Source organism: Streptomyces sp. NPDC005141 (assembly GCF_053599975.1).
This window is the reverse complement of the sequence record NZ_JBSFYW010000001.1, coordinates 1-57,671: the sequence shown is the minus strand read 5'-3', so window position 1 is coordinate 57,671 and position 57,671 is coordinate 1. Positions and strand designations below refer to the sequence as shown.

47 protein-coding genes and 2 pseudogenes are annotated in these 57,671 nt (G+C 70.5%); 26 read left to right on the top strand and 23 right to left on the bottom strand.

Translation table 11 applies throughout. The features are described from left to right. Positions 1 to 468 precede the first annotated feature (468 nt). The 9 genes from ngcE to ACWD68_RS00205 all read left to right on the top strand — a co-directional run bounded on the left by ngcE (position 469) and on the right by ACWD68_RS00205 (position 12,602). A complete protein-coding gene (gene ngcE / locus ACWD68_RS00245; protein WP_451804018.1) occupies positions 469 to 1,920 on the top strand; it encodes an N-acetylglucosamine/diacetylchitobiose ABC transporter substrate-binding protein in 1,452 nt (483 codons plus the stop codon). A 58-nt stretch (positions 1,921 to 1,978) separates the two neighbouring features. Next, complete coding sequence (locus tag ACWD68_RS00240; protein ID WP_451804016.1) at positions 1,979 to 2,911, top strand: carbohydrate ABC transporter permease; 933 nt, start codon at positions 1,979 to 1,981, stop codon at positions 2,909 to 2,911. A 15-nt stretch (positions 2,912 to 2,926) separates the two neighbouring features. Then, positions 2,927 to 3,865: a carbohydrate ABC transporter permease gene (locus ACWD68_RS00235; RefSeq protein ID WP_451804014.1), complete on the top strand. Its 939-nt coding sequence runs from the start codon at positions 2,927 to 2,929 to the stop codon at positions 3,863 to 3,865. 242 nt (positions 3,866 to 4,107) lie between these two features. Then, positions 4,108 to 5,307 carry an ROK family transcriptional regulator gene (locus ACWD68_RS00230; protein WP_451804012.1) on the top strand — a complete coding sequence of 400 codons (1,200 nt, stop codon included), beginning with the start codon at positions 4,108 to 4,110 and terminating at the stop codon, positions 5,305 to 5,307. Positions 5,308 to 5,439: 132 nt separating this feature from the next. Next, a complete protein-coding gene (locus ACWD68_RS00225; RefSeq protein WP_451804400.1) occupies positions 5,440 to 6,537 on the top strand; it encodes a substrate-binding domain-containing protein in 1,098 nt (365 codons plus the stop codon). 181 nt (positions 6,538 to 6,718) lie between these two features. Then, complete coding sequence (locus ACWD68_RS00220) at positions 6,719 to 7,513, top strand: ATP-binding cassette domain-containing protein (protein WP_451804010.1); 795 nt, start codon at positions 6,719 to 6,721, stop codon at positions 7,511 to 7,513. After that, positions 7,510 to 8,802, top strand: coding sequence for a sugar ABC transporter permease (locus ACWD68_RS00215; RefSeq protein ID WP_451804008.1), 1,293 nt, complete (start codon positions 7,510 to 7,512; stop codon positions 8,800 to 8,802). The genes ACWD68_RS00220 and ACWD68_RS00215 overlap by 4 nt, the downstream gene beginning before the upstream one ends. Before the next feature lie 193 nt (positions 8,803 to 8,995). Beyond that, on the top strand, positions 8,996 to 10,927 hold the full coding sequence (gene dxs / locus ACWD68_RS00210; RefSeq protein WP_451804006.1) for a 1-deoxy-D-xylulose-5-phosphate synthase: 1,932 nt from the start codon (positions 8,996 to 8,998) through the stop codon (positions 10,925 to 10,927). A 151-nt stretch (positions 10,928 to 11,078) separates the two neighbouring features. Beyond that, positions 11,079 to 12,602: an amino acid permease gene (locus ACWD68_RS00205; RefSeq protein WP_451804004.1), complete on the top strand. Its 1,524-nt coding sequence runs from the start codon at positions 11,079 to 11,081 to the stop codon at positions 12,600 to 12,602. Between the two features lie 367 nt (positions 12,603 to 12,969). On the opposite strand, the gene ACWD68_RS00200 is transcribed toward ACWD68_RS00205, so the two are convergent. Both ACWD68_RS00200 and ACWD68_RS00195 read right to left on the bottom strand, forming a co-directional pair. After that, on the bottom strand, positions 12,970 to 13,344 hold the full coding sequence (locus ACWD68_RS00200) for an NTP pyrophosphohydrolase (protein WP_451804002.1): 375 nt from the start codon (positions 13,342 to 13,344) through the stop codon (positions 12,970 to 12,972). 4 nt (positions 13,345 to 13,348) lie between these two features. Beyond that, positions 13,349 to 14,281, bottom strand: a complete 933-nt coding sequence (locus ACWD68_RS00195; RefSeq protein WP_451804000.1) for a hypothetical protein — start codon at positions 14,279 to 14,281, stop codon at positions 13,349 to 13,351. 65 nt (positions 14,282 to 14,346) lie between these two features. Here ACWD68_RS00195 and ACWD68_RS00190 point away from each other — a divergent pair, with 65 nt between their 5' ends. The 6 genes and pseudogenes from ACWD68_RS00190 (at position 14,347) to ACWD68_RS00165 (ending at position 23,087) form a co-directional block, all read left to right on the top strand. After that, positions 14,347 to 15,567 (top strand): CapA family protein, encoded by a 1,221-nt coding sequence (locus ACWD68_RS00190; protein WP_451803998.1) that lies wholly within the window; start codon positions 14,347 to 14,349, stop codon positions 15,565 to 15,567. Positions 15,568 to 16,003: 436 nt separating this feature from the next. Then, complete coding sequence (locus tag ACWD68_RS00185) at positions 16,004 to 18,265, top strand: HAMP domain-containing protein (RefSeq protein ID WP_451803996.1); 2,262 nt, start codon at positions 16,004 to 16,006, stop codon at positions 18,263 to 18,265. 6 nt (positions 18,266 to 18,271) lie between these two features. Continuing rightward, positions 18,272 to 19,640: pseudogene (pgsB, locus tag ACWD68_RS00180) on the top strand (poly-gamma-glutamate synthase PgsB); the annotation flags it as partial. 790 nt (positions 19,641 to 20,430) lie between these two features. Next, entirely contained in the window at positions 20,431 to 20,913 is a 483-nt protein-coding gene (locus tag ACWD68_RS00175; RefSeq protein ID WP_266763537.1) for a poly-gamma-glutamate biosynthesis protein PgsC/CapC, read from the top strand. Positions 20,914 to 20,951: 38 nt separating this feature from the next. After that, positions 20,952 to 22,010: an NlpC/P60 family protein gene (locus tag ACWD68_RS00170; RefSeq protein WP_451803994.1), complete on the top strand. Its 1,059-nt coding sequence runs from the start codon at positions 20,952 to 20,954 to the stop codon at positions 22,008 to 22,010. A gap of 60 nt (positions 22,011 to 22,070) precedes the next feature. Beyond that, positions 22,071 to 23,087, top strand: coding sequence for a hypothetical protein (locus ACWD68_RS00165; RefSeq protein WP_451803992.1), 1,017 nt, complete (start codon positions 22,071 to 22,073; stop codon positions 23,085 to 23,087). 60 nt (positions 23,088 to 23,147) lie between these two features. Here the strand turns inward: ACWD68_RS00165 and ACWD68_RS00160 are convergent, their stop codons facing one another. The 5 genes from ACWD68_RS00160 to ACWD68_RS00140 all read right to left on the bottom strand — a co-directional run bounded on the left by ACWD68_RS00160 (position 23,148) and on the right by ACWD68_RS00140 (position 30,418). Next, complete coding sequence (locus ACWD68_RS00160) at positions 23,148 to 25,274, bottom strand: 3-hydroxyacyl-CoA dehydrogenase NAD-binding domain-containing protein (RefSeq protein ID WP_451803990.1); 2,127 nt, start codon at positions 25,272 to 25,274, stop codon at positions 23,148 to 23,150. Continuing rightward, the gene (locus tag ACWD68_RS00155; RefSeq protein WP_266763541.1) at positions 25,271 to 26,497 is read right to left on the bottom strand and encodes a thiolase family protein; all 1,227 of its coding nucleotides are present in this window, start codon (positions 26,495 to 26,497) and stop codon (positions 25,271 to 25,273) included. Before ACWD68_RS00155 ends, ACWD68_RS00160 begins: the two co-directional genes overlap by 4 nt. A gap of 873 nt (positions 26,498 to 27,370) precedes the next feature. After that, positions 27,371 to 28,648: a ribonuclease D gene (locus ACWD68_RS00150; RefSeq protein ID WP_451803987.1), complete on the bottom strand. Its 1,278-nt coding sequence runs from the start codon at positions 28,646 to 28,648 to the stop codon at positions 27,371 to 27,373. 156 nt (positions 28,649 to 28,804) lie between these two features. Continuing rightward, positions 28,805 to 29,467, bottom strand: coding sequence for a response regulator transcription factor (locus tag ACWD68_RS00145; RefSeq protein ID WP_019073943.1), 663 nt, complete (start codon positions 29,465 to 29,467; stop codon positions 28,805 to 28,807). Between the two features lie 282 nt (positions 29,468 to 29,749). After that, positions 29,750 to 30,418 (bottom strand): DUF3000 domain-containing protein, encoded by a 669-nt coding sequence (locus tag ACWD68_RS00140; protein ID WP_451803985.1) that lies wholly within the window; start codon positions 30,416 to 30,418, stop codon positions 29,750 to 29,752. Between the two features lie 184 nt (positions 30,419 to 30,602). Here ACWD68_RS00140 and hemE point away from each other — a divergent pair, with 184 nt between their 5' ends. Continuing rightward, complete coding sequence (hemE, locus tag ACWD68_RS00135) at positions 30,603 to 31,670, top strand: uroporphyrinogen decarboxylase (RefSeq protein WP_451803983.1); 1,068 nt, start codon at positions 30,603 to 30,605, stop codon at positions 31,668 to 31,670. Positions 31,671 to 31,710: 40 nt separating this feature from the next. Here the strand turns inward: hemE and ACWD68_RS00130 are convergent, their stop codons facing one another. Continuing rightward, positions 31,711 to 32,529 carry a rhomboid family intramembrane serine protease gene (locus ACWD68_RS00130; protein WP_356749209.1) on the bottom strand — a complete coding sequence of 273 codons (819 nt, stop codon included), beginning with the start codon at positions 32,527 to 32,529 and terminating at the stop codon, positions 31,711 to 31,713. 200 nt (positions 32,530 to 32,729) lie between these two features. Here ACWD68_RS00130 and ACWD68_RS00125 point away from each other — a divergent pair, with 200 nt between their 5' ends. Further along, positions 32,730 to 33,062: a hypothetical protein gene (locus tag ACWD68_RS00125; protein ID WP_451803980.1), complete on the top strand. Its 333-nt coding sequence runs from the start codon at positions 32,730 to 32,732 to the stop codon at positions 33,060 to 33,062. An 88-nt stretch (positions 33,063 to 33,150) separates the two neighbouring features. Here ACWD68_RS00125 and ACWD68_RS00120 read toward each other — a convergent pair whose 3' ends face one another. Together ACWD68_RS00120 and ACWD68_RS00115 are read right to left on the bottom strand one after the other, a co-directional pair. After that, the gene (locus ACWD68_RS00120) at positions 33,151 to 34,599 is read right to left on the bottom strand and encodes an FAD-dependent oxidoreductase (RefSeq protein ID WP_451803978.1); all 1,449 of its coding nucleotides are present in this window, start codon (positions 34,597 to 34,599) and stop codon (positions 33,151 to 33,153) included. Positions 34,600 to 34,626: 27 nt separating this feature from the next. Further along, positions 34,627 to 35,685 (bottom strand): DUF4349 domain-containing protein, encoded by a 1,059-nt coding sequence (locus ACWD68_RS00115; protein WP_451804399.1) that lies wholly within the window; start codon positions 35,683 to 35,685, stop codon positions 34,627 to 34,629. A gap of 266 nt (positions 35,686 to 35,951) precedes the next feature. Between ACWD68_RS00115 and hemG the strand changes: the two genes are divergently transcribed. Both hemG and hemQ read left to right on the top strand, forming a co-directional pair. Beyond that, positions 35,952 to 37,442, top strand: a complete 1,491-nt coding sequence (gene hemG / locus ACWD68_RS00110) for a protoporphyrinogen oxidase (protein WP_451803976.1) — start codon at positions 35,952 to 35,954, stop codon at positions 37,440 to 37,442. A 4-nt stretch (positions 37,443 to 37,446) separates the two neighbouring features. After that, on the top strand, positions 37,447 to 38,178 hold the full coding sequence (gene hemQ / locus ACWD68_RS00105; RefSeq protein ID WP_451803974.1) for a hydrogen peroxide-dependent heme synthase: 732 nt from the start codon (positions 37,447 to 37,449) through the stop codon (positions 38,176 to 38,178). A 64-nt stretch (positions 38,179 to 38,242) separates the two neighbouring features. Here the strand turns inward: hemQ and ACWD68_RS00100 are convergent, their stop codons facing one another. From ACWD68_RS00100 to ACWD68_RS00080, 5 genes are all read right to left on the bottom strand, one after another. Further along, on the bottom strand, positions 38,243 to 39,928 hold the full coding sequence (locus ACWD68_RS00100; RefSeq protein WP_451803972.1) for an alpha/beta hydrolase: 1,686 nt from the start codon (positions 39,926 to 39,928) through the stop codon (positions 38,243 to 38,245). Between the two features lie 120 nt (positions 39,929 to 40,048). Continuing rightward, positions 40,049 to 40,858: a TIGR04222 domain-containing membrane protein gene (locus ACWD68_RS00095; RefSeq protein WP_451803970.1), complete on the bottom strand. Its 810-nt coding sequence runs from the start codon at positions 40,856 to 40,858 to the stop codon at positions 40,049 to 40,051. A gap of 127 nt (positions 40,859 to 40,985) precedes the next feature. After that, positions 40,986 to 41,753, bottom strand: a complete 768-nt coding sequence (locus ACWD68_RS00090; RefSeq protein ID WP_451803968.1) for a DUF4142 domain-containing protein — start codon at positions 41,751 to 41,753, stop codon at positions 40,986 to 40,988. Between the two features lie 303 nt (positions 41,754 to 42,056). Further along, complete coding sequence (locus ACWD68_RS00085; protein WP_451803966.1) at positions 42,057 to 43,385, bottom strand: DUF692 domain-containing protein; 1,329 nt, start codon at positions 43,383 to 43,385, stop codon at positions 42,057 to 42,059. Between the two features lie 153 nt (positions 43,386 to 43,538). After that, complete coding sequence (locus tag ACWD68_RS00080) at positions 43,539 to 44,327, bottom strand: DUF4142 domain-containing protein (RefSeq protein ID WP_451803964.1); 789 nt, start codon at positions 44,325 to 44,327, stop codon at positions 43,539 to 43,541. A 402-nt stretch (positions 44,328 to 44,729) separates the two neighbouring features. Here ACWD68_RS00080 and ACWD68_RS00075 point away from each other — a divergent pair. Then, positions 44,730 to 44,831: pseudogene (locus tag ACWD68_RS00075) on the top strand (TetR family transcriptional regulator); the annotation flags it as partial. 193 nt (positions 44,832 to 45,024) lie between these two features. Next, complete coding sequence (locus tag ACWD68_RS00070) at positions 45,025 to 45,843, top strand: SAM-dependent methyltransferase (RefSeq protein ID WP_451803962.1); 819 nt, start codon at positions 45,025 to 45,027, stop codon at positions 45,841 to 45,843. Between the two features lie 28 nt (positions 45,844 to 45,871). Here ACWD68_RS00070 and ACWD68_RS00065 read toward each other — a convergent pair whose 3' ends face one another. Both ACWD68_RS00065 and ACWD68_RS00060 read right to left on the bottom strand, forming a co-directional pair. Then, the gene (locus ACWD68_RS00065) at positions 45,872 to 46,795 is read right to left on the bottom strand and encodes a helix-turn-helix domain-containing protein (RefSeq protein WP_451803960.1); all 924 of its coding nucleotides are present in this window, start codon (positions 46,793 to 46,795) and stop codon (positions 45,872 to 45,874) included. 129 nt (positions 46,796 to 46,924) lie between these two features. After that, positions 46,925 to 47,155: a DUF397 domain-containing protein gene (locus ACWD68_RS00060; protein ID WP_451804398.1), complete on the bottom strand. Its 231-nt coding sequence runs from the start codon at positions 47,153 to 47,155 to the stop codon at positions 46,925 to 46,927. A gap of 260 nt (positions 47,156 to 47,415) precedes the next feature. Between ACWD68_RS00060 and ACWD68_RS00055 the strand changes: the two genes are divergently transcribed. Further along, positions 47,416 to 47,910 (top strand): hypothetical protein, encoded by a 495-nt coding sequence (locus ACWD68_RS00055; RefSeq protein ID WP_451803958.1) that lies wholly within the window; start codon positions 47,416 to 47,418, stop codon positions 47,908 to 47,910. 140 nt (positions 47,911 to 48,050) lie between these two features. Here ACWD68_RS00055 and ACWD68_RS00050 read toward each other — a convergent pair whose 3' ends face one another. The 6 genes from ACWD68_RS00050 to zapE all read right to left on the bottom strand — a co-directional run bounded on the left by ACWD68_RS00050 (position 48,051) and on the right by zapE (position 54,116). Further along, complete coding sequence (locus tag ACWD68_RS00050) at positions 48,051 to 48,800, bottom strand: peptidyl-tRNA hydrolase (RefSeq protein WP_451803956.1); 750 nt, start codon at positions 48,798 to 48,800, stop codon at positions 48,051 to 48,053. A 209-nt stretch (positions 48,801 to 49,009) separates the two neighbouring features. Beyond that, positions 49,010 to 49,216, bottom strand: a complete 207-nt coding sequence (locus tag ACWD68_RS00045; protein ID WP_451803954.1) for a hypothetical protein — start codon at positions 49,214 to 49,216, stop codon at positions 49,010 to 49,012. A gap of 63 nt (positions 49,217 to 49,279) precedes the next feature. Further along, positions 49,280 to 50,137 carry a polysaccharide deacetylase family protein gene (locus ACWD68_RS00040; protein WP_451804397.1) on the bottom strand — a complete coding sequence of 286 codons (858 nt, stop codon included), beginning with the start codon at positions 50,135 to 50,137 and terminating at the stop codon, positions 49,280 to 49,282. 135 nt (positions 50,138 to 50,272) lie between these two features. Then, positions 50,273 to 51,496, bottom strand: coding sequence for a threonine--tRNA ligase (thrS, locus tag ACWD68_RS00035; protein WP_451803952.1), 1,224 nt, complete (start codon positions 51,494 to 51,496; stop codon positions 50,273 to 50,275). Between the two features lie 179 nt (positions 51,497 to 51,675). Beyond that, positions 51,676 to 52,779, bottom strand: a complete 1,104-nt coding sequence (locus tag ACWD68_RS00030) for an SPFH domain-containing protein (RefSeq protein ID WP_451803950.1) — start codon at positions 52,777 to 52,779, stop codon at positions 51,676 to 51,678. A 191-nt stretch (positions 52,780 to 52,970) separates the two neighbouring features. Further along, on the bottom strand, positions 52,971 to 54,116 hold the full coding sequence (gene zapE / locus ACWD68_RS00025) for a cell division protein ZapE (RefSeq protein WP_451803948.1): 1,146 nt from the start codon (positions 54,114 to 54,116) through the stop codon (positions 52,971 to 52,973). Here zapE and ACWD68_RS00020 point away from each other — a divergent pair. The 4 genes from ACWD68_RS00020 (at position 54,115) to msrB (ending at position 57,628) form a co-directional block, all read left to right on the top strand. Next, positions 54,115 to 54,924 (top strand): pyrimidine reductase family protein, encoded by an 810-nt coding sequence (locus ACWD68_RS00020; protein ID WP_451803946.1) that lies wholly within the window; start codon positions 54,115 to 54,117, stop codon positions 54,922 to 54,924. The two genes, zapE and ACWD68_RS00020, sit on opposite strands and share 2 nt — an antisense overlap. A 134-nt stretch (positions 54,925 to 55,058) precedes the next feature. Further along, positions 55,059 to 55,514, top strand: a complete 456-nt coding sequence (locus ACWD68_RS00015; RefSeq protein WP_451803944.1) for an indole-3-glycerol phosphate synthase — start codon at positions 55,059 to 55,061, stop codon at positions 55,512 to 55,514. A 272-nt stretch (positions 55,515 to 55,786) separates the two neighbouring features. Beyond that, entirely contained in the window at positions 55,787 to 57,175 is a 1,389-nt protein-coding gene (gene murC, locus ACWD68_RS00010) for a UDP-N-acetylmuramate--L-alanine ligase (protein WP_451803942.1), read from the top strand. Positions 57,176 to 57,220: 45 nt separating this feature from the next. Next, a complete protein-coding gene (gene msrB, locus ACWD68_RS00005) occupies positions 57,221 to 57,628 on the top strand; it encodes a peptide-methionine (R)-S-oxide reductase MsrB (RefSeq protein ID WP_451803940.1) in 408 nt (135 codons plus the stop codon). The last annotated feature ends 43 nt before the right edge of the window (positions 57,629 to 57,671 follow it).

The following is a 57,671-nucleotide window of genomic DNA, read 5'->3' as shown; positions in this document are numbered from 1 at the left end:
CCTGGACAACGTTGTCAAATTCGATGCGCAAGGACCATTTGGGAGCCAAGTTGTCAGTGCTGTCAAGGGTGTTGGGTGCGGCATCCGGGGTGAATGCGGTGTGACGAACCGTGCATTGCGTTCATTGCGGGAGGTTGACCCTCTATGGATCTTCGCCGGGGTGGTCCAGGGGTGCCCCATATTTCCGGGAGGTCTCAACTCGGAAAAGACCGACGGGCAAACCTGCATTCGATCTTGCTCCCTTGGCGGGAAGTGGACTATACCTGTCGCGTCCGGCCAGTCGATCGACTGGCTCCGGACAGGCAGGACCCAGAGGGGGAATTTCGAGGGCCGGCGGACCGTGGTCCATACACGTACCGCCGATTCGTCCCACTGAATCCCCCACGCACGACCCCAGCTTGACCTAACCGCGGTGCCGGGGAGGATCCGGTTCACCGCCTGAGTCCTGGAGAAGGCGAGGACTTGAGCATGGGATCCACTTCCGCCGAGAACAGCAGCCCCGAGGGTGTCGGCCGCCGTGACCTCATCAAGAGGTCGGCCGCACTCGGTCTGATCACCGTCCCGACGATGAGCTTCCTGTCCGCGTGTGCGAGCGGCGGGGGCGACGAGGACAAGTCGGGCGACAAGGGCACCGGCAAGACCAGCAAGGACAACCCCTTCGGCGTGAAGAAGGGCGGCGGCAAGCTCGACGTCGTCGTCTTCAAGGGCGGCTACGGCGACGAGTACGCCAAGTCCTGGGAAGCGGCCTTCGACAAGAAGTGGGGCTCCAAGAGCGCCCACACCGGTACGCAGGAGATCACCGGCAAGCTCCAGCCGCGCTTCAACGGCGGCAACCCGCCGGACATCGTCGACGACTCGGGCGCCCAGCAGATCAAGCTGGACGTGCTCTACAAGAGCGGCCAACTCCTCGACCTGGCCGCCGTCCTCGACGCGCCGTCCATCGACGACCCGAGCAAGAAGGTCCGCGACACCCTGATCCCGGGCACGCTCGACCCGGGCCTGCAGGGCGGCAAGGTCGTCTCGCTGAACTACATCTACACGGTGTGGGGCCTGTGGTACTCCGGCAAGCTCTTCAAGGAGAAGGGCTGGGAGGTCCCGAAGACCTGGGACGACTTCCTCGCCATCTGTAAGGACGCCAAGTCGCAGGGCATCGGCGGCCTGGCCCACCAGGGCAAGTACCCGTACTACATCAACGTCGCCATCATGGACCTGATCGCCAAGAAGGGCGGTCTGGACGCCATGAAGGCGATCGACAACCTCGACCCCAAGGCGTTCGTCGGGTCCGACGCCGCCCAGGCGGCCGTCGAGGCGATCTACGAGGTCGTGGAGAAGGGCTACTTGCTGCCCGGTACCAACGGCCTCACCCACACCGAGTCGCAGACCCGGTGGAACCAGTACAAGGCCGCCTTCATCACCTGTGGCTCCTGGCTGGAGAACGAGCAGCTGAAGCAGACCCCGGCCGACTTCGACATGAAGTTCATGCCGATGCCTCTCCTGCCCGACAGCAAGCTGCCGTTCGAGGCGATCCGGGCCGGCTCGGGCGAGCCGTTCATCATCCCGGCGAAGGCCGCGAACCTGCCCGAGGCCAAGGAGTTCATGCGCTCCATGCTCTCCAAGGAGTGGTCGACGCTCTTCGCACAGAAGGCCAACTCGCTCACCATCCTCAAGGACGGTGTGTCCGACGGCGTGGAACTGCGTCCCGGTACGCAGTCCACCGTCGAGGCGTCGAAGGCCGCGGGCGACAACACGTTCAACTACCTGTACCCCAACTGGTACAGCGAGATGGGCACGGCCATCGAGACCGCGTCCAACGAGCTGATGTCCAAGCGCATTCAGCCGAAGGAATGGCTGAAGCGGGCCCAGGCCGCGGTCGACAAGGCGGCCAAGGACCCGGAGTCCAAGAAGAACCACCGCGACTGATCACGTAAACCCGGAACACCAGGGTCACGCACACCCGGCACACCAGGGGCAGGATGCCATGCGAAAAGGGCAGTACCGGTTCGTCGCGGGGTTTCTCCTCGCACCTTTGGCGCTGTATCTGATCTTCGTGATCTGGCCTTACCTACAGACCATCGGTTACTCCTTCACCGACTGGAAGGGCCAGTCGCAGACGTTCGGTTTCGTCGGCCTGGACAATTACAAGGAGTTGTTCCAGGACGACGTATTCCTCCAAGCGATCTGGCACAACATCCTGTTCCTGGTGTTCATCCCGGTGATCACCATCCTGCTCGCCCTCTTCTTCGCCTTCATGGTGAACGCGGGCGGGCGGGGCGGCGCCGGTGGCGTACAGGGCGTCGCCGGCTCGCGCTTCTACAAGATCGTGTACTTCTTCCCGCAGGTCCTGTCGCTCGCGATCGTGGCGGTGCTCTTCGGGGCGCTCTACCGCAGTGACAGCGGAGGTCTGCTCAACGGCCTGCTGATCAAGCTCGGCCTGGTGGACGCGAACAGTCCCGTCGAGTGGATGAACGAGCCCAACCTGGTGCTCTGGTGCCTGATGGCGGTCGTCGTCTGGCACGGCGTCGGTTTCTATCTGGTGCTCTTCTCCGCCGCCATGCAGTCCATCCCGCGGGACATCTACGAGGCCGCGCTGCTGGACGGCGCGAGCCGCACCCACACCTTCTTCCGGGTCACCCTGCCGCTGCTGTGGGACACGGTGCAGACCGCCTGGGTCTATCTCGGCATCATCGCGATGGACATGTTCGTGCTCGTCTCGACCACGACCCAGGGCACCGGCTACGGCGGTGGGCCCGACCACCACAGCGAGGTCATGGCGAACGTCATGATGCGCAACTTCCTCTACTACGGGAAGAGCGGCTACGCCTGTGCCATGGGCGTCGTCATGCTCCTTCTCACCCTGATCCTGTCCGTGGTCACGCTGCGCGCCACCCGCCGCGAGCGCATCGAGTTCTGAGCGGGAGACACGACTATGAGCGCACCCATCACGGAGCCGACGAAGGTCGACGGCGCCGGAGTACCCCCGCAGCGGACCGTCAGGAAGACCCCGCCACGGCCGGGCGACAAGCGCACCGAGGGCATGGCCCTCAACGTCTTCTCGCACGGCTTCCTGGCCCTGTGGGCCGTCCTGATCATCCTGCCGCTGCTGTGGCTGGTCCTGAGCTCCTTCAAGACCGACGCGCAGATCGGCGGTTCGGCCCTCGGCTGGCCGTCGAACTGGCAGCTCGACGTGTTCAGCCGGGCCTGGAACAAGGGCATCGGCGACTACTTCGCCAACACCCTGATCGTGCTGGTGTTCTCGGTCCCGCTGACCATGCTCCTCGGCTCGATGGCGGCGTACGTACTGGCCCGCTACGAGTTCCCGGGCAACCGGCTCATCTACTACTTCTTCGTCGGCGGGGCCATGTTCCCCGTCTTCCTCGCCCTGGTGCCGCTGTTCTTCATGGTCAAGCGCCTCGACATGCTGAACTCGTACCAAGGCCTGATTCTGGTGTACGTCGCCTACTCGCTGCCGTTCACCGTGTTCTTCATGCACGCGTTCTTCCGGACGCTGCCCACGGCGGTCTTCGAGGCGGCGGTGCTCGACGGAGCCTCGCACACCCGGGCGTTCTTCCAGGTCATGCTGCCGATGGCCAAGCCCGGACTGCTCAGCGTCGGCATCTTCAACGTCCTGGGCCAGTGGAACCAGTACATCCTGCCCTCGGTGCTGATGCAGCCGCAGAACAGTTCGGATCCGGAACGCTACGTTCTGACCCAGGGCCTCATCCAGCTCCAACAACAGCAGGGGTATGCCACCGATCTTCCCGTCCTGTTCGCCGGCGTGACGATCGCGATGATCCCCATGCTGATCGTCTACCTGTCCTTCCAGCGCCAGGTCCAGGCGGGTCTCACCTCGGCGACTCTCAAGTAGCGCCCCGTCCCTTCCTCGCCTACGCCACCTCCGTCCCCGGGGGTGGCGTACGCGTGTCCGGGTCGTGGCGAGAATCGAACATGACTGGGTGGACCTGATTTTCGTCAAGGACTTGACTGCGGTAACCCGTTCAGCGGAGCTTGGAGTTCACAACTTGTAAGTGACCGGGGTCCCGTTGACGTGACCCAGATCACACGGGCGGCATCGGGGCCGCCCGGCTGAGGGCAGGAGTGGATGAGTCGATGGAGACTCCGGGGTCGCAGTCGTCGCTGCACCGAGCCAATCTGGAACGCGTCGTGAGAGCGGTGCGCCTTGCCGGTTCGCTCACGCAGGCGGAGATCGCGAGGGCGACGGGCCTATCGGCCGCGACCGTTTCCAATATCGTCCGTGAACTCAAGGACAGCGGAACGGTCGAGGTCACACCCACTTCGGCCGGCGGCCGCAGGGCGCGCAGCGTGTCCTTGAGCGGGGACGCCGGCATCGTCATCGGTGTCGACTTCGGGCATACGCATTTGCGCGTCGCGGTCGGGAATCTGGCTCATCAGGTGCTGGCGGAGGAGTCCGAGCCGCTGGATGTGGACGCCTCCGCCGCGCAGGGCTTCGACCGGGCCGAGGAGCTGGTCGGTCGCCTGATCGCAGCAACCGGTGTGGACCCTTCCAAGATCGCGGGTGTGGGCCTCGGCGTGCCGGGGCCCATCGACGTGGAATCGGGGACTCTGGGGTCCACCTCGATCCTGCCGGGCTGGACCGGCGCCAGGCCCGCCGAGGAGCTGCGGGGGCGGCTCGGCGTGCCTGTCTACGTGGACAACGACGCGAATCTGGGCGCGCTCGGCGAGATGGTCTGGGGGAGCGGGCGCGGAGTCCGGGACCTGGCCTACATCAAGGTCGCCAGCGGTGTCGGCGCGGGCCTGGTGATAGAGGGCAAGATCTACCGCGGTCCGGGTGGCACAGCGGGAGAAATCGGGCATATTACACTTGATGAATCCGGCCCCGTCTGCCGTTGCGGCAATCGCGGCTGCCTGGAGACCTTCGCGGCGGCGCGCTATGTGCTGCCGCTCCTCCAGTCCAGTCACGGCACGGATCTGACCATGGAAGGCGTGGTCAGGCTGGCGCGGGACGGAGATCCGGGCTGCCGTCGGGTGATCGCCGACGTGGGCCGACATATCGGCAGTGGAGTCGCGAATCTCTGCAATTTGCTGAACCCGAGCCGGGTGGTCCTCGGCGGCGATCTCGCCGAGGCCGGGGAGCTTGTTCTCGGGCCCATCAGGGAGTCTGTCGGCCGCTATGCGATCCCGAGCGCCGCACGTCAACTCTCGGTGTTGCCAGGGGCGCTTGGGGGCCGTGCGGAGGTGCTCGGAGCGCTCGCTCTCGCGCTCAGCGAGATGGGCGATTCGACCCTTTTGGACGGCTCCTTGTCGGCCGCTGCCCCTGCCTTCACTTAGAGAACGCATGGCACCGTTGCCATCTCGTTAAGTATTTACTTCTTGACGTCGCACGGGTGGCCGAGTTGACTCCAAACCACCTCGGCCGCAACGACGCGGCCTCGTCAGGGAGGTTTCAAAGTGAACACGCAGATGCGTCGTGCCGCCGTTGCCGTTGCCGCTGGTGCAATGGCTGTTTCGCTGGCCGCTTGTGGCAGTGCCAAGGAGTCCGGTGGCGGGAGCGACAGCTCCGCCCCCGCCAAGAAGGGCGACGCGATCAAGGTCGGTCTGCTCCTTCCGGAGAACCAGACGGCCCGCTACGAGAGCTTCGACAAGCCGCTGATCGAGAAGAAGATCAGCGAGCTGACGAACGGCAAGGGCAAGGTCGTCTACGCCAACGCCAAGCAGGACGCGAGCACGCAGAACCAGCAGGTCGACACGATGATCACCAACAAGGTGGACGTGCTGATCGTTGACGCTGTGGACGCCGCCGCGATCAAGAGCTCGGTCCAGAAGGCCAAGGACGCCGGCATCCCGGTCGTGGCCTACGACCGCCTCGCGCAGGGCCCCATCTCGGCCTACACCTCGTTCGACAACAAGACTGTCGGCAAGACGCAGGGCACGGCGCTCCTCGAGGCCCTCGGCTCGAAGGCCAAGTCCGGCAAGATCGTCATGATGAACGGTTCGGTCACCGACCCGAACGCCGCTCAGTTCAAGGCCGGCGCCCACGAGGTGCTCGACGGCAAGGTGAACGTCGGCAAGGAGTACGACACCAAGGAGTGGAAGCCGGAGAACGCCAACGCCAACATGGAGGCGGCGATCTCGGCTCTCGGCAAGAAGAACATCGTCGGTGTCTACTCCGCGAACGACGGCATGGCCGGCGGTATCATCACCGCGCTGAAGGCCGCCGGCATCAAGGTCCCGGTCACGGGCCAGGACGCCGAGCTCGCGGGTGTGCAGCGCATCCTCGCGGGTGAGCAGTTCATGAGCGTCTACAAGCCGTACGCCCCGGAGGCCGACGCCGCCGCCGAGCTGGCCGTCGCGCTCGCCCAGGGCAAGTCGCTCGACACCGTCGCCAAGGACAAGGTCGACAGCCCGACCGACAAGCAGATCCCGTCCCTGCTGGTCCCCGTCACCTCGCTGACCAAGGACAACATCAAGGACACCGTCGTGAAGGACGGCCTGTACACGGTCAAGGACATCTGCACCCCGGCGTACGCCGCGGCCTGCAAGAAGGCCGGCCTGCAGTAAACAACCGCGAGTAGCCAAACGCGTACGGGAATTCGATACTGAGTTCCCGTACGTGACTCGCGTGATCGAAGCTCCTCCGGCGCCCCGCATCCAACAGCCCCGCAAGCTAAGCGGGGCGCCGGACGGAACACCCCACAGCAAACTTCTGCACAACCTCCCGCCGGGTCAGGCGGCGAAGGAGATGGTTCACGTGTCCGCTACGCCTGTTCTGGCGTTGCGCGGGATCTCCAAGCGATTCGGTGCCGTCCAGGCGCTCACCGATGTAGAGCTTGAAGTCCACGCCGGTGAAGTGGTCGCCCTGGTGGGCGACAACGGCGCCGGAAAGTCCACGCTGGTCAAGACGATCGCCGGCGTGCACCCCATCGATGAGGGCGTCATCGAATGGGACGGTAAGTCCGTCCAGATCAACCGCCCGCACGACGCCCAGAACCTGGGCATCGCGACGGTCTACCAGGACCTCGCGCTCTGCGACAACATCGATGTCGTCGGGAACCTCTACCTGGGCCGTGAGCTGAAGAAGCGCGGCATCCTGGACGAGGTCGAGATGGAGCGCCGCTCCCGCGAGCTGCTGAACACGCTGTCGATCCGCATCCCCAGCGTCCGTATCCCGATCGCCTCGCTCTCCGGCGGTCAGCGCCAGACCGTGGCGATCGCCCGTTCCATGCTCGGTGAGCCCAAGCTCGTCATCCTGGACGAGCCCACCGCGGCCCTCGGTGTCGAGCAGACCGCCCAGGTCCTCGACCTGGTCGAGCGTCTGCGCGAGCGGGGTCACGCCGTGATCCTCATCAGCCACAACATGGCTGACGTGAAGGCCGTGGCCGACAAGGTCGCCGTTCTGCGCCTCGGGCGCAACAACGGCATCTTCGAGGTCAAGTCGACCTCCCAGGAAGAGATCATTTCCGCCATCACGGGCGCCACGGAGAACGCCGTGACCCGTCGTGCGGCGCGCAGCAGCAACGGGGAGGCTCAGAAGTGAGCATCGACAAGACCTCTGAGACCCCTGGGGACCACGTCGTGGAGAACCCCGAGGCGGCCGCGCACGCGGTCACCGCGGTCGACCCCCGACTGCTCGTCCGCGAGCAGGGCTTCGCCGGTTACATCGGCGAGTTCAAGCGCAAGATGAAGGCCGGCGACCTGGGTTCCATCCCGGTCGTCATCGGCCTGATCATCATCTGGGCGATCTTCGCCAGCCTGAACTCGAACTTCCTCACCGCGGGCAACCTCTCCGACATCTCCGTCGCCATGGTCGGCACGGGCATGATCGCGGTCGGCATCGTCTTCGTGCTGCTGCTCGGTGAGATCGACCTGTCGGTCGGTTCGCTCTCCGGTGTGGCCGGCGCCACGTTCGCCGTGCTCAGCGTCACGCACGGCATGAACGAGTGGCTGGCACTCGTCCTGTCCATCCTCACCGGCACGGTCGCCGGTGCGATCCAGGGCTTCTTCTTCGCGCGCATCGGTGTGCCGGCCTTCGCCGTCACCCTGGCGGGTCTGCTGTTCTGGAACGGCTTGATGCTCCAGATCCTCGGCAGCAACGGCACCATCAACCTGGACAGCGAGGGCGTCGTCGCCAAGCTGACCAGCTACTACTTCACCGATGTCGCCGCCTCCTACGTGCTCGCGATCGTGGTGACCGCCGGGTTCTTCGTCAGCTCCTACCTCGGCAACAAGCGCCGCGAGGCGGCCGGCGTGCCGTCCCGTCCGGTGGGCGAGACCATCGCCCGCACGGTGCTGCTGGGCATCCTCGCCTTCGCCGTGGCGATCATGTACAACCAGTACAAGGGTCTGCCGCTCGCCGTGGTGATCTTCCTCGCCTTCCTGCTGGTCACGGACTTCGTGCTGCGCCGTACCGCGTTCGGCCGGAAGATCTTCGCGCTCGGTGGCAGTGTCGAGGCCTCCCGTCGTGCCGGTATCAACGTCGAGTTGATCCGGATCTCGGTCTTCTCGATCTCCGGTACCTTCGCCGCCCTCGGCGGCCTGTTCATCGCCTCGAAGATCGCCTCCGCCAACCAGGGCGCGGGCGCCGGTGACCTCCTGATGAACGCCATCGCGGCGGCCGTCATCGGTGGCACCAGCCTCTTCGGTGGCCGTGGCCGCACCTGGAACGCCCTGCTGGGTGTTCTGGTCATCGTCTCGATCCAGTACGGCCTGGCCCTGCAGGGCATCGCCTCGCCGGTCCAGTACATGATCACCGGTGGTGTGCTTCTCGCCACGGTCGTCATCGACGCCGTCACCCGCAAGACCCAGAAGACCGCGGGTCGCGCGTAGGGTCCCCACCCACACAGGCCTGTGCCCGGCGCCAATGGCGGTGCCGGGCACAGTCATGTCCGGACGGGAACGCGTGTTCCCGCCCGGTTGCGCCGATCGTGTGGCGTACATCGCCGGGCCCGGGCCGCGCCCGCAAAGGCGGAACATTAGACTCGACCAAGCCCGGCAACAGCTCTACTGCAAGGAGGCACGGGTGCCGCTGCTGACCCGCATCAGGGGACCGCGCGATCTGGACCGGCTCAGCCTGGAGCAGCTGGACCAGCTGGCCGGCGAGATCAGGACCTTCCTCGTCGACGCGGTCTCCAAGACCGGCGGCCACCTCGGCCCCAACCTCGGTGTCGTGGAACTGACCATCGCCCTGCACCGCGTCTTCGAGTCGCCCAAGGACAGGGTGCTGTGGGACACGGGCCACCAGTCCTACGTCCACAAGCTGCTCACCGGCCGCCAGGACTTCTCCCGGCTGAAGATGAAGGGCGGCCTGTCCGGCTACCCCTCACAGGCCGAGTCCGAGCACGACATCATCGAGAACTCGCACGCCTCCACGGTCCTCGGCTGGGCCGACGGCCTGTCCAAGGCGAACGAGGTCCTCGGCAGGAACGACCACGTGGTCGCCGTCATCGGTGACGGCGCGCTCACCGGCGGCATGGCCTGGGAGGCGCTGAACAACATCGCCGACGCCAAGGACCGCCCGCTGATCATCGTCGTCAACGACAACGAGCGTTCGTACGCGCCGACCATCGGCGGTCTCGCGAACCATCTGGCGACCCTGCGTACCACCGACGGCTACGAGCGCTTCCTGGCCCGCGGCAAGGACCTCCTGGAGCGCACCCCGGTCGTGGGCAAGCCGCTCTACGAGACCCTGCACGGCGCGAAGAAGGGCCTGAAGGACTTCATCGCCCCGCAGGGCATGTTCGAGGACCTCGGCCTGAAGTACGTCGGCCCGATCGACGGCCACGACATCGAGGCCCTCGAGTCGGCCCTCGCCCGCGCCAAGCGCTTCGGCGGTCCGGTCATCGTGCACTGCCTCACCGAGAAGGGCCGCGGCTACCAGCCCGCCCTCCAGGACGAGGCGGACCGCTTCCACGCCGTCGGCAAGATCCACCCGGACACGGGCCTGCCGATCGCCTCCTCCGGCGCCGACTGGACCTCCGTCTTCGGCGAGGAGATGGTCGAGCTCGGCAAGGAGCGCGAGGACATCGTCGCGATCACCGCCGCGATGCTCCAGCCGGTCGGCCTCGACCGGTTCGCCAAGGCCTTCCCCAAACGGGTGTACGACGTCGGTATCGCCGAGCAGCACGCCGCCGTCTCCGCGGCCGGCCTCGCCACCGGCGGACTCCACCCCGTCTTCGCCGTCTACGCGACCTTCCTCAACCGCGCCTTCGACCAGGTCCTGATGGACGTGGCCCTGCACAAGTGCGGTGTCACCTTCGTCCTGGACCGCGCGGGTGTCACCGGCACCGACGGCGCCTCGCACAACGGCATGTGGGACATGTCCATCCTCCAGGTCGTCCCGGGCCTCAGGCTCGCCGCGCCGCGCGACGCCGACCAGGTCCGCGCCCAGTTGCGCGAGGCCGTCGACGTGAAGGACGCGCCCACCGTGGTGCGCTTCTCCAAGGGCGCGGTCGGCCCGGCCGTTCCCGCCGTGGGCCGGATCGGCGGCATGGACGTCCTGCGGGCGCCCGGCACCGACGCGCCCGACGTGCTGCTGGTCTCCGTCGGCGCGCTCGCCCCGATGTGCCTGGAGATCGCCGCTCTCCTCGACCGGCAGGGCATCTCCACCACCGTCGTCGACCCGCGCTGGGTCAAGCCGGTCGACGAGGCCATGGCCCCGCTCGCCGAGCAGCACCGCGTGGTCGTCACCGTCGAGGACAACTCCCGGGTCGGCGGTGTCGGATCGGCGATCGCGCAGGCCCTGCGCGACGCGGACGTCGACGTCCCGCTGCGCGACTTCGGCATCCCGCCGCGCTTCCTCGACCACGCCTCCCGCGCCGAGGTCATGGCGGAGATCGGCCTGACCGCGCCGGACATCGCACGGCAGGTCACCGGCCTCGTCGCCAAGCTCGACGGCCGCTACGAGCGCACCACCGTGCAGGCCGTGGACGCGGTGGAGTCCGCGCGCGACTGACGTACGGCAGTCAGCAGGGCCGAAGGGCCGGTTTCAACACCCTGTACGGGTGGTGAAACCGGCCCATTTGCGTGAAACGGGCCGCGCCGGGGGATACGTGCAATCTGCCCTCTCGATCATGTCGAGGACGACAAGCGTGGGAGGTACGACCGTGAGCAACACCCTCTTCAGGACGAAGAAGGTCGAACAATCGATCTTGGACACTGAGGAGCCGGAGCACGCACTCAAGAAGTCGCTGTCCGCTCTGGATCTCACCGTGTTCGGTGTCGGTGTCATCATCGGCACCGGCATCTTCGTCCTGACCGGCAAAGTGGCCAAGGAGAACGCGGGGCCGGGGGTCTCGCTGGCCTTCGTCGCCGCGGGTGTCGCCTGCGCGCTGGCGGCCCTGTGCTATGCGGAGTTCGCCTCCACGGTCCCGGTCGCGGGGTCCGCGTACACGTTCTCCTACGCCTCCCTCGGCGAGCTGCCCGCGTGGATCATCGGCTGGGACCTGGTCCTGGAGTTCGCGCTCGGCACGGCGGTGGTGGCCGTCGGCTGGTCGGGCTATGTCCGCTCGCTGATGGACAACGCGGGCTGGCACATGCCCGTGTCGCTCAGCGGGCGCGAGGGGGCGGACGGGTTCGGTTTCGACATCCTCGCCTCCGCGCTGGTGCTGGTGCTCACCGCCATCCTCGTCATCGGCGTGAAGCTCTCGGCCCGGATCACCACGCTGGTCGTCGCGATCAAGGTCACCGTCGTCCTGATCGTGATCATCGCGGGCGCCTTCTTCATCGAGGGCGACAACTACAAGCCGTTCATCCCGAAGGCGGAGGCCGTGGAGGCCGGCAGCGGCATCAAGTCCCCGCTGATCCAGCTGATGTTCGGCTGGGCGCCGACGAACTTCGGTGTGATGGGCATCTTCACCGCGGCCTCCGTCGTGTTCTTCGCCTTCATCGGCTTCGACGTGGTCGCGACGGCCGCCGAGGAGACGAAGAACCCGCAGCGGGACATGCCGCGCGGCATTCTCGGCTCGCTGATCATCTGCACCACGCTCTACGTCCTCGTGTCGATCGTGGTCACGGGCATGCAGAAGTACACCGAGCTGTCCATCGACGCCCCGCTCGCCGACGCGTTCAAGGCCACGGGGCACCCCTGGTACGCGGGCGTCATCAGCTTCGGCGCCGCCGTCGGACTGACCACGGTCTGCATGATCCTGCTGCTCGGCCAGACCCGTGTCTTCTTCGCGATGAGCCGCGACGGACTGCTGCCGCGCTTCTTCTCCCGCGTGCACCCGAAGTTCCGCACCCCGCACCGGCCGACCATCCTGCTGGGTGTGATCATCGCGATCCTCGCGGGCTTCACCAGCCTCAGCGAGCTGGCCGAACTGGTCAACATCGGCACGCTCTTCGCCTTCATCGTGGTCGCCGTCGGCGTCGTCGTCCTCCGCCACACCCGCCCCGACCTGCCCCGTGCCTTCCGTACCCCGCTGGTGCCGTGGGTGCCGATCCTGTCGGTGCTCGCGACGCTGTGGCTGATGCTGAACCTCCCCGCGGAGACCTGGCTGCGGTTCGCGATCTGGATGGTGATCGGCATCGTCGTCTACTTCCTCTACGGGCGCTCCCACAGCCGCCTCGGCCGGCACGAGGAGACGACGCTGGGCGACGTCCAGGGCCCGCCCGGTGGCCCCGCCCGGTAGTCGGCCCGCTCCGGCCTCGGGCCCCGTACGTCCCCCTCCGGCGGTGACTGCGGGGCCCTTCGGCGTTCCCGGGCCCGGTCGAGGTCCGCACAGGCCCGGACGACGTCCTCGTACGGGCGTCGTCGTCGACGGCAACGGCGGCGACGCGGCGCGCGGACCGGCGGCGGGGAGTGCGTACGGGTCCGGTTCTCGTCAGTGGCCCGGGGGAGATACGGGGCCAGTTCTCGTCAGTGGCCCGGGGGAGTGCGCGGGTCCAGTTCTAGTCAGTGGCCCGGGGGAGTACGTACGGGTCCGCTCCCGTCAGCGGCGTCGCTTGCCGGGTACGAGGGGGACGTGGACGGGCCGTGCGGTGCGCGCCGGCCGGCGGTCAGGGACGGGGGCGTACCGTGCGCGGCCCGGTGACCTCCGCGCCCAGTTCGCCGACCCGGCGGCGCAGTTCGCGGTCGGCCGTGACGACCAGGCGGGCGCGGCCCCCGGCCTCGGCCACCAGCTCCACCATGCGGTCGTCGCCGCTGCCCGGCGCCTCGTCGACACGGACCCCGGGGACGGAGGCCACCCCGCGCGCCGCGCCCTCCACCACCAGGACGATCTCCAGGGGGCCCGGGTGGCCGGGCAGGCCCCCCTCGGCGAAGTCGGCCAACCGGTCCCTGAGCCGCTCGGCGGCGCCGCGGCGGTCGCGCCACCAGCCGTCCGGCACGGACCCCACCACGTTGGCGCCGTCCACGATGAGCAGAGTCGTCATGCCCTCACCCTGCCAGAGCGCCCCCGGCCCAGCGGCGCGTGACGACGGAGAGGGCCTCGGCCACCCGGGCGGCCTGCCGGACGTCCGACCGCGGGCCCGGGGCGAACTCCACATGGAGGAACGGAATCCCCTTCTCGGCGGCCCAGCGCCCCTGCACGTTGTCCCGCCCGGCGAGCGGGCAGGAGCGGGCCCAGGCCCGGCACACGGCGAAGTCCTTCGCACCGAGCGCGTCGGCGAGCCTGCGGCCGGCGGGGCGGCCCGCCGTTCCGGCACCCACCGAGGCGATCACGTCGTAGCGCGGGGCGGACTCCTGGGCGAAGCCGTGCAGCTGGATGCCGGCGACACGGCGCCGGACGAGTTCGGAGCAGACCGCGTGGAAGACCGTGTCGCGGCGGTGCGCCACGTCCGCGGCACCCCCCTCACCGGATTTGCGATGTGCTCCGGCAACGACCAGGAGGCCGCCGGGCGAGCCTCTCAGGACGCGTACGCCCAGCAGTTCCGTGTGCTGGTCCGCGACCGGATGGGGCACCTGTACCGACCATCGGACGGGGTGGCCGAGGTCGATGAAGACGCGGCCCCAGCCGCGCGGCGCGGGCCCCTGGTCGACGCGGTCGTACACCTCTGCGAATCGTCGGCCGGTCACGCTGTCGACCAGAGTGCGCACGGCGAAGTCGACCTCCGCGAGCCGCTGTTCGGCCTGTTCGCGGTGATGGTCGAGGAGGAGCCCCACGCCGTCGGCGACGGTCCGCCGCTCGGCGCGGGAGGGGGGCCGGAAGGCGCCGTCGGGTGCGAACCGGTCGGTGTACGCCGCGACGGAGCGGGCCAGGTCGACGGACGGCGGACCGTCCCCGGGGCGGCCGGAGGCCGACTCCCCGCCGGTGTCGCGGGTGTCGCGCAGGACCACCGTTCCCCAGCAGGCGAGAGCGGTGATGAGCAAGAGAAGTGTTGCGATCGTTATCGTTCTGGAGCGGTTGGCCCTCATGGTTGTATCAAGATATATCGGTGACCAGACGTCGTAGCCGCCGCACCTTGCCCACTCTCCTGGCCCCGCTCACCCTCGTCGCCGCACTCTCGGGGTGCGGTCTCGTCGGAGGGGACGGAGACTCCGACGCGAAGGGGGACGGGCGCTCCTTCACCGTAGCCGCGGCCGGCGACATTCTGATCCATCCTCAGCTCATCGACCAGGCGACGGCGGACGCCAAGAAGACCGGCCGGGGGGTCGACGGCCTGGACTTCGGTCCGCTCATGGCCGGGATCAAGCCGGTGATCAGCAAGGCGGACCTGGGGATCTGCCACATGGAGCCGGTGATGGGCAAGCCGAAGGGCCCCTTCGAGAGCTACCCCAACTTCCTCATACCGCCGCAGATAGCCGGGACCATCAAGGACATCGGCTACGACACCTGCTCGACCGCCTCCAACCACTCGATCGACCACGGCTACGCCGGTGTGAAGCGCACCCTCGACACCCTGGACTCCGCGGGCCTCAAGCACACGGGCTCCTTCCGTACCGAGAAGGACGCGCTCACCCCGCTGATCATGGACGTCAAGGGGGTGAAGGTCGCGCAGATCTCCTTCGCCTTCGGCTTCAACGCCCACGAGCTGCCCAAGGACAAGCCGTGGCTGGTCAACCAGAACGACCTGGGCCGGATCAGGACGGCCGAGAAGCGGGCCCGCTCGGCGGGCGCCGAGGTCGTGATCCTCTCCATCCACTGGGGCCGTGAGCACCACCCGAACCCGTCGACCCCGCAGCTCAAGTTCGCCCGGCAGCTGGCCCGCGAGACCGGCATCGACCTGGTCATCGGGCACCACGCGCATGTCGTGCAGCCGATGGAGAAGGTCGACGGCACCTGGATCGCGTACGGCCTCGGCAACCAGGTCGCGCGCCACGACGTGCCGACGGGACTCACCGAAGAGGGCGTGATCGGTTGGTTCACCTTCACCGAGCGCGGCGGCAAGTGGGACGTCGAGGCCCGCTACGAGCCGACCCTGGTGGAGATTCCGCCGGACCCCGAGGCGACCGAGGACGGCACCCCGGCCGAGCCGGCGAAGGGTGACGTCGAGAACTACCGGCTGGTGGACGTCGCGGCGGAACTCAAGCGCGACGATCTGAGCGACCAGGAGCGGTCCCGTCTCCGCCTGGCCTTCGAGCGGACCGAGGGCACCATGCTCAACCGCGGCGCGGCGAAGGACGGCCTCGAGCCCCTCACGGAACTGCCGGGCTGAGGCCACCGGCGCGAGGATCCGTGCCCGGCCCGCCTCGGGCCGGGCACCGCCCTTGTCGCGGGCCGTGAGCCGGGGTTCGGGTCGGCCCGTGCCGGCGCCGACGACCCAGCGGACCGTGTCCGGGTCCTGAGTCCGCGCGGCCGGAGCGGTGACGAACTCCGTCCGAAACCGGAACCGATCGGTCCTGCCCGAACATGTCCATCCGAAACATGATGTTGCCCAGATCACTTTTAATCTGTGCAACTTCCTGATGCCTTCGCCGGTCTGACACGCGCAGAGACTCAGTTTTCCCTTCTGTGCCTCTGCGTTGCATCCGCACCCGCACCCGCAAGCAGGCCGCTTCCGCGCGCGCCTGCCCGTACAACCGCTTGAGAGGACCTGTCCGTTGGCGCCATCGCCCCCGGCGCGGCAGCACCGTGCTCGCCGCAGAGCTGATATGTCGCTGCTTGGCGGCATACGACCGCCCATAGCGGTCCTGTCGGCGCTCCTCCTCTCGCTCGCGGCCGTCACGGCGCTGGTGCTCGGTCCGGCCGGTGACACCAGCCTCCCCAAGGCCGTCCAGACGTCTCAGCAGCACTTCGCGGAGGACGGCGCGATCGCCCTGCGGGCCTCCATCGACGAGTCGGTGACCGACCTCGACCGCTCCGCCGGTCTGTTCAGCGCGGGCGCCCCGGTCTCCGGCGACACCGTGCTCGACAAACTGGGCAACACGTACCAGAAGTGGATGGGTACGGCGGTCATCGAGATCCGGTCGGGCAAACTCGTCGCGACCCGCGGCGAGACCGTCCCGCTGACCTCCCTCGACCGGTCCACGCTCAGCGACGAGGGCGGGCTCGCACCCCGCATGGTGCGCCTGGAGAACGGCGAGGTCCGGCTGCTGTCCTTCGCGCTGCTGTCCTGGCCCGGCAAGCCGCAGCTGCTTCTCGTCGCCTCCAACAGCCTCAAGTTCCCCGGCATCAGCCTCGGCCAGTTCCGCTCCATCGCGGTCGTGGACCGTTCCGGGGCGATCCTCAGCAGCGACGGCATCCCCGAGCCCGAGCAGGTCCTCACCGACCTCCAGCGCGAAGAGGTCGCCGCGTCCAACAAGCAGCTCAAGTCCTTCGCGAAGAAGGCGGCGAGCAAGGCCGGGGAACACCCGCTCAGCACCAAGGAGCCCGGCTCCGGCGGCTACCTGGGCGTGAGCGGCAGCCTGCTCGGCGGCACCTTCCTCAGCGACCGGTCCGTCGCCGGATACGCCACGCTCTCCGCGCCGCAGCCCGGCGAGACCACCACCGCGACCGCCCTCGGCCTCACCGTGGTCGCCATGGTGAAGGTCGCCGAGGACCCCACCCGTTCGACCTCCCCCGTCTTCGGGCTGATCGCCGGCGGCGCCCTCCTGATCATCGGCGGCATCGCCGTCGCCGTGCTGCTCGGTACGGTGCAGCGGCCGCTCATCCGGCTCTTCCTCGAGTCGCGCCGCCTCACCCGCGGCGACCTGGCACGCCCGGTGAGCGTCCCCGGGTACGGAGAAGCCCGCCGGATCGGCACGGCCCTGGAAGGACTGCGCGGCCAGCTGCTCGGTGAAGGCGCGGAGCGGAGCGAGGCCTCGCCCCGCCCGCGCGGCCCGCGCCGCATCGGAACCCGCGGCCTGCTCGCTGTCTGCGCGGTCCTGCTGCTCGCCTGGTCGGCCCCGCTGCTGCTCATCCTCAACCGGGCCGATGGCACCGTCGTGGTCCCGCAGCAGCTCGTGAACGACCAGCGCGAGCGCACCGACACGCTCACCGACCGGGTGCGCCGCGCGCTCAACGAGGGCGAGGCCGACCTCCAGTCCGTGGCCACGCTGATCGGCGACCGCACCACCCCGGACGACATGACCAAGGTGCTGGACCGCACACTCAACCAGCACCTGCGCTACCAGTCGCTCTACGTCGTCGACGCCTCCGGCGACGTGGTCGCCCAGGTCGGCGACAAGCCCCGCGAGGCACGGCCCAAGCCCGCCACCGCCGACCCCATCCAGCTGCTCGGCCAGGGAGGCAAGAAGCCGCTCGTGGTCGGCACCGCGGAGATCCCCGGCCGCGACGGGTCCGCGCTGGTCGGTGAGTTCCGGATCGACTTCCTCAACTCGGTGCTCAAGAGGCCGGGCCTCGGCGTCGTACGCCTCGTCGACGACCAGGGCAAGGTCATCGCGGGCAACACCGGCTACCTCGCCTTCCAGTCGCTGCCCAATCAGCGCCTGAAGGACCTGGCCTTCGCGGCCGGGCAGAAGGTCGGCAAGTCCGCGCACGCCGCCGGTGTCCTCTACCGCGAGGGCGGCGTGCAGATCGCCGCCGCGGCTCCCTTCGTGGGAGGCGGCCCGGCCAAGCAGCTCGGCTGGACCGTCGTCAGCTGGCAGCCCGCGGACCGGCTCGCCATTCCCGAGTACGACGTGCAGCACCGCACGGTGCTCGCCGGACTGCTGGGCGCCGCCGCGGCGGCCGCCTGCCTCGGCTGGATGCACATCGTGGTGGCCCGGCCGCTGCGCGCCCTGGCCGGCCAGGCCGAGGCGCTGGCCGAGGGCGACCGCAAGACCGTCCTGTTCCCGCGCAACCACGACGAGGTCGGCGCGGTCACCCGCTCCCTGGAACTCGTCCGCCAGCAGCTCCAGGAACAGCGCAAACAGCAGCCGTCCCCGCGCCGGAGCGCACCCGGCACCGCGCACCAGCAGCACGTAAGGAACTGATCAGCCGTGCTCTTCCTCTTCACCGTCCTGGTGGTGTGCTGCGCGATCCTGCTGGTGGCGGGCATCGTCGAACAGCGGCGGCACTTCACCAACCTGGACAACATCCCCACCCGGGTGCTGGTCAACGGCATCCGCGGCAAGTCGTCCATCACCCGGCTGTGCGCGGGCGCGCTGCGCGGCGGCGGGCTGACCACGGTCGCCAAGACCACCGGTACGGCGGCCCGGTTCATCCACCCCGACGCCACCGAGGAGCCGGTCTACCGCAAGTTCGGCATCGCCAACGTCGTCGAGCAGATCGGCATCGTCCGCCGCGCGGCCGCGTACAACCCGGACGCCCTGGTCATCGAGTGCATGGCCGTCATGCCGGCCCTCCAGGAGATCAACCAGTCCAAGCTGATCCGCTCCACGATCGGCGTCCTGTGCAACGTCCGTGAGGACCACCTCGCCGAGATGGGCCCCACCCTCGACGACGTGGCCCGCTCGCTCTCCCGGTCCATGCCGGAGGGCGGCATCTGTGTCACCGCCGAGCAGGAGCGCTTCGAGATCCTCCAGGAGGAGGCCGACTCGCGCGACTGCAAGCTGATCTACGCCGACCCGGAAACGGTCTCGGACGAGGAGCTGCGCGGCTTCAGCTGGTTCACCTTCAAGGAGAACGTGGCGATCGCGCTCACCGTCGCCGAACTCCTCGGCGTGGAGCGGGAGACGGCCCTCCAGGGCATGTACGACGCGCCCCCGGACCCCGGTGTCCTGTCCGTCGAGCGGTATGTCACCGAGGACGGCAAGAAGCTCCGCTTCGCCAACGTCTTCGCGGCCAACGACCCCGAGTCGACGCTGATGAACATCAACCAGCTGCTCGATCTCGGCGCCATCGACCGCCCGCTCAACGTGGTCATCAACTGCCGCCCCGACCGCGTCGAGCGCAACGGCCAGATGGGCGAGATCATCCCCGAGCTGGACCCCGAGAAGGTCTTCGTGATCGGCCACCCGGCCAAGAGCGCCATCGACGCGATGCCCGCGGAGTTCCGCTCCCGCGCGGTCGACCTCGGCGGCGACCGCCGCGATCCCGAGGAGTTCATGCGGGAGCTGCTCGGCGAGCTCGGCGCGGACAGCTCGCTGGTGGCCATCGGCAACATCCACGGCCAGGGCGAGCACCTGCTGGAGCACCTCGCCGAACTCCCCGCGGACGACAGCGTGGACGAGAACGCCGCCGGTGACGCCGAGCGCACCGACCGTCGCGGCGACGCGGCCGATGAGCCCCGTGTGCCGACGGCCGTGCGCGAGCACGTCGAGACCGTGCAGCTGTACGCACCGCGGATCGACCCCTACCAGCCGTACTCGGAGGCGTACGAGACGCGGTACGCACCCCAGACCCACGTCCCCGCACAGCGCACCGCGGACCACCCGTACCCCCAGCAGGGCCGACCGCAGGCGACGCCCGAAGAGCAGGGCCGTCCACGCCGGGGCCGCCCTCAGCAGGGCCAGCCGCAGGCCGGGCATCAGCAGCAGGTTCACCCTCAGCAGGGCCAGCCGCAGGCCGGGCATCAGCAGCAGGTTCACCCTCAGCAGGGCCAGCCGCAGGCCGGGCATCCCCAGCAGGGCCAGCCGCAGGCCGGGCATCCCCAGCAGGGGCACTCCCAGGCCGGGCATTTCCAGCAGGGTCACCCGCAGGCGATGCTCGACCAGCAGGGTCGGTCTCGGCAGGGCCAGCCGCAGGCCGGGCCCGTCCAGCAGGGTCACCCGCAGGCGGCGCCCGAGCAGCAGGGTCAGCCTCAGCGAGGTCACCAGCCGCAGGGCCTGCCGCAGGCGGCGCACCCGCAGATGGACCCTCTGGGTGCGTCCGCGCCGGAGGGCCGGTCGCGGCGGGCGCGTCCCGAATACCCGCAGCAGACACAGCAGCACCAACGGGAGCAGCTGCACCAGCCGGAGCACCCGCACCAGCAGCACCAGTTGGAGCACCGGCACCAGAGCCACCAGCCTGAGCAGGTGTACCGGCCCGAGCAGGCCCGTGAGCCCTGGCCGGACGGGTCGCAGGAACCCGCCGACACGCGGCCCCGGCCGCCCGGGTTCGGTGAACAGCCCGGATCCCGTGGCCTGTTCGAACCCCGCGTACCTCCCACACACCCCGACGACGACCCCCAGCAGTGGCGCAGCCCAGGAGAGCCCCGTTGATCCCCTCCGTCCTCACCCCCGAGATCGCCGCGATCGGCATCGGCCTGGGCCTGATGTTCTCGCTGATCTGCTACCTCACCACCAACCTCTCGCCCGGCGGCATGATCACCCCGGGCTGGCTGGCGCTCACCCTCATCGAGGACCTGCAGCGCGCCGCGCTCGTCCTCGGCGTGACCGTGCTGACGTACGTCACCACCCTGCTGCTCCAGCGCTTCGTGATCCTCTACGGCAAGCGGCTGTTCGCGGCCGTCGTGCTGACCGGCGTACTGATCCAGGCGTCCGTGATCATCGTGCTCCAGATGGAGTTCCCGCTGCTGTACGCCAACCAGACCCTGGGCTTCATCGTCCCCGGTCTCGTCGGCTACCAGCTGGTGCGCCAGCCCAAGGGGGCCACGCTGCTGTCGACCGGCTCGGTCACGCTCGCCACGTATGTCGTGCTGACCGCCGGAATCCTTCTCGGCGCCATGCCGTCCGCCTGAGCCCGTCTCTCTCTTCGGAAACCTCTGGAGCCGTCACCATGCCGAAGCGCAAAGGCCGTCCCGTCCTCCACGCGGCCACGGTCCTCGCGCTGCTCGCGGGCAGCGCCTACTTCACCTTCGAACTCCGCAAGGACGAGGAGGCGAAGGTCCCGGCCGTGCAGGCCGTCACCGACAAGCCCGCCCTGGAGAACTCGGGCAAGGCCACCGGCAAGCAGACCTGGGAGCGCCTGAACAACCCGACCCGCTCCGTGCTGCGCGGCGAGAACGGCGACATCCTCGCCACCTTCACGGACGGCGCCCGCACCGCGACCCTCCGGGGCCCCTCCCGCACCTTCACCGAGCCGGCCAACACCCAGTCCCGTGTGGTGACGCAGGACTGGGTGCGCGTGATGCCGGAGGCCTGGCGCAAGGGTGCCGAGAAGGAGAAGTGGTTCAAGGACTGGTTCAAGGAGTTCTACGGCAGCGAGACCGACGACATCTTCGCGATCGCCTTCCAGTACGTCGCCGGCGCACCGGTGAAGAAGGACGACGAGGGCGTCCCGTACGCGGGCGACGCGGTCTTCGGCCCCTTCAAGGAGGACGGCGTCGACCGCCTCGAACAGAACGACTTCTACGACTACCTGGGCATCAACTACACCTTCCGCGACGGCACCTCGATGGTGGCGCGCAAGGAGCGTTACCGCGCCCTGGACTGCTCCGGGTTCATGCGCATGATCTGGGGCTACCGGGCCCGCTATCCGCTGATGGCGACGAACACCTCCGGCGACGGACTGCCGCGCAGCGCCGACGGCATGGCCCGTTCCAAGACCGGCGTCGACATCCTGAAGCTCTCCGGCCCGGCTCCCTGGTACACGCGCCCCAAGAACATCGACGTGGTCCAGCCCGGTGACCTCCTCTTCTTCAAGATGGACCACCGCACCGGCAACCACCTGGACCACGTCGCCCTGTACCTGGGCGTGGACACGGACGGCCACCGCGTCTTCATCTCCAGTCGCAAGGAGGTCAACGGACCGACCATGGGCGACAAGGGCGGTGCCTCCCGGATCGACGGCAACGGCTTCTACGCCGGACTGCTGCGCAGCGCCAAGCGCCTGTGAGCGATTGACCGGTGCGGGGGCGGGCCTCGGCGAGCGGCCACCCCCGATTAAGGTGAACCGGTGAACGTCGACTGGCTCATACGTGGCCGCGACGGCAGGCTCAGTGCGTACCTGCTGTCGGAGGCCACCGTCCGCTGCCGGGCGGAGCGCGGACCCGGTGGCCCATGGGACCCCGCGCGCACCGTGGGCGGCGCCCAACGCCTGCACCCCGTCATGGCCTTGGGCCAGGGACCCGACCGCTACACCCATCTGGTCTCCTGGCGTCCGACCGTCCGTGACGAGTCGGGCCTCGTCCACTCGACCCACTTCCGGCCGGACCTCTCCGCCCTCGACTGGCACCCGATCGGTCACCCCGACCGCACCGGCGGCCGGACCGGCAACCCCGCCGTCGCGGTCGACGCGGAGGGGCGCGCCCATGTCTTCGTGCGCAACAGGAGCGGCGGAGTGAGCATGGTCGGCCAGAAGCAGAAGGGCGGCTGGGGTCCCTGGCGCGACCTCAAGGGACATGACGTCCAAGGGGACTTGGCGGCCGTGACCGGGATGTCCGGCCGTGTCGAGCTGTACGCGGCCGTCCCGGGCGGCGTTCTGAACTGGCGCCAGGAGGAGGCGGGCTCGGTCCCCGCCCTGGAGGAGGCGCTGGAGGCACCGGTCCGCCCGGACACCCTGCGCGCCCTCGCGACCTCCGCCGGCTCCACGACGCTCTTCTTCACCGACGAATCGGGCGATGTGTGCGCCTGGCGTCCCGGCACCAAGCCCGTTGCCCTGCTGGCCTCGGCCGGCCCGGGTCCCGTCTGCGCCATCCGCTGCGAACTCGACGGCCACGACTGCACGTTGCTCGCCCAGCGCTCGGCGAGCGGACGGGTGGCCTTCGCGGCCTACCCGACCGAGGACGAGTCGGCCGGTGCGTGGTGGACGGAGTCGGGGCCCGAACTCCCCGCCGACGCACTGGTGTCGCTGGCCGAGGACGAGGAGGGCCGAGTGGTCGCCGCGACTCTCTCCCCCGGTACCGGTGAACTCCGCGTCACCCGCCGCAAGGACGAGCCGGGAATCGCCCTGGAGGCTTGGAGGGCGGTCTGACGACGTCGAAAGAGGGCCCCCGCCGAAGCGGAGGCCCTCTTCACTTATGCCGTACGGCCGTTACGCGGGAACCGAAGCCACGCCGGGCTCCAGGAACCGCTTCCCGGTCACTCGCTCGGAGACACCCTCGCGGTCCAGGTACGGCGTGATGCCGCCCAGGTGGAAGGGCCAGCCGGCACCGGTGATCAGGCAGAGGTCGATGTCCTGCGCCTCGGCGACGACACCCTCGTCGAGCATGAGCCCGATCTCCTGGGCGACCGCGTCGAGGACCCGGGCGCGCACCTGCTCCTCCGTCAGGACGACATCGCCCTGCTTGAGGAGCGCGGCGACCTCGGGGTCCAGCTCCGGCTTGCCGGAGTCGTAGACGTAGAAGCCGCGCTTGCCCGCCTTGACGACGGCCGCGAGGTTCGGGGAGACCGTGAAGCGGTCCGGGAAGGCCCGGTTGAGGGTCTCCGAGACGTGCAGACCGATCGCGGGACCGACCAGCTCCAGCAGGACCAGCGGGGACATCGGCAGGCCGAGCGGCTCGATGGCCTTCTCGGCGACCTCGACCGAGGTGCCCTCGTCGATGACGTTCTGGATCTCGCCCATGAAGCGGGTCAGGATGCGGTTCACCACGAACGCCGGGGCGTCCTTGGTGAGGACCGCGGTCTTCCTCAGCTTCTTGGCGACGGCGAACGCCGTGGCCAGCGAGGCGTCGTCCGTCTGCTCGCCGCGCACGATCTCGAGGAGCGGGAGGATCGCGACGGGGTTGAAGAAGTGGAAGCCGACGACCCGCTCGGGGTTCTTCAGCTTCGACGCCATCTCGCTCACCGACAGCGAGGAGGTGTTGGTGGCGAGGATCGCGTGCGCCGGGGCGACCGCCTCGACCTCCGCGAACACCTGCTGCTTGACGCCGATCTCCTCGAAGACGGCCTCGATGATGAAGTCGGCGTCGGAGAAGCCCTCCGCCTTGTCCAGCACACCGGAGACCAGGGCCTTCAGGCGGTTGGCCTTGTCCTGGTTGACGCGGCCCTTGAGCAGCAGCTTGTCGATCTCGGCGTGGACGTAGCCCACACCCTTGTCGACGCGCTCCTGGTCGATGTCGGTCAGCACGACCGGCACCTCGAGGCGGCGCAGGAAGAGCAGGGCCAGCTGCGAGGCCATCAGGCCCGCGCCGACGACGCCCACCTTGGTGACCGGACGCGCGAGCGACTTGTCCGGCGCACCCGCCGGACGCTTGCCCCGCTTCTGGACCAGATTGAAGGCGTAGATGCCGGAGCGCAGTTCGCCACCCATGATCAGGTCGGCGAGCGCCACGTCCTCGGCGTCGTACCCCTTCTGAAGGTCGCCGTCCTTGGCCGCGGCGATGATGTCCAGCGCGCGGTAGGCGGCCGGGGCGGCCCCGTGCACCTTGCTGTCGGCGATGAACCGGCCACGTGCGACGGCCTGGTCCCAGGCCTCGCCGCGGTCGATCGCCGGGCGCTCGACCGCGATCTCGCCCTTGAGGACGGAGGCCGTCCACAGCAGCGACTGCTCCAGGAAGTCCGCGCCCTCGAACAGCGCGTCGGCGATGCCGAGGTCGTAGACCTGACCGCCCTTGAGCTGCTTGTTCTGGTTCAGCGAGTTCTCGATGATCACCGAGACGGCCTTGTCCGCACCGATCAGGTTCGGCAGGATCGTGCAGCCGCCCCAGCCGGGGACCAGACCGAGGAAGACCTCGGGCAGCGAGAAGGCCGGCAGGGCCGCGGAGACGGTCCGGTACGAGCAGTGCAGACCGACCTCGACGCCACCGCCCATCGCCGCGCCGTTGTAGTACGCGAAGGTCGGGACCGCGAGGCCCGACAGGCGCTTGAAGACCTCGTGGCCGCCCTTGCCGATGGCGAGCGCGTCCTCGTGCTTCTTGAGCAGCTCGACACCCTTGAGGTCGGCGCCGACCGCGAAGATGAACGGCTTGCCGGTGACGCCGATACCGACGATCTCGCCGGCCGCGGCCTCCTTCTCGACCTGGTCGATGGCGGTGTTCAGGTTCGCCAGCGACGCGGGACCGAAGGTGGTCGGCTTGGTGTGGTCGAAGCCGTTGTCCAGGGTGATGAGCGCGAAGCGCCCGGCACCGAACGGCAGGTCGAGGTGGCGTACGTTCGCGGACGTCACGACCTCGTCGGGGAACAGCTCGGCTGCGCCCTTCAGGAGTTCAGCGGTGGTCACTTGTCGCCTCCGGCGTCCTTGTGGTGCGGGTTCTCCCAGATCACCGTGGCGCCCATGCCGAAGCCGACGCACATGGTGGTGAGGCCGTAACGGACCTCCGGCTGCTCCTCGAACTGGCGGGCCAGCTGCGTCATCAGACGGACGCCGGAGGAGGCGAGGGGGTGGCCGTAGGCGATCGCGCCGCCGTACTGGTTGACGCGCGCGTCGTCGTCGGCGATGCCGTAGTGCTCGAGGAAGGCGAGCACCTGGACGGCGAAGGCCTCGTTGATCTCGAAGAGGTTGATGTCCTCGATCGAGAGGCCGGCCTTGGCCAGGGCCTTCTCGGTGGCCGGGATCGGGCCGTAGCCCATGACCTCCGGCTCGACGCCCGCGAAGGCGTACGAGACGAGGCGCATCTTGACCGGCAGGTCGTTCTCGCGGGCGAAGTCCTCGGAGGCGAGGATCGACGCGGTCGCACCGTCGTTCAGACCGGCGGCGTTACCGGCGGTGACCCGGCCGTGGACGCGGAACGGGGTCTTCAGGCCGGACAGGTTCTCCAGCGTGGTGCCCGGACGCATCGGCTCGTCGGCGGTGACCAGGCCCCAGCCCGTCTCACCGACCTCCGCGTTGGTGTTGCGCACCGAGATCGGCACCAGGTCCTGCTGGATCTTGCCGTTGGCGTAGGCCTTGGCGGCCTTCTCCTGCGAGCGCACGGCGTACTCGTCGGCGCGCCGCTTGGTGATCGTGGGGTAGCGGTCGTGCAGGTTCTCGGCGGTCATGCCCATGAACAGGGCCGACTCGTCGACCAGCTTCTCGCTGACGAACCGGGGGTTCGGGTCCACGCCCTCGCCCATGGGGTGGCGCCCCATGTGCTCGACACCGCCGGCGATGACGGCGTCGTACGCGCCGAAGGCGATGGAGCCCGCGGTGGCGGTGACGGCGGTCAGCGCGCCCGCGCACATGCGGTCGATGGAGTAGCCGGGGACCGACTGGGGGAGCCCGGCGAGGATGCCGGCCGTGCGGCCCAGGGTCAGACCCTGGTCACCGATCTGCGTGGTCGCCGCGATGGCGACCTCGTCGATCTTCTTGGGGTCAAGACCGGGGTTGCGGCGCAGCAGCTCCCGGATGGCCTTCACGACGAGGTCGTCGGCACGGGTCTCGTGGTAGATGCCCTTCGGGCCCGCCTTGCCGAACGGGGTGCGGACGCCGTCTACGAAGACGACGTCCCTGACGGTACGAGGCACGATGGCTCTCCTCCAGATGCGGGATGGCACTGCTGCGCGGAAACACGCCTGAGCGCGCGCTCAGCACCCATGCTACTTACGAGTAACCAACCTGCCCAGTCCCGAGGCCGGGAGCGGCGAAGGTCACATCCGGAAGGGCTACGTGTTCCCGGCCAAGCCCATCATGTACGGGTGCCCGGCACCGGCGCGCCGCCCCGGGTCGGCCATGCGGGCGACGGGTGCGGACGGTCCGCGTACAACCGCCCCGCCTGCCGCGAGGGCGCTTCGGGGAGGCCCGGAGGCCGGGAATCGGGCGGCGCGGCCGGACGGCCCAGGATCTTGGCGTGATCTCGTCGTCCGTTCGACGTCCCGATTCCGCTTCGAGGGCCCGTTCGGAGCACACGGGGCGCGCGGAGAGGGCGGAAGGCGCGGGGCGCGCGGGCGGTGGTGAAGGCGGGGTAGGCGATCCGGAACGACGGTCCGGGTCGGCTGCCCCCGGCCCGCCCACGCGTCGTACCGCCTTTCCGGCGCCCATCGGCGACCGCTTCCCGACGGATGGACCGGGGAGCGGCCGAGCGGACAGGGGCCGAGGCGGCCGGCCTGCGCCGAACGGGTCCCGGGCGGCCTTCAAGGCGCACAGACCGCAGACCGCCCGACAGTCTTCAGGACCGACAGGCCCCAAGCTGCCCTGCAACCTTCAGGGCCGACAGGTTCCGGGCTCCCCGAAAGCTTCAGGGCGGACAGGCGCCCAGGCCGCCCGGCGGTCGCCAGAGCCCGACGGGCCGCAGGCTGCTCGGCGGCCTTCGGGGCGGACAGGCCGCAGGCTGCTCGGCGGCTTTCAAGGCGGACAGGTCCCGGGCCGCCCGGGATGCCCACAAGGCGGGCGGACAGCTTCTAGGCGGGCTTCAGGGACAGCGCGGTCACCAGCACCGGCGTGACCAGCTCGACCTGCCAGAGCCGGGCCCCGTAGCCGGTGAGCGCGGTGCCCACGGACTCCGTGTCCGGATCCAAGGGCGGCTCCCAGCACACGCGCCGCACGGTGTCCGGGGTGATCAGGTTCTCCTGCGGCATGTTCAGCCGCTCGGCCAGTTCCGATACGGCGGCCCGCGCGGCGGAGAGCCGGGCCGCGGCGGCCGGGTCCTTGTCGGCCCAGGCCCGCGGCGGGGGAGGTCCGGTCACCGGCTGGCCCGGCTGCGGCAGCTCGGCGTCCGGCAACGCCTTCGCCCGTTCGACCGCGGCCTGCCACTGCTCCAGCTGGCGGCGGCCCATGCGGTGCCCGAAGCCGTTCAGGGCGGCCAGGGCGTGCAGGTTGGCGGGCACGGCCAGTGCCGCCTCCACGATCGCCGCGTCCCCGAGCACCTTGCCCGGCGAGATGTCCCGGCGCTGCGCGACCCCGTCCCGGGTCTCCCACAGCTCACGGACGACCGCCATCTGCCGGCGGCGGCGCACCTTGTGCATCCCGGACGTACGGCGCCAGGGGTCCTTGCGCGGCGGCGCGGGCTCGGCCTGCGCGATCGCGTCGAACTCCTGCCGGGCCCATTCCAGCTTGCCCTGCCGGTCGAGTTCCTTCTCCAGGGCGTCGCGCAGGTCGACGAGGAGTTCCACGTCGAGCGCGGCGTAGCGCAGCCAGGGCTCGGGCAGCGGGCGCGTCGACCAGTCGACGGCGGAGTGCCCCTTCTCCAGGACGAAGCCGAGGACGCTCTCGACCATCGCGCCGAGGCCCACCCGGGGGAACCCGGCCAGTCGTCCGGCCAGCTCGGTGTCGAAGAGGCTGGTGGGGATCATGCCTATCTCGCGGAGACAGGGCAGGTCCTGGGTGGCGGCGTGCAGTACCCACTCGGCCCCGGAGATCGCCTCGCCCAGACCCGACAGGTCGGGACAGGCGACAGGGTCGATCAGCGCGCTGCCGGCGCCCTCGCGGCGCAGCTGCACCAGATAGGCGCGCTGGCCGTATCGGTATCCGGACGCGCGTTCGGCGTCGACGGCCACCGGGCCGGATCCGGCGGCGAAGGCGGCGATCATCTCGGCGAGCGAGACGTCGTCGGCGATCACGGGCGGAATGCCTTCTCGGGGCTCAAGCAAAGGGATCGGCGCCGATTCGACGTCGTCCGGAGGGCCGCCTCCGGTGGTTCGCAGTGAGCTGTCTGCTGCGGTCTCTTGGGCGTCGGTCACCTGTCAAGGGTATCTGTGTATGGACAACGCCCGTCGACGGAACGTTCCGTCGACGGGCGTCTGAGGGTCGCAAACCAGTCAGGCAAGTGAAAGATCCGGTTCACGCGCGAGGAAGATGCCAGGGGCAGGGGAGGAGAGGGCGGTGTCGGGGAGGGGTCAGTGGATGATTCCGGTCCGCAGGGCAACCGCGACCATTCCGGCGCGGTCGCCCGTGCCGAGCTTGCGTGCGATGCGGGCGAGGTGGCTCTTGACGGTCAGCGCGGACAGGCCCATGGAGACGCCGATGGCCTTGTTCGACTGGCCCTCCGCGACCAGGCGCAGGACCTCGACCTCACGTCCGGACAGTTCGCGGTAGCCGCCCGGGTGGCTCGGGGCACCCGGGGGGCGGCGGTGCATACGGGCGGCGGCCGAGCCGATGGGTGCGGCGCCGGGCCGGGTGGGGAGCCCGACGTTCGTACGGGTGCCGGTGACGACGTAGCCCTTGACGCCGCCCGCGAGGGCGTTGCGCACGGCGCCGATGTCGTCGGCGGCGGAGAGGGCGAGGCCGTTGGGCCAGCCCGCGGCTCGGGTTTCGGAAAGGAGGGTGAGGCCGGAACCATCCGGCAGGTGGACATCGGCGACACAGATGTCGCGCGGGTTGCCGATGCGGGGACGGGCCTCCGCGACGGACGACGCCTCGATGACGTCGCGCACTCCGAGCGCCCACAGATGGCGGGTGACGGTGGAGCGGACCCGGGGGTCGGCCACGACCACCATGGCGGTCGGCTTGTTCGGGCGGTAGGCGACCAGGCTTGCGGGCTGCTCGAGGAGAACGGACACCAGGCCTCCTGGGGTGCGGGGACGGGGACCGGCTCTGGGGGGCGAGCCAGGACGAACCGTGCTTTCAAGGTCACAGACGTCTTCGGCATCAAACCCATCGACCTTTAGAGAATGATCACGATATGGTGAGTAACAATCCGTGCAATTCGGACACGTGATCGATCATCCGAAGATCGAACCGAGTCGTTCCGCGTCGATACGCGGCCGAAAGTGGTCGTATCGACAAAGGGCCCGGTAAGAAAACGGAAAGGGCGCGCGCGTCGGCGCGCGCCCTCCGGGGGGTCAGCGGGACTGTGGTCCCCGGCGCTGCGGGAGGGTGACCACCGAGGCGTCACCCGGGGGCACCGGCGGCAGCCCGGCGATCTGGCACAGCAGATCGCACCAGCCCGCGAGGTGCGCGGCCGTGTCAGGGACGCCGCCGAGGCCCTCCCGGGGTGTCCACGACGCGCGGATCTCGATCTGCGAGGCGGCCGGGCGCTCCGCGAGCCCGCCGAAATAGTGCGAGCTCGCGCGCGTGACGGTGCCGCTCGCCTCGCCGTACGACAGACCGCGGGCCTGGAGCGCGCCGGTCAGCCACGACCAGCAGACCTCGGGGAGCAGCGGGTCGGCGGCCATCTCCGGCTCCAGTTCCGCGCGGACGAGGGTCACCAGACGGAAGGAGCCCTGCCAGGCGTCGTGCCCGGCCGGGTCGTGCAGCAGGACGAGGCGGCCGTCGGCCAGATCCTCGTCGTCGGCGACGACCGCGGCCTCCAGCGCGTACGAGTACGGAGCCAGGCGTTGCGGTGGTCGCGTCGGGTCGATCTCGATGTCCGGCCGCAGCCGCGCGGCCCTCAAGGCGTCGACGGCCGCCCGGAAGGGCAACGGGGCCGTCTCCGCCGCATTCCTGTCCTCCTCCTTCGCGTCGTCCATTCCGCCAGCGCCGTCCGACAGTCGTCCCTGAGCCGCAGCCATGCGGGGAAGATTAAGGGGAACGGAGCCCGCGTGCAGGGAGAGACACCCGTGCGTGGGACCCCTGTCCGGATCACGCCACGCGAACACGGTCGTCCGGGCGGGTGCTCCGGCTGCCGGAGCGGGGGCGGGCGGCGGCCCGGAGCCCGGGACGGTGATGTCCGTGAGCCGTGGGAGACTTTCCGTCGTGAGCGCCAACCACAGCCCCGCCGGGCAGCAGCCGACAGCCACGTACGAGTCCGCCTTCCTCAAGGCGTGCAGGCGCGAGCCCGTGCCGCACACGCCCGTGTGGTTCATGCGGCAGGCCGGTCGCTCACTGCCCGAGTACCTCAAGGTGCGCGAGGGCATCCCCATGCTGGAGTCCTGCATGCGGCCCGACCTGGTCGCCGAGATCACGCTCCAGCCGGTCCGCCGGCACGGCGTGGACGCGGCGATCTACTTCAGCGACATCGTCGTCCCGCTGAAGGCCATCGGTGTCGACCTGGACATCAAGCCGGGCGTCGGCCCCGTCGTCCAGAACCCGATCCGCACCCGCGCCGACCTGGCCCAGCTGCGCGATCTGACCCCCGAGGACGTCTGGTACGTCACCGAGGCGATCCAGCTTCTGATGGCCGAACTCGGCGAGACCCCCCTCATCGGTTTCGCGGGCGCGCCGTTCACCCTCGCGAGTTACCTCGTGGAGGGCGGTCCGTCCAAGAACCACGAACACACCAAGGCGCTCATGTACGGCGACCCGCAGCTGTGGGCCGACCTGCTCGACCGTCTCGCCGAGATCACCTCCGCCTTCCTCAAGGTGCAGATCGAGGCCGGCGCCGGCGCCGTCCAGCTCTTCGACTCCTGGGTCGGCGCCCTGGCTCCCACCGACTACCGCCGCTCGGTGATGCCCGCGTCCACCAAGGTCTTCGACGCCGTCGCCTCGTACGGCGTCCCGCGCATCCACTTCGGCGTCGGCACCGGTGAGCTGCTCGGCCTCATGGGCGAGGCGGGAGCGGACGTGGTCGGCGTCGACTGGCGCGTCCCGCTCGACGAGGCCGCCCGCCGAGTCGGTCCCGGCAAGGCCCTCCAGGGCAACCTCGACCCCGCGGTCCTGTTCGCCCCCACCGAGGCCGTCGAGGCCAAGACCCGCGAGGTGCTCGACGCCGCCGCCGGTCTGGAGGGCCATGTCTTCAACCTCGGCCACGGCGTCCTGCCCAGCATGGACCCGGACGCGTTGACCCGCCTCGTGGAGTACGTGCACACGCAGACGGCTCGCTAGAGCCCGTCCGCGGACCGTTCCGCGGGGCGCGGCCCCCGGTTCACCAGCCGTGCCGCGCCCGTCTGCCCCACAGCAGGCGGCGCGGTTCGGGCGGTGGCGGGGTGCCGGGGCGCAGCGGCCAGGCCAGGAGCATGCCGGCGAGGAAGCCGACGACATGCGCCGCGTAGGCCACGGTGCCCGCGGCGGGCACGGCGGCGCCGGACGAGTACGCCGCCTGGAGCACGAACCAGAAGCCCAGCACGAGCCACGCGGGCAGCCGGAGCGGCAGGAACACCAGGAACGGGACGAGAACCCAGACCCTGGCCTTCGGGTACAGCACCAGGTAGGCGCCGAGGACCCCGGCGATGGCCCCCGAGGCGCCTATCAGCGGGTCGCCCGAGTCGGCGTTCACCAGGGCGAAGCCGTACGCCGCCGCGAAACCGCACGCGACGTAGAACAGCGTGAACCGCACATGCCCGAGCCGGTCCTCGATGTTGTTGCCGAAGATCAGCAGGAAGAGCATGTTGCCCAGCAGGTGCAGCCAGCTCCCGTGCAGGAACATCGCCGTGACCACCGACAGCGGCGGCGACTTGTCGTAGTCCGGCGGGCCCACCACGCAGCCCGACCCGTGCGGCCCGGCACCGACGTCGCCGGTCGGCACCAGACGGGGCATGTGATGGTGGATCAGTTCCTGCGGCACGGCGGCGTAGTGGTCCAGGAACGCGTGCAGATGACACAGCTGCGACAGCGCGCTGTCCCCCGCCACCGATCCGGCGAGACCGGGGGTGTAGAGGAACACGAGGACATTGGCGGCGATCAGCGCGTACGTCACATAGGGCGTGCGCCGCACCGGGTTCACGTCATGGACGGGTATGACCACGAGGAAGTACTGCCCCCGATGTGCCGGGCGAATCCGCACTCCACCGGGCACGGGGCGGTGCCCGGCAGGCCCGGCGGCCGATGCGGATTCCCTCTGAACACACCCGCCCCCGCAGCCGTATGTCTCCTCAACCGCCCGCGCCGCGACGAAGACGCGACGCGGGTTCGACGCGACGACGTGAAGACGTGAGGACTCAGGCGATGAGCGACCGAATAACTCCTCCGATGCATGCCCTTCCCGACGGCGAGGCGGAAATCGCCCTGGTGCTGCACCTTCCCTGGGAGGACGTCGCCGCGCTCGGCCAGGAGGCGGGACGGCTCGCCGCCCGGATGCAGCGGCCCGTGACCCTGGACGAGGCCGTCAGCCACCGCCTGAGGTCCTCCCGGTCGGCGGCGCACGCGAAGCCGGCCCAGACACCGCCCGCGGTCACGCCGCCCGCCTCCGTCTCCTCGCTGCCGGCCCGGCCGCCCGCCGAGCAGGCCCGGCAGGCGATAGACCGGATCAACGGCACGGCGGGGCACGAGTCCGCGTAGCCGGACGGGTGGGCCGTCGCGGGCCGTCGACCGGGCGCCGTGACCGCCCGGCACGGCAGCCGGCGCATCCTCCCGCGCCCGTCGCCCGTCACCGGCCGCCGTGCCGCACCTTCGCCACCGCTTTGCGGGCCGCCACCAGGACGGGGTCCCAGACCGGTGAGAAGGGCGGCGCGTAGCCGAGATCCAGCATCGTCATCTGCTCGACTGTCATGCCCGCGGTCAGTGCCACGGCCGCGATGTCCACGCGCTTCGCCGCGCCCTCCCGGCCGACGATCTGCACGCCGAGCAGCCGCCCCGTGCGGCGCTCCGCGAGCATCTTCACCGTCATGGGGGCGGCGTCCGGGTAGTAGCCCGCGCGACTCGTCGACTCGATGGTGACGGTCTCGAACTGCAGGCCCGCGCGGTGCGCGTCCTTCTCGCGCAGCCCGGTGCGGGCGATCTCCAGGTCGCAGACCTTGCTGACCGCCGTGCCGACGACACCGGGGAAGGTGGCGTATCCGCCGGCCACGTTGGAGCCGATCACCTGCCCGTGCTTGTTCGCGTGGGTGCCCAGCGCGATGTGCCGCTCGCGGCCCGAGACCAGGTCGAGCACCTCGACGCAGTCGCCGCCCGCCCAGATGTTCTGGTGCCCGCGCACCCGCATCGCGAGGTCGGTGAGCAGCCCGCCGTGCTCGCCGAGGGGCAGCCCCGCCGCCCGGGCGAGCGTCGTCTCGGGACGTACGCCGATGCCCAGCACCACCACGTCCGCCGGGTACGTGGCGTCCTTCGTGACGACCGCGCGGACCCGCCCGACCCCAGGCTCTCGGCCTCCCCCGAGCGGGGAGGTGCTCCCGTCGCCGGTGAGGATCTCGGTGACCTCGGCGTCGTCGACCATGGTGATCCCGAGGTCCTCCATGGCGGTGTGCACCAGGCGGCCCATGTCCGGGTCGAGCGTGGACATGGGTTCCCTGCCGCGGTTGACGACCGTCACCTCGTACCCGCGATGGATGAGCGCCTCGGCCATCTCCACGCCGATGTAGCCCGCGCCGACGACCACGGCGCGGCGGCCCTCGGCCGACGCCAGCGCGTCGAGCAGGGCCTGTCCGTCGTCCAGGGTCTGCACGCCGTGCACGCCCGGCGCGTCGGCTCCCGGCAGGTCGGGACGGATCGGACGCGCGCCGGTCGCGATCACGAGCCTGTCGTACGACGTCCACTCCTCGGCCCCGGTCCCGAGGTCCCGGGAGCGCACCCGGGCGCCCGCGACGTCGATCTCCGTGACCTCCGTGCGCATCCGCAGGTCGATGGAGCGCTTGCGGTGTTCCTCGGGCGTCCGCGCGATCAGCCGGTCGCGATCGGAGACGTCGCCGCCCACCCAGTACGGGATGCCGCACGCCGAGTACGACGAGAAGTGGCCCCGCTCGAACGCCACGATCTCCAGCTCGTCGGGACCGCGCAACCGGCGCGCCTGTGACGCGGCGGACATGCCCGCCGCGTCACCGCCGATCACGACCAGTCGTTCCCGGGCCCCACCACTACCGCTCGTACCGTTCACGCTCATACGAACACGCTACGGGGGCCCGGCATTTCAGTCCTGCTCGCCGCCTTCCGCGGCTCCGCCGCGTGCGGGCGGGGCGGTCTGCGGCGCGTTCTGCGGCGCGGCCTCGCCCGCCGAAACCGGGCCGGAAACCGGGCCGGATGCCGGGCGGGAGGCCGGAACCGGGACCGCCGACGGACGCGCGGCGGAACCCGGGGCCATGGCCGACGGCGGACCCGAAGGCACCGCGGGGGCCGGGCGGCGGGGCAGCCGGGGACGCACGACACGCATCCACACGAGGACGATCAGCGCCAGCACCGCCGCGAAGGGGAGCAGCGCCCCGATCGCCAGGGCCAGCCAGCGCACCATGGTGACCAGCACGTCCCAGCCGCCCTGGAGCGCGTCGAGGAAGCCCGGGTCCTCGTCCTTCTTCTCGGCCTTCTTCACGGGGGTCTCGGAAAGCGAGAGAGTGATCGTGGCCAGGCTCGTGCGGTCCTTCAGCGACGCCTGCTGGGCGAGCAGCGCCTCCAGGTCGGCCTGCCGGCTGCTCAACTCCCCTTCCAGGGCGACGACATCACTGAGTTTGGTCGCCTGGTCCATCAGCTCGCGGACCCGGGCCACGCTGGCACGCTGCGACTTGACGCGGCTCTCCACGTCCACGACCTGATCGGTGACGTCCTGAGCCTTGGCCGTCCGCGCGACGACCTTGCCGGTGCCCTCCAGATCGGCGAGCACCTGGTCGTACCGCTCGGTGGGCACCCGCAGGACGACGCGGGTGCGCTCGTGTCCCCTGCCGTCACGGGTGGTGGTCTCGTTGCCGACATAGCCGCCGGCGTTCTCGGTCGTGGCCCGGGCGTCGTCCAGAGCCGCGGCCACCTCCTTGACCTCGACGGTCAGGGAAGCGGTGCGGATGATGCGGTTCACCGTCACCTTGGGCGGGGCGGCCTTGCGTCCGCCCGAGCTGTCGCTCCCCGCGGCACCCGAGTCCGCCTGCTCCGCGGGGCCGACCTTCGAGTCTCCGGCGTCCCGTGCGACCGACTTGTCGTTGCTGCTGCCCCCCGAGTCACTGGCGCCGCATCCCGCCAGGGCGAGCGCGGTGACGAGGAACATCCCCGCCAGGACCCGGGCCGGACGGGCGGTGCGTCCGGACGAGGCGGGTGAATCGGACGAGACGGGTGGCACGGGTCGTGCCGGATGTCCGGAGCTGTGTGTGAGCATGCGTGCTACCCCCAGGGCGGTGACGACTGACGATCCTTCGACGCCGGACCGGCACGGGACGTTGGCGGGATCCGGTCCCGATGCGGTCACGGTCCGGACTCGCTCGGGACACCGGGCTCCCTGCCGGACGTGGCGGCGGGGTTTGAGAAGGTGGAGTCATGCGCGAAGAGGACACTCCTACGGGTTCGGGACATGTCGTGGTCGTCGGCGGCGGGATCGCGGGACTGGCCGCCGCCCACCGCCTGCTGGGGCGGGGCGCCCGCGTCACCGTCCTGGAGGCGTCGGACCGCGTCGGCGGCAAGCTGCTGCCCGGCGAGATCGCGGGCGCACGCGTGGACCTCGGCGCCGAGTCGATGCTGGCGCGCCGCCCGGAGGCCGTGGACCTCGCCCGCGAGGCCGGACTCGGCGACCGCCTCCAGCCGCCCGCCACCGCGACGGCCTTCCTGTGGAACCGCGGCGTCCTGCGCCCCATGCCCAAGGGCCACGTCATGGGCGTTCCCGGCAGCGCCGCCGCCCTCGCCGGCGTCCTCTCCGAAGAAGGCCTGCGCCGCATCGAGCGGGACGCCGACCTGCCGCGCACGGAGGTGGGCGACGACATCGCCGTCGGCGCGTACGTGGCGGCACGCCTCGGCCGCGAGGTCGTCGACCGCCTCGTCGAACCCCTCCTCGGCGGCGTGTACGCGGGGGACGCCTACCGCCTGTCCCTGCGCCTCGCCGTCCCCCAGCTCTACGCCGCCGCCCGCACGCACACCTCCCTCACCGAGGCCGTCCGCGAGATCCAGGCCAGAGCGGCCGCCGCCGGGCAGACCGGCCCGGTCTTCATGGGCATCGACGGCGGAGTGGGCCAACTGCCGCTCGCCGTCGCCGGGTCCGTGACGGCACGTGGGGGCGAGATCCTCACCGGGACGCCGGTGACCGAGCTGCGCAGGACCGCGTCGGCCGAGCCCGCCACCGCTGAGCGGCCGCGCGCCGTCTGGCGCGTCGTCGCCGGAGGCCGTGTCCTGCACGCCGACGCGGTCGTCCTCGCACTGCCCGCCCCGGCCGCCGCCGGGCTGCTGCGGGCCGAGGTCCCCGCCGCCGCGGCCGAGCTGGCCGCCGTGGAGTACGCGTCCATGGCCCTGGTGACCCTCGCCTACCGCAGCGGCGACATCACCCTCCCCGAAGGAAGCGGATTTCTGGTGCCGCCGGTCGACGGGCACACCATCAAGGCGTCCACCTTCGCCTCCCGCAAGTGGGGCTGGATCGCCGACCAGGACCCCGGTCTGCTGGTGCTGCGCACCTCCGTCGGACGGTACGGCGAGACGGAGGTGCTCGGCCGGGCGGACGCCGACCTCGTCCAGGTGTCCCGGCACGATCTGCGGGAGGCGATCGGGATCGACGCCGACCCGGTGGCGACCCGGGTGACGCGCTGGGACGACGGACTGCCGCAGTACCCCGTCGGTCACCACGCGCGCGTGGCCCGCGTCCGCGAGCACGTCGGCAAACTGCCGGGCCTCGCGGTCTGCGGCGCGGCGTACGACGGAGTCGGCATCCCCGCCTGCATCGCGTCCGCGTACGCCGCCGTCGATCAGCTCGGCGGTGACGGGGGTGCCCTGGACGCGCTGCGGGCCGACCCGGTGCAGAGCCTGCACGGCGGCGCGGGAGAATAGCCGCATGAGTGACGACGCCCCCACCACCGAGTCCGGCAGGGTCCCGAACAAGGGCAAGCTGGCCAAGGACCTCAACGAGGCCATTCGCTACACCCTGTGGTCGGTCTTCCGGCTGAAGGACGTGCTGCCCGAGGACCGCGCCGGATACGCCGACGAGGTCCAGGAGCTGTTCGACCAGCTCGCCGCGAAGGATGTCACCGTCCGCGGCACCTACGACGTGTCGGGGCTGCGCGCCGACGCCGACGTCATGGTCTGGTGGCACGCCGAGACCAGCGACCAGCTCCAGGAGGCGTACAACCTCTTCCGGCGCACCCGGCTGGGCCGCGCTCTGGAGCCGGTCTGGTCGAACATGGCGCTGCACCGGCCCGCCGAGTTCAACCGCTCGCACATCCCGGCGTTCCTCGCCGACGAGACGCCGCGCGACTACGTCAGCGTCTACCCGTTCGTGCGCTCCTACGACTGGTACCTGCTGGCCGACGAGGACCGCCGCCGCATGCTCGCCGACCACGGCAAGATGGCCCGCGGCTACCCCGACGTGCGAGCGAACACGGTCGCCTCGTTCTCGCTCGGCGACTACGAGTGGATCCTCGCCTTCGAGGCCGACGAGCTCCACCGTATCGTCGACCTCATGCGCCACCTGCGCGCCTCCGAGGCCCGGATGCACGTCCGCGAAGAGGTCCCGTTCTACACCGGCCGCCGCAAGGACATCGCCGAGCTGGTCGCGGGCCTCGCCTGATCCGCGACACAAGAAGGCGGGCGCCCTCAGGAGGACGCCCGCCTTCCGGTGTTCGTGACCGCTGTCAGGGCGCCTGCCGGACTTCCTTCGCCGTCGCGACGCGCGCGGAGGTCTTCGGCGCCGCCGCGCCCTTCGCGCCCACGGTGCCCCGCGCCCGACTGCCCGGTGTCTGCGGCTTCGGCTCCTCGTGCGGAGCGCACGCCGCGCTCCGCTCGGGGAGCCGGCCCTCCAGCAGGTAGGAGTTCAGATAGCCGTTGACGCACTTGTTGGGGCCGCCGCCGATGCCATGCGTACCGGCGCCGTTCTCGGTCACCAGCACCGAGCCCCACAGCCGTCGCTGCAACTCCTTGGCACCCTCGTACGGCGTCGCCGCGTCCCGCTCTGCGGCCAGGATCAGCGTGGGCGGCAGCTCCCCGGGCAGTGTCCGCACGTCGAGCGGCTTCTGCCGCGGCAAGGACCAGTACGCGCACGGCAGATTCACCCACACGTTGTCCCAGGTCTCGAACGGCGCGACCTGGGCGAGACGCGTGTTGTCGCGGTCCCAGACTCTCCAGTCGGTCGGCCAGGAAGCGTCGTTGCACTCCACGGCGGTGTAGACCGCGCTGCCGTTCTCCTGCTCGGCGGCCGCCTCCGGATGCGGTCCCGCCACCTGGATCAGCTGCTTCGGGTCACCCTTCAGATAGGCGGACAGCGCCAGCGCGCGCTGCGGCCAGTAGTCGTCGTAGTACCCGGCCTGCAGGAACGCGCCCTGCAGCTGCGCGGGCCCCACCTTGCCGCCCGCGGGCTTGGCGGCGAGCTGCGCCCGCGCCTTCTCGTAGGAACGCAGCACTTCCTCGGGCGTCCCGCCCAGCCCGTACACCTTGTCGTGCCGGGCCATCCACCCGCGGAAGTCCGCCCAGCGGACCTCGAACGCGGCCGACTGGTCGAGGTTGTTCCGGTACCAGATCTGCTCGGGGTCGGGGTTCACCGCCGAGTCGAAGACCATCCGGCGTACGTGCGAGGGGAAGAGCGTCGCGTACAGGGAGCCGAAGTACGTCCCGTACGAGGCACCCATGAAGGTCAGCTTCCGCTCGCCGAGCGCGGCGCGCAGCACGTCCAGGTCGCGGGCGTTGTTGAGCGAGGTGTAGTGGCGCAGGCCGGCGCCCGAACGGAGGGCACAGCCGCGGGCGTACGCCTTCGCCTCCGCGATCCGTTCCTTCTTGTACGACTCCGAGGGGAACGTCGGGGACTCCAGGGGCGCCTTCAGCAGGCGCTTCGGGTCCCGGCAGGACAGCGGCGCGGAGCGGTTCACCCCGCGCGGGGCGTAGCCGACGAGGTCGTACGCCGCCCCGATCGGCTTCCACTCGGGGAGGAAGCCGATCAGCGGGAAGTACATGCCGGAGGCCCCGGGACCGCCGGGGTTGTAGACCAGGGCGCCCTGGCGCGGCACCCTGTGCTTCGAGTTGCGCGGGTCCTTGGCGGTGGCCTTGACGCGGCTGACGGTCAGTTTGATCCGCTTGCCGTCGGGGAGGGCGTAGTCGAGGGGCACCGTCACCGTGCCGCACTGGAGATTGCCCGGCAGACGCTCTTCCTTGGCGCACTTGCCGAAGCGGATGCCCGCGGCCGCGGCGCGCTGGGCGGCGACGGCGGTACCTCGCGCCTCGGCGGAGCCGGCCGGGGCGGGCCAGGCCGGTGCGCCACCCGCCGGAGCGGCGACGAGACCGGTCAGGAGCAAGGACCCTGCGGTTCCGTGGAGGACGGCAGCTCTCATCGCGAATCCCTTCAGCGCACGGCAGCGACAAAAAGGATGTTTCGTTCGACGGTTGGCGAAGTAAAGCACCGGCCGCCGGTGTCGGCGTCAATGACCCCGATGCGCCCCCCTGAGCGCCCGTCAGCCCCCTTCGCGAGCCCCCTGCGGCCGGCCGCCGAGGCCGGCGTCGCGGTCCCGGTGCGCCAGCGCCGCCCGCACCTCCGGTTCAACGATGGCCCGGGCGCCGCGTACGGCGACGGACGTGAGGTACGTACGGTCGTCGCCGGATTCGTCGGAGTGCCGGGCGAGCGTGCCGAGCAGCCGCTGGCCGGCCGGGGAGGCCCAGCGGGTGTAGGGGTGCACCTCGATCCGGGCGATGGTGAGACAGCTCACCGTCAGAATGAGCGGGAGCGCGAACCAGACCGCCACCGGGACCTCGTTCCCGGTGGTCTGGGCCGGCAGCAGCAGGGCCGCGACGGCCAGAGCGAGGACCGCGGCCGCGGCGGCCCGGACCTGGCGGACCGCCTCCGCGACGGTGGTGCGGGCGCCGTCGGGTACCGCCAGGCCCGCCGCGACCAGGCGGTCCGCGAGACGGCGTACCGAGTCCGCGCCGGCCGCGGCCGTCCGCACCGGCGCTATCCGGGACTGGCCCTCCGGGCCGATGGCTCCGATGACCGAGCGCTCCATGTCGTCTCGCCCGCGCGGGTCCACCACGGTCGCCCAGCCGGTGTGCGCGAGCAGCAGCCGACGCTGCCGGGCCATCGACACCAGGGTCAGATCGGCCACCCGGGCCGGCCCCCCGGACAGGAAGGCCGCCTCGTACAGCGTGAGGTCGTGCCCGCGCGTCGCGTCGGCGTCGACCGCCGCGGCGCGGACGGCGGCCAGGCACAGCCGGGTGCAGGAGATACCGGCAGCCGCCCAGGCCAGGAGCAGGAGAAGGACCCAGAACATGGCGTTTTTCTATGCGAAGGGCCGGGCGGGCGCCATGGTCTATTCACTATGTGGGACGGAGCGTTGTGGGTATGTGACGTTCCGCTTTCCGGGCGTCACGGGACGGTCGGGACCTTGCGGAGATGTCCTAGGGGGTCGAGGTCGGGTTGGGGCGTGCGGCGGCCGGTGGCAGCGGATAGCCCGGGGACGGGGTCACCGGGACCGGCGACTGCGGGGACCGCGTCGGGCCGGGCGGCGCCGGGGAGACGGTGAGCGGTGGCGGGCTCGCGGTCGCCGCGTCCTCCGCCAGCGCGTCGAAGTCCACATATCCGGTCGCCTCCAGGACCTTGATGTGGTCGAGCACGGTGGTGTTCGCGTCGTCGGCGAGATCGCGTACGAGCGAGTTGCGGGTGTTCGCGCGGACCTGGGCGACCACGGAGAAGACCTTGCCGTGCGCCTTGCGCAGGATGTTCGCGAAGTCCCGGTCGTACTCCGTGCCGTGCGCCGCGCTCAGTGTGGCCAGCCACTCGCGCTGCTGCGGATTGGGCTGGTTGGGCAGCTCCAGGCCGAGCCGGGCGGCGACACTGCGGACACGGGAGTCCAGGAACGTGTGCCCCTCGATGAGGTGTTCACCGGCCGTGCGTACGGCCTGGGTGGTGCCGCGCTCCTGGGCCTGCTGGCCCGCCGGCAGTTCCCAGAGCCCGGCCAGCCGGACCTTGGTGACGAACTCCCTGTCCAGGGCCGACAGCGGACCGAACTGGTTCGGCACGGTCTGTGCGTTCAGGGTGTCCAGGCCGGTGCCGGCGCGGTCCGCGTACGACCAGATCGGAAAGGCCAGCGCGACCAGGGTCGCCAGGAGAGCGGTGATGACGAGCCCTGTTCCACTGACCAATCCGGTGCGGTTGATGGATCGCATGGTGCCTCCTGTTGCGGCACCGCACGCTAATGCGCTTCGGGTGCGGGTTGGCATATTACTGCGGGCGCTACGCCAACTGCCGTACAGGAGGTTTGGATTGAGCGGAGGGTGGAAGGCGCCGGTTGCGGTAGTTCGGGCGTACGCCAGAACGCCCCGAAAACGCAGGAAACGGACGCACACAGCGCCTTCACAGCGAGCGGTGTTACTCCGGGCACACTCTGCGGATGCGGCGCGCCGCGGAGGTGTGGTCAAGGCGGCGCGCCGTGACCGGCGCGAGCGTGGGGGCCCGGCCGGCCCGTGGGGTCAACGGCGCAGCAGCGCCCGTCGGGTGGCACGGGCCAGCCGGGCCACGGGCCGCCGCGACAGCGGGGCCGGACCCGACCGCTCCAGCCACCAGTCGCGCAGCCGCCGCGTCTCCGCGCCCTCCGGGAGCCCCGTCAGCAGCAGATGCTCGGCGAAGTCCAGCGCGTCGCGCCGGTACCCGTCGGTCATCGGATGTCCCTGCGCGTACGCGAGGAACGCCGGCCGGTAGCCGTCCGCGAGGATCTCCGGCAGCTCCGGGGCCACCTTCGCCACGACGTCCGCCCGCTTGGCGGCGAGTGCGCGCGCCTGCACCCCGAGCCGGACGCGGTCGAACCCCTCGGGCACGGGGGTCCCCGCCACGAGCGACGACAGCAGCGCGGCCTGCGCCAGCGCCAGCCGCTGACGCGTGGCGTCCTCGACGCCGGGGCCGGAGTCCGTGCGGGCGGAGCCGTCCACCGGCACGGCCGTGCCCCGCCCGGGTCCTCCGGTCGTGCGTCCCGCCTTCTCCAGCGTCCCCCGGATCGCCGCCAGCTCGCGCTCCAGTTCGGCCGGTTCGGGGAAGTTCTCGTCCCGTTCCAGGAGGACCCCGGGCGGGGTCACCCGGGACGCGAGGTCGGCGAGGATGTCGAGAACGGGCCGGGGAACGGGATGGGCGTGGCTGTCGTGCCACACGCCGTCGCGTTCGAAGCCGCCGGCGACGTGGACGTAGGCGATCGCCTCGACCGGGAGTTCGGCGAGGGCCTTGGCGGGGTCCTCGCCGCGGTTGACGTGGTTCGTGTGCAGGTTCGCCACGTCGATGAGCAGACGGACGCCGGTGCGGTCGACCAGGTCGTAGAGGAACTGTCCCTCGGTCATCTCCTCGCCGGGCCAGGAGATCAGCGCGGCGATGTTCTCCACCGCGAGGGGCACGGGCAGCGCGGCCTGAGCGGCGCGGACGTTCTCGCACAGGACGTCCAGCGCGTCCCGGGTGCGCGGAACCGGCAGCAGGTGCCCGGCCTCCAGAAGCGGTGAGGCGGTGAGCGGGCCGCCCGCCCGTACGAACGCGATGTGTTCCGTGACGAGCGGTGAGCCCAGCGCCTCGGCGCGTTCGGCGAGCGCGATGAGCCGGGACTCGTCGGGACGCTCGGCGCCGCCGAGTCCCAGGGAGACCCCGTGCGGCACCACCGTGACACCCCGCTCGCGCAGCCGCAGCAGCGACTCGGGGACATGGCCGGGGCACACGTTCTCCGCCACGGCCTCGACCCAGTCGATGCCGGGCATGCGCTCCACGGCCTCGGCGATCTCCGGCCGCCACCCGATTCCCGTACCCAGCCGCGTCGGCTGCCGCATGTCCCCTCCTCCGTCACGACCTCGACCGGGCCTGCTTGCGTGTCGTCCCCTCACGACGGCCCGAGTTCCGGCGTGACGGAGTCATGGCCCCGGGAGCCGGCGCCGAACCCCCCGGAGCGGACCTTCAGAGCAACATTTGAGGTTCCGGGCCGGCTACTGGAGCACCTTGTCAGGGTCCGACGGCTCCGGCCGGGCGGTGTTCACCGTGCCGGGCGGCTGTGCCGACGGGCTCGACGAGACGTCGACACCACTGTCCGGCTGGACCGGCGGGGCGGAGGCCACCGGCGTGCCGATGGTCGGCGGCGGGGGACCGGTGGGGCTGGCGGTCGACGCGGCGGCCGTGTCGTTGGCGATGGCGTCGAAGTCGACCTCTCCCGTCTTCTCCAGCACGGTGATGTGGTCGAGCACGGTCACGCTGGTGTCGCTGGCCAGCTGCCGCACCAGCGAGTTGCGCGTGGCGTTGCGGACGGCGCCGATGGCCGGGAAGATCTTGCCGTGCGCGGCGCGCAGCAGATTCGCGAACTTCCTCTCGTACTCCTTGCCCGTCGCCGCGCTCAGCTCCTGCAGCCAGCCCTGCTGCTGCTCGTTCGGCTGGTTCGGCAGCTCGACGTTCAGCTGGGCCGCGACGATCCGCACCCGCTTGTCGAGGTCCGTGTGCCCGACGATCAGGTGGTCGCCCGCCTCCTTGATGGCCTTGGTGGGCGCCCGCTGGATGGCCTGCTGTCCTGCGGGCAGCTCCCACAGGCCGGCCAGTCGCACCCGGACGATCAGATCGCGGTCCGAGGCGGACAGCGGCCCCCAGCGGGTGTTCACCGTCCCCGCGGCGAGATTCGCCTGGCCCGTGCCCGCGCGGTCGGCGTACGACCACACGGGAAACGCGAGCGCTCCGAGGGTGGCGGCAAGCGCCGCGATGACGAGGGCGCTGCTGTTGATACGCCGCAAAGGTGCCTCCCGGGGCAAACCAATTGGTCGTTGGAGACCAATATTTGTCCAGTGCTTGGTGGTACGTACGGGATGGCTGTGCTGTTCAAACGTCTCGGCGGAGGAATCCGCGCCATCGGCCGGCGGCCACGGAACACGGTGTGGCCGTGCGGTCGGAGTCCCCGGCCGGGCCGCCGGGCCGCTATCGCCGGTGTGCCGACGGCCCCGCGTCCGGGTCGCGGCCCAGCAGCCGCAGCGCCTCGACCAGGGGATCCGACCCGGAGGGCACGTCCAGTGCGGGCGCGAAGGAGCGAGCCCGGTCCCCTGGGCGCGGGGTCGGCCGGGACGCGGCGGGCGACGGCCGATGCCGCTTCGAGCACGGAGCCGGACGCCCGAGAGCGCGAACGAGCGGAGCGTGAGCAGCTGATCGTGACGGCTGTCCGCGAACTGGCCGAGAACGAGGGCTGGAACGCGGTGACCACGCGCCGGCCGGCCGCCGAGATCGAGTACAGCCGGCCGGTGCTGCTCCGTGACGGGGACAACCGGCGGCTGTCCCTGCTGATCGGCCACTTCACGCCGGCCCGCTGAACGACGGCCGGCGGGCCGCCGGGAGGACCTTTCCCGTGTCCTTCGTTCGGGGACTGGTAACGCCAACTTCCGTTTCTCTAATATGTATTGTCGGTCGGGCCAGTTGGCGCGGCACGGATCTGGGGGAACGATGCAGCCTGACCAGCAACTGTCCACGTCGATCGATGCCACCGTGCCCACGGCCGCACGCATGTACGACCACTACCTGGGTGGCAAGGACAACTACGCCGCCGACCGGGCGGCCTGCGAAGAGCTGGACAAGGTCGTGCCCAGCACCCGCGCGCTGGCGTTGAACAACCGGCGGTTCCTCCAGCGGGTGGTCGGGACGCTGGCGGACGGATACGGAATCAGGCAGTTCCTCGACCACGGATCCGGCCTGCCCACCCAGAACAATGTGCACCAGGTCGCCCAGGGCGTCGACGAGACGTCCCGGGTGGTGTACGTCGACAGCGACCCGATGGTGCTGGTGCACGGCCGGGCCCTGCTGGAGCAGAACGACCGCACGGCCGTCATCCACGCCGACCTGCGGGACACCGAGGAGATCTTCTCCCACTCCGAAACCCAGCGGCTGATCGACTTCTCGCAGCCGGTGGCCGTGCTGTTCAACTCGGTGTTCCACTGCATCCCGGACAGCGAGACCGACGGGCCGCTCTCCGTGATCAGCCGCGTCAGCGAACGGCTGGCTCCCGGCAGCTTCATGGTGATGTGCCAGTTGGTCAGCGAGGATCCCAAGGTCCGGGAGTTCGTCACCGACTTCATGGACACCGCGACGCAGGGCCACTGGGGCCGGGTGCGCCAGGAGAAGGACGTGGCGGAGTACTTCGACGGGATGGACGTCCTCGAGCCCGGACTCGTGGAGGTGTCCACCTGGCGGCCGGACACCGAAGTGGTGGCGCGTCAACTCACCCAGGAGTGGATCGAGTTCGGCGGCGTGGGCCGCATCCGTTAGTACGGCGGCATCCGCTGGTACGGCCCCGTCAGCGCGACGCGCTGTAGCGCTGTTCCACCGTGTCGCGGAGCAGCGCCAGGGACGCGCGGGGGCTGAGGGCCTCGTCGGCGAGGCGGTCCAGTACCACGCGGTACTCCTCCGTCTCGTCGCGGTCCTCCAGGAAGTTGGCGCTCCTGATGTGCTCCAGGTAGACGATGTCGGGCAGTTCGACGCCGCCGAAGCGCAGATAGGTGACGGGGATGGCCGGCGCCGAGGCGTTCGTGACGTCCAGCGGCACGAACTGCACGACGACATGGGGACGCTGAGCCATCTCGATGAGGTGCTCGAGCTGTGCGCGCATCACCTCGCGGCTGCCCAGGACGCGGAGCAGGACGGACTCGTCGACAACGGCCCACAGCTGAGGGGCGTCGGCCCGGTTCAGCAGTTCCCGTCGGCGCATCCGCAGTTCCACCCGGCGCTGCACCTCGGCGCCCGGCGCCGTCGGCAGCCCGCGCTCCACGACGGCCCGGGTGTAGTCGGGAGTCTGGAGCAGGCCAGGAACGTACTGGATCTCGAACGTCCGGATGGTGGTGGCGGCCTCCTGGAGTCCGACCAGCCGGTCGAACCACTCGGGCATCAACCGCTTGTCGTAGCGCTGCCACCACCCCGGCTCACCGGCGCGCTTCAGAAGTCTCAGCAGGACCGACACCTCGTAGTCGTCGGTCCCGTACAGCTCGAGCAGTGCGCGGACGTCGCCCTCGGTGGGTGGCCGCCGGCCCTTGCCCGCCTCGATGCGCGACAGTTTCGCCGCGCTGAACCCGAGTGACCGCGCTGCCTGTTCCTGGGAGAGGCCCGCGTCCTCGCGGGCACCGGCCAGCTGAACGCCGACCAGCATCTTCAGCAGAGTGGGGGCGGGCTCCGCCCGCCTCAGATACGGTTCGAGGCGGGAGACGCGGGGTGACTCGACGGACATCCTGACTCCCAGTCGACCGGCAGAAGACAGCCAAAATTATCGCACTGCGCCGGACTCTGCCGCATGCGGAGACAGAAGTGGACAACTATCCTTCCGCTTCAACGGAGTTCGGAGATGCGGAGCACCGTCTCACAGCAGGTGGTCGAACTCCCCTTCTTTCGCGCCGGCCAGGAAAGCGGCCACCTCCGCCGGGGTGTAGACGAGGGCCGGGCCGTCGGGGTCGCGGGAGTTGCGGACCGCGATACCTCCGTCGCCCAGATCAGCCACTTCGACGCAGTTGCCCTCGGCGTTGCTGTGCCTGCTCCTGATCCAGTAGGCACCCAGCGAGCTCGCCCGCACTCCGTTCGGCACTGATGGCACCACGCACTCTCCTTGCTGACGTTCCACCACGTGTGCTCCGGCCGCCCGTTGCGGGACGTGGCCGGATCACGTGGCCCATGCCTCCCTGTCTTCGTGCAATTTCTCGTGCAATTGCACGAAGGCGCTGTCGAGGTGGATACTAGCGGCGGCGTCAACGTCGTTACCAGCGAACGGTGCTGACGTCATATCAGGGGGCTCCCTCGGGGGCGTGATCGTCCGGGCGGGGGCCGTCGGCCCGCCCGCACACCTGACACTGTCCGATGCCTTCGGAGGGAGCGGAAATGGCAACACCACTCAGGAATCTGGAACACGTGTCGTGGGACGAGATCAAGGACTCCAAGGGGTCGGCGCACGACATCCCGTTCCTGCTCGACAGCGTTGCGCGGGGTGACGCGGCAACGGCCAGTGCCGCGCTCCAGGACCTGAGGGAACGAATCTGCCAGTTCGGATTCGTCGTGGAACAGGCGACAGCCGCCACGGTCCCCTTCCTGTGGCAGCTCGCCGAACTGCCCCAGGTCACCTGCCGCGTGCAGATCATCCAGCTGCTGAAGGACATCGCGGACGCCCGGCAGTGGGAGCGAACGGCCGCCGCCTACCCCAAACTCCTCAACCGCCGCGAGAACTGGGTGGGCTGGGAGCGCGAAGCCCGGCAAGCCGTACGCGCCCACCGCGGCACGCTCCAGCACCTGCTCGCCGAGCCGGACACCGAACTCGTCCGGGCCACCACGGAACTCGCTTCCACGCTGGCCGACTGACGGCCCTGATCCGAGGGCAGAGCGACGGTGCGCACTCGCACCGCTTCCGCCTCACCCGAACGGTTTCAGCCGTACTGCCTCACTGACACCACCGCACCCGCCCCTGGCGAGCGCCTGGGGTCGAGGAGAACTCCTGGGCGTCAGTCATCCGCATGCTGTGTCCGATCCGGCAGAGCGCGGACGCGGTCGTGTCCCTCGACGGCGACCGTCAGTCCGGGCGCGATCTCGGTGAACCCCGCGTCGCGGACCAACGGAAGCCCGGAGGTGGTGAGTTCACGCCAGCGTGCCGGATCCGCCGTGCGTACGGAAAGGGCGAAACCCGCGTCACGCCAGGCGGTCCGCTCCTTCTCCGACAGCTCCCACCAGGCCAGTTGGGCACCATGGCCCGTCTGCGCCATCGTCTTGCCGGCCGACATGTCGATCTCCGGGTTGAGCCACAGGACGGGCGCCGTCGGATCGGCCGGTGCCGGGGGCTCCGGATCGTCGAGATCCGTACCGGACACCTGGAGCCGCGCCAGGTCCTTGGGCCAGCCGTCCAGCGGCACCGGCGGGAAGACACGCACCTCGGCGGACCTCCCGGTCACCGTGATGCCGGGCAGCGTCTCGGCCCGCCGCCACTCCGCCCCGCGCGCCCGCCGTACGACCTTGCGGATCCGGGCGTCCTGCCAGTCCCGCATCGCCTGCGCCCACTCGCCGTCCCCGAGCGACCGCTCGTCGCTCAGGATCGTCAGCACGGCCCGGGCCGAAGTCTCCAGCGCGTCGGTGCGCGCCGGGGGAGCGGCCTTCTCGATGTGCACGACCAGCGGCAGCACGAACTGCACCGCCTTGTCGCGCACGGTGGGCTCGGAGCGGAACGGGCTGTCGTCGGCGGAGGTCGGGTCGCTGGTCACGGCCACCAGTCTGCCAGGCGGAAGATCCGTTCAGAACGGCCGGTTCTCGCGGACGCCTTCCCGCGACACCCGCACCGAACGCCCTCCCCGGTCGTTCTCACCCGGCTCCCGGCTCCCGGCTCCCGGCTCCCGGCTCCCGGCTCCCGGCTCCCGGCTCCCGGGCCGTTCGTCGGCGGTATCTGCCCTGCCCCGGTCCCGACCCGCACCGGTCAGCCGGAACACGCGGTGCGCTGTGCCTCCTGCCACTCGCAGACGGGGCACAGCGTGATCCCCTTGCGCGACTCCGGGTACTCGGTGGGCTCGCGGCACAGCACGCACTCGGCGTACGGCGGCCCGCCGTCCCCCGCCGCGTCGACGGCGTGGAGGGACTCACCGGCAGGCCGGACCGGGCCGGACGCGCAGTAGTCGTCTCTCATGGCTCCAGCTTACGAGCGGCGCCCGGCCGGGGAGCGCGAGGAGTACGCGAGCGGCGCGGATGCTCAGTGCCGTCCGCCCGCGGCGCCGATGAGCTCGGACACCTTCACGAACCGGAAGCCCCTGTGGCGCAGCTCGGGAACGACCGTCCGCAGCGCCCGCTCGGTCGCCGGAGCCGCGCTGCGCGTGCAGTGCATGACGACGACGGACCCGGACCGCACCCCGTCGAGGACCTGTCGCGCCACGGCGTCCGCGTCCGTCGCGAACGCGTCCCCGCTCACCACGTCCCACTGCACGGCGGTGACCCCGGCCGCGCTGAGCGTACGCAGCGACCGCTGGTCGTAACACCCGCCGGGGAAGCGGAAGTACGGCATCGCGTCCCGCACCCCGGCCTTCCTGAAGGCGGCGTACGCCCGCTCCACGTCCGCGCGCATCCTGTTCTCGGGCACGGTCGGCAGCCCGTAGCAGTCCTTCGTGAAGGCGTAGTGGCTGTACGAGTGGTTGGCGATCTCGAACAGCGGGTCCTGGCCGATGTCCCTGGCCTCCCGCGGATACTCGTCGGCCCACCGGCCCGTCATGAAGACGGTCGCGGGCACCTTGAACTCCCGAAGCGTCGCGATCAGCCGGGGATTGTCGAAGTGCTCACCGGCCGCGGCCCGAGCCCCCTGATCCGCGGTCATGTCCGCGTCGAACGTGAGCGCGACGGTCTTGTCCCGCGAACGCGGTCCGTTCTCGAAGACGGGTGTCAGTCCGGCGGGCCCGGGCGCGAGCGTGGGCGGCCGCGTGGTCGCGGCCGGGGTGGCGGACGCGTGGTGCGCCCGGCGGCCGGAGGGTGGCGTCGCCGGACCGCCGCAAGCGGCGAGTGCGGCACCGAGTGCTCCAAGGGCGCAGGTCACGGCGATGCTCCGTACAGAGAGGATCATCATGTGAAGATATGCGGGTAAATCTGACTATTCGCCCATCGTGGAGGTGTGCCGTCCGTGCGCGGCCCCGAAGTCACCCACCTGGGGCTCTATCCGGGGCCACGCTCCGCGCGAGCCGGTGCCCGACGCGCGGGCTCAGGCGGCCCGGTCGAGCAGGTCGGCGCTACGGGATTCGATCAGCTGCCCGATGAGGCTCAGGACCTCGTCGGCCGGCCGGGGGTCGAGGCGGCGCCCGTCGCGCAGGCGCAGGGCGACCAGATCGGCCGCCGCTTCCCGGGGACCGATCACCGCCTGGTACGGGACCAGGCGGGCGGCGCGCACCCGGGCGCCCAGACTGCCCTGGTCCGGGGTGGCGAGCTCGGCCCGCAGGCCCCGGTCGCGGCAGCGGCGTACCAGCCCGAGGGCCCGGTCGGTCTCGGCGTCGGAGACGGGCAGGATCACCAGCTGGGTGGGGGCGAGCCAGGCGGGGAAGGCGCCGCCGTGCACCTCGATGAGATGGGCGACGGCCCGTTCCAGGCTGCCGATCACGCTGCGGTGCACCATGACCGGCCGGTGCTTCCCGCCGTCGGCTCCGATGTAGTGCAGATCGAAGCGCTCCGGCTGGTGGAAGTCGATCTGCACGGTGGAGAGGGTGGACTCGCGGCCCGCCGGGTCGGTGATCTGGACGTCGATCTTGGGCCCGTAGAACGCGGCCTCGCCCTCGACGGCCTCGTACGCCACGCCGGAACCGTCGAGGACCTCGCGCAGCAGCGCGGCGGATCTGCGCCACAGCTCGGGATCGGCGACGTACTTCCCGCCGGGGCCGGGCAGCGACAGCCGGTAGCGGGCCGCGTCGATGCCCATCGCGGCGTACGCCCCGCGGATCAACCCGAGGGCGGCGGAAGCCTCTTCGGCGACCTGGTCCGGGGTGCAGAAGATGTGCGCGTCGTTGAGCTGGATGGCGCGGACGCGGGTCAGGCCGCCGAGTACGCCGGACAGCTCGGAACGGTACATGCCGCCCAACTCGGCCATTCGGAAGGGGAGTTCACGGTAACTGTGCGGGCGGGAGCGGTAGATGAGAGCGTGATGGGGGCACAGGCTCGGCCGCAGCAGCATCTGCTCGCCGCCCAGTTCCATCGGCGGGAACATGTCGTCGCCGTAGTGCGACCAATGCCCCGAGATCTCGTACAGCTCCCGTTTGCCCAACACCGGGGAGTACACGTGCCGATAGCCCGCCCGCCGCTCGGCGTCGCGGACGTACTCCTCCAGGGCGTACCGCACGGCGGCGCCGTCCGGCAGCCAGTACGGCAGTCCGGCGCCCATCAGGGGGTCGGTGTCGAACAGGTCGAGTTCACGGCCGAGTCGGCGGTGGTCGTTCATGGTGGTCTCCTCGCTTGCGGAGGGCGAGCGACCACACGGCGAAGCCCCGGGGCACTCGCCCCGGGGCTTCGACTCACGTCAGCGGTCAGCGCGCCGGGACACTCTCCGGCGTCGTCGTGTTCAGTGCGGCACGCTTCATGGCCCTCACGCTAGCAGCGGCCCCCGGGGCGGGCACGGGATTATTTCGTGGGCTTCTCCGGCTCCGCACCCTTCGTCATCTTCCCGGCCCTGCCCGGTTCCCTGGAGTCCTCCGGACCCCGAGGCTCGCCCGGTTCCCCGGGCTCTCCTGACATCCCGGGCTCTCCTTGCGTCCCGGGCTCATCCAGGATTCCGAACGCATCCGGGATTCCGAACCCGTCCGTGTCCGCGAACGCCTCCGGGAGGCCGAGGGCCTCCGGTACTCCATTGATCCGGTCCGGCGCGGCGGGGGCATCGGCGGGCTCGACCGCCGGCTGCCGCTCCACCACGGGCGGCGCCTTCGGCTGCGGCTCCCGCTGCGACTCGGCCACCACCGGCGGCTGTCCCGACTGGGCCCGTTCCAGGAAGCGCAGCAGTTCCACCGGGAAGGGCAGGACGAGCGTGGAGTTCTTCTCGGCCGCGACGGCCACCACCGTCTGCAGCAGCCGCAGTTGGAGCGCGGCCGGCTGTTCCGACATCACCTCGGCGGCCTGTGCCAGCTTCTTGGACGCCTGCAACTCCGCGTCCGCGTTGATGATGCGGGCCCTGCGTTCACGGTCGGCCTCGGCCTGCCGGGCCATGGACCGTTTCATCGTCTCCGGCAGCGACACGTCCTTGATCTCGACCCGGTCGATCTGCACACCCCAGCCGATCGCCGGGCTGTCGATCATCAACTCCAGTCCCTGGTTGAGCTTTTCGCGGTTGGACAGCAGGTCGTCCAGGTCGCTCTTGCCGATGATCGACCGGAGGGAGGTCTGCGCCATCTGTGAGACCGCGAAGCGGTAGTCCTCGACCTGGATGATCGCGTTCGGCGCGTCCACCACCCGGAAGTAGACGACCGCGTCGACGCGGACCGTGACGTTGTCCCGGGTGATGCCCTCCTGGGCCGGGATGGGCAGCGTGACGATCTGCATGTTGACCTTGCGCAGCCGGTCGACGAAGGGAACGATCATGGTGAAACCGGGGGAGCGGACCTCCCCCGCGAGCCGCCCGAGGCGGAAGACGACCCCGCGTTCGTACTGCTTGACGACCCGGGCACCGGCCGCGACGTAGATCACTGAGGCGGAACAGGCCGCCGTGATCGCCACGATGAGTTCCTGGACCATGACGACCCCCTTCCGAGCCGCCCGATTTGCGCGACATCTCCACTTTACGTCGCGCGGAGTGTCCGAAAAGGGGGCGCCCGGAACAGCGCCCCGAAGGGGGCGGGCCGTTGGCGCGGTGCCGACCTTCGCGAGGAGCGAGGGGGATCCAGGACCTGGCCGGTCGATTCACAGTGGAGACGCGGGGTGTGGTGCTAGGCCCCGTGGCCTTCCACGAGCCCCTTCGCGTCGCGGGCGAGCGCGGTCAGCCGGGAGATCGCGCGGAAGTACTTCTTGCGGTAGCCGCCGTTCAGCATCTCCTCGCTGAACAGCCGGTCGAAGGGCATTCCGGAGGCGAGGACCGGCACCTCACGGTCGTAGAGCCGGTCCGCGAGCACGACGAGCCGCAGCGCGGTCGACTGGTCCGGGACGGGCTGGACGTCGGTGAGGCAGACCGCCTCGAGCCCGTCGGTCAGGGCGCCGTACCGGCTGGGGTGGACGCGGGCGAGATGGTCGAGCAGATGCGGGAAGTCGTCCAGGGACGCGCCCTCCGTGGCGTACGCCGCCTTGGTGACCTGCTCGTCGGAGAACGGGGGCGGCGCTTCGGGCAGCCCGCGGTGGCGGTAGTCCTCACCGTCGATGCGCAGCGGGCGGAAGTGCGCGGAGAGGCCCTGGATCTCGCGCAGGAAGTCGGCGGACGCGAACCGGCCCTCGCCGAGCTTGCCCGGAAGCGTGTTCGAGGTGGCCGCGAGCGCGACGCCCGCGTCGACCAGCTTGCCGAGCAGCGTGGAGACGAGGACGGTGTCGCCCGGGTCGTCCAGTTCGAACTCGTCGATGCACAGGAGGCGGTGCCCGGAGAGGGTCTGCACGGTCTTCTGGAAGCCGAGCGCGCCCACCAGGTTCGTCAGCTCCACGAAGGTGCCGAACGCCTTGAGCGAGGGCTCCGCCGGGGTCGCGTGCCACAGGGAGGCGAGGAGGTGGGTCTTGCCGACGCCGTAGCCGCCGTCCAGGTAGACGCCCCGGGGACCGGCCGGAGCCTTCGGGGCCTTGCCGAAGCCGAAGAGCCTCCGCTTGGGGGCGCCGATGGCGTGAGCCCCGCCGAGCCCGCCGGCGAAGCGTTCGAGGATGCCTACGGCCTCGATCTGGCTCGGCTGGTTCGGGTCCGGGATGTAGGTGGCGAAGCGCACCGAGTCGAAGCGCGGCGGCGGCACCATCTCGGCGACGAGCCGGTCGGCGGGGACGTGCGGCTCGCGGGCGCACAGGGACGAGGGGGCCGCTTCGGCTATCGGGTCGATCCCGGAGGCGGTGGTGGTGGACGACACGGTTCCCCACTCTATGCGCCGTGCCACACTGCACGTCATGCGACGCCTGTTCCCTGTGACCTACGAAACAGCAGCCCAGGCCTCCGCCGAGGCCTCCGAGACGGCTGTGACGGAGCGCGAGTGGGAGCTCGGGGAACTGGCGGAGGCGTACGCCTACCCCGGGGTCCGCGAGCCCTGGCTGCGGGCCAACATGGTGTCCACACTGGACGGCGCCGCCCAGCACGACGGGCGCTCGCAGCCCATCTCCAGCGCCACCGACATGCGGATCTTCGGGGTCCTCAGGGCTCTCGCGGACGTCGTGGTCGTCGGAGCGGAAACGGTACGGCAGGAGGGGTACCGCCCGGCACGCGCGCGTGAGGCCTTCGCGGCCCTCCGCAAGGCCGCCGGGCAGGGCCCCGCGCCCGCGATCGCGGTGGTCACGGCGAGCCTCGACCTGGACTTCTCGCTGCCGCTCTTCACCTCGCCCCTGGTGCCCACGCTGGTGCTGACGGGTGCCGCGGCCGCCCCGGACCGGATCGCGGAGGCCGAGCGGGCGGGCGCGCAGGTGGTGATCGCGGGGGACGGCATGGGCGTCGATCCCGTCCGCGCCGTACGGGCCCTGGGCGACCTCGGGCACACCAGGCTGCTGACCGAGGGCGGGCCCCGTCTGCTGGGGCAGTGGATCGCGGCCGGTGTGCTGGACGAGCTGTGTCTGACGCTGGCCCCGATGCTCGCCGCGGGCGACGCCCAGCGGATCGCCGGAGGACCCCCGATCCCGGTCCCGCACCGGTTCGAACTGGCGTCTTTGCTGGAAGAGGCCGGGTTCCTCTACAGCCGATACCGTCGGCCCGACAGGGCGTCGGAATAGTCGGTTCCGTTTATCTTCCGCCGGGCACACTAAATCGCGCAGTACCCGTGCTGTCACGGGGCAGGATGGTTTCCGCAGGGGGCCGGGACGGCCCACGGACGAGAAGGGCGCCTGTCGTGTTCACAAGCGTATTGATGATCGAGAAGGCCCTGACGTCCGCCGACGTGGAGTTCGTCACCACCTTGCACGGTGACGAGGCGGTCACCTTCCACGTGCTGCTCCAGCCCCGGGGCGACCAGGCGGACCGGCTGCTGCGGGCCATCGACGACGTGGCGCTCGGCGAGATCGACGAGGCGGCCCGTGAGGGCGAGACGCTGGAGGGCGAGGCGGCCGCCGGCCAGGGCGAGCGGGCGCTGGAGGTGTCGCTGGTCGCCCTGCGCGCGTCCGGCAGCGCGGCCGAGGGACGGCTGATCGAGGAGCATCCGCTCGACGCGCTGAAGGTCCTGGTCGACGAGGTCCAGGCCGATGAGGTCATCGTGCTGACCGACCCCCACTACGTGGAGGAGTTCTTCCACCGGGACTGGGCTTCCCGGGCCCGCCACAAGGTGGGCGTGCCGGTGCTGAAGCTGTTCTCGCACAGCAAGGCCTGAGACAGGGATCCGCGTCCCGGCGCCGCCCGAGGCGGTTTCGCGTGGACGCGAGTCCGGTGCGGACCGCCGTGACCGGCTTCGATTCCCGGGGCGCGTCCGTGGAGGGCTCCGCGTCCCCTCGGGGGCGCGCGGTTTCGCGCCCGTCCCCGGGGGTGGGGCGGGTTCGCCGGTGTCCCTTGTGAGGTGCGGTCCACCGCACCCCATAGGCTGGGTGCGCGTTCTCTTCGGGAGAGCGCGCCCACCTTCGTACCGGATCTTGGGGAGATACACGCATGGCACCCGGCCTTCCTACCGCGATGGACCGACCGCACTTCATCGGCATCGGCGGCGCCGGGATGTCGGGCATCGCGAAGATCCTCGCGCAGCGCGGAGCCGAGGTGGCGGGCAGCGACGCGAAGGAGTCCGCCACCGCCGAGGCCCTGCGCGCGCTGGGTGCCACGGTGCACATCGGGCACGCGGCCGACCATCTCGCGACCGACGCCACCTGCGTCGTGGTCTCCTCCGCGATCCGCGCGGACAACCCGGAACTCGCCCGGGCGGCCGAGCTCGGCATCCCGGTGGTCCACCGCTCGGACGCCCTCGCCCGCCTGATGGACGGCCTGCGCCCGATCGCGGTCGCGGGCACCCACGGCAAGACGACCACCACGTCGATGCTGGCCGTGTCCCTGTCCTCGCTCGGTCTCTCCCCGTCGTACGCCATCGGCGGCGACCTCGACGCCCCCGGTTCGAACGCCCTGCACGGCGACGGCGAGATCTTCGTCGCCGAGGCCGACGAGTCGGACCGCAGCTTCCACAAGTACGCGCCCGAGGTCGCGATCATCCTCAACGTCGAGCTCGACCACCACGCCAACTACGCGTCCATGGAAGAGATCTACGAGTCCTTCGAGACGTTCGTGGACCGCGTCACCGAGGGCGGCACGCTGGTGATCTCGGCGGACCACGAGGGCGCCCGCGAGCTGACGCGCCGGGTCGAGGCCCGTGACGTGCGCGTGGTGACGTACGGCGATGCCGCCGACGCGGACGTCCGGGTGCTCTCCGTGGTACCGCAGGGCCTGAAGAGCGAGGTGACGGTCCTGCTGGACGGCGCCGAGCTGACCTTCGCCGTCTCCGTGCCCGGCCGCCACTACGCGCACAACGCGGTGGCGGCGCTGGCGGCGGGTGTCGCCCTGGGCATCCCGGCCGCCGAACTGGCCCCCGCGCTCGCCTCCTACACCGGCGTGAAGCGCCGCCTCCAGCTGAAGGGCGAGGCGGCCGGCGTCCAGGTCATCGACTCCTACGCGCACCACCCGACCGAGATGACGGCCGACCTGGAGGCGATGCGGGCCGGGGCCTCGGGCCGCATCCTCGTGGTCTTCCAGCCGCACCTGTTCTCCCGCACCCAGGAACTGGGCAAGGAGATGGGCGAGGCGCTGTCCCTGGCGGACGCCTCGGTCGTCCTGGACATCTACCCGGCCCGCGAGGACCCGATCCCGGGCGTCACCAGCGAGCTGATCCTGAAGGCCGCACGGGCGGCGGGCGCGGAGGTGACACCGGTCCACGACAAGGCCGAGGTGCCGTCCGTCGTCGCGGGAATGACGAAGCCCGGTGATCTCGTTCTCACCATGGGCGCGGGCGACGTGACGGATCTCGGACCGGAGATCCTCGCCCGGCTGTCCGAGTAGCCGTGGCTCCCAGTGGGCCTTCTTGAACGTGAGGGGTTGAGCTTCATGTCGTACGACATCGAAAAGCCGGACGAGCAGTGGCGTGCGGAGCTGACCCCGGCCGAGTACACGGTGCTCCGTAAGGCGGGCACCGAGCCCGCCTTCACGGGTGAGTACACCGACACCAAGACGACGGGCGTCTACTCCTGTCGCGCCTGCGGCGCCGAACTCTTCACCTCCACGGAGAAGTTCGCGTCGCACTGCGGCTGGCCGTCCTTCTACGACCCGAAGGACACCGACGCCGTCGAGCTGATCCAGGACCGGTCGCACGGCATGGAGCGGACGGAGGTGCGCTGCTCCCGTTGCGGATCGCACCTCGGTCATGTGTTCGAGGGTGAGGGGTATGCGACCCCGACGGACCAGCGGTACTGCATCAACAGCATCTCGCTGCGGCTGACGCCCGACGAGGGCTGAGCGGCGACCGGAGCGCGGGTTCGGGCCCTTCGGGGCTCGAACC

Excerpts from the sequence above, each read along its gene's own strand:
- ngcE (WP_451804018.1), top strand. The coding sequence starts at position 469 with ATGGGATCCACTTCCGCCGAGAACAGCAGCCCCGAGGGTGTCGGCCGC.
- ACWD68_RS00240 (WP_451804016.1), top strand. The coding sequence starts at position 1,979 with ATGCGAAAAGGGCAGTACCGGTTCGTCGCGGGGTTTCTCCTCGCACCT.
- ACWD68_RS00235 (WP_451804014.1), top strand. The coding sequence starts at position 2,927 with ATGAGCGCACCCATCACGGAGCCGACGAAGGTCGACGGCGCCGGAGTA.
- ACWD68_RS00230 (WP_451804012.1), top strand. The coding sequence starts at position 4,108 with ATGGAGACTCCGGGGTCGCAGTCGTCGCTGCACCGAGCCAATCTGGAA.
- ACWD68_RS00225 (WP_451804400.1), top strand. The coding sequence starts at position 5,440 with ATGCGTCGTGCCGCCGTTGCCGTTGCCGCTGGTGCAATGGCTGTTTCG.
- ACWD68_RS00220 (WP_451804010.1), top strand. The coding sequence starts at position 6,719 with ATGGTTCACGTGTCCGCTACGCCTGTTCTGGCGTTGCGCGGGATCTCC.
- ACWD68_RS00200 (WP_451804002.1), bottom strand. The coding sequence starts at position 13,344 with ATGACGACTCTGCTCATCGTGGACGGCGCCAACGTGGTGGGGTCCGTG.
- ACWD68_RS00185 (WP_451803996.1), top strand. The coding sequence starts at position 16,004 with ATGTCGCTGCTTGGCGGCATACGACCGCCCATAGCGGTCCTGTCGGCG.
- ACWD68_RS00170 (WP_451803994.1), top strand. The coding sequence starts at position 20,952 with ATGCCGAAGCGCAAAGGCCGTCCCGTCCTCCACGCGGCCACGGTCCTC.
- ACWD68_RS00140 (WP_451803985.1), bottom strand. The coding sequence starts at position 30,418 with ATGGCTGCGGCTCAGGGACGACTGTCGGACGGCGCTGGCGGAATGGAC.
- ACWD68_RS00125 (WP_451803980.1), top strand. The coding sequence starts at position 32,730 with ATGAGCGACCGAATAACTCCTCCGATGCATGCCCTTCCCGACGGCGAG.
- ACWD68_RS00120 (WP_451803978.1), bottom strand. The coding sequence starts at position 34,599 with ATGAGCGTGAACGGTACGAGCGGTAGTGGTGGGGCCCGGGAACGACTG.
- ACWD68_RS00115 (WP_451804399.1), bottom strand. The coding sequence starts at position 35,685 with ATGTTCCTCGTCACCGCGCTCGCCCTGGCGGGATGCGGCGCCAGTGAC.
- hemG (WP_451803976.1), top strand. The coding sequence starts at position 35,952 with ATGCGCGAAGAGGACACTCCTACGGGTTCGGGACATGTCGTGGTCGTC.
- hemQ (WP_451803974.1), top strand. The coding sequence starts at position 37,447 with ATGAGTGACGACGCCCCCACCACCGAGTCCGGCAGGGTCCCGAACAAG.
- ACWD68_RS00100 (WP_451803972.1), bottom strand. The coding sequence starts at position 39,928 with ATGAGAGCTGCCGTCCTCCACGGAACCGCAGGGTCCTTGCTCCTGACC.
- ACWD68_RS00095 (WP_451803970.1), bottom strand. The coding sequence starts at position 40,858 with ATGTTCTGGGTCCTTCTCCTGCTCCTGGCCTGGGCGGCTGCCGGTATC.
- ACWD68_RS00090 (WP_451803968.1), bottom strand. The coding sequence starts at position 41,753 with ATGCGATCCATCAACCGCACCGGATTGGTCAGTGGAACAGGGCTCGTC.
- ACWD68_RS00085 (WP_451803966.1), bottom strand. The coding sequence starts at position 43,385 with ATGCGGCAGCCGACGCGGCTGGGTACGGGAATCGGGTGGCGGCCGGAG.
- ACWD68_RS00070 (WP_451803962.1), top strand. The coding sequence starts at position 45,025 with ATGCAGCCTGACCAGCAACTGTCCACGTCGATCGATGCCACCGTGCCC.
- ACWD68_RS00065 (WP_451803960.1), bottom strand. The coding sequence starts at position 46,795 with ATGTCCGTCGAGTCACCCCGCGTCTCCCGCCTCGAACCGTATCTGAGG.
- ACWD68_RS00055 (WP_451803958.1), top strand. The coding sequence starts at position 47,416 with ATGCCTTCGGAGGGAGCGGAAATGGCAACACCACTCAGGAATCTGGAA.
- ACWD68_RS00045 (WP_451803954.1), bottom strand. The coding sequence starts at position 49,216 with ATGAGAGACGACTACTGCGCGTCCGGCCCGGTCCGGCCTGCCGGTGAG.
- ACWD68_RS00040 (WP_451804397.1), bottom strand. The coding sequence starts at position 50,137 with ATGATCCTCTCTGTACGGAGCATCGCCGTGACCTGCGCCCTTGGAGCA.
- thrS (WP_451803952.1), bottom strand. The coding sequence starts at position 51,496 with ATGAACGACCACCGCCGACTCGGCCGTGAACTCGACCTGTTCGACACC.
- ACWD68_RS00030 (WP_451803950.1), bottom strand. The coding sequence starts at position 52,779 with ATGGTCCAGGAACTCATCGTGGCGATCACGGCGGCCTGTTCCGCCTCA.
- ACWD68_RS00020 (WP_451803946.1), top strand. The coding sequence starts at position 54,115 with ATGCGACGCCTGTTCCCTGTGACCTACGAAACAGCAGCCCAGGCCTCC.
- zapE (WP_451803948.1), bottom strand. The coding sequence starts at position 54,116 with ATGACGTGCAGTGTGGCACGGCGCATAGAGTGGGGAACCGTGTCGTCC.
- ACWD68_RS00015 (WP_451803944.1), top strand. The coding sequence starts at position 55,059 with ATGATCGAGAAGGCCCTGACGTCCGCCGACGTGGAGTTCGTCACCACC.
- murC (WP_451803942.1), top strand. The coding sequence starts at position 55,787 with ATGGCACCCGGCCTTCCTACCGCGATGGACCGACCGCACTTCATCGGC.
- msrB (WP_451803940.1), top strand. The coding sequence starts at position 57,221 with ATGTCGTACGACATCGAAAAGCCGGACGAGCAGTGGCGTGCGGAGCTG.